Genomic DNA, 57,480 nt, shown 5'->3' on the forward strand with positions numbered 1-57,480 from the left:
GCTGCGCGCCGTGGCCAAGGGCTGAGGGGGAGCGGGGGAGCAGTGGCGAGTGCCATCGACCAGACCCGGCGGATGCTGTCGCTGGTGACGTATCTGCGGGAGCGCAACGGCGCGTACCTCTCGGACGTCGCCCGCGCCTTCGGCGTCACCGAGGACGAGCTGATCTCCGACCTGGACGTGCTGCCCATGTGCGGTACGAGCTTCCGCGGCGGCGACCTGCTCGACATCGACACCGACGGCGAGCGCATCTGGTTCCGCAACCCCGAGTCCACCGGCACCGGGGAGCCGCTGCGCCTGGCCGCCGACGAGGCCACCGCCCTGCTCGTGGCCGCCCGGGCCGTCGCCACGCTGCCGGGGCTGCGCGCCGGCGACCGGCAGGCGCTGCTCCGGGCCACCGCGAAGCTGGAGGCCGCGGCCGGCGAGTCGGCGGCGGCCAGCTCCAGCCTGTCGGTGACCTTCGAGTCCGAGGGCGGGGTCTTCGCCGAGGTCGACCGGGCCATCTCCGAGCGGCGCAGGCTGTGGCTGCGGTACTACTCGCCGTCGCGCGACGAGCTGACCGAGCGGGAGATCGATCCGATCCGGCTGGTCACCGTCGGGCACACGTACGTGGAGGCGTGGTGCCGGCTGTCGGAGGCGCGGCGCACGTTCCGCCTCGACCGGGTCGCCGGGATCCGTATCCTCGACGCCCCGGCCGACCCGCCGCCGGTGGAGCTGCGCGACCTGTCCGAGGGTATCGTCCAGCCGTCCGCGGAGGACCCCGAGGTCGTCATCGAGGTCGGCCCCGGGGGCCGTTGGGTCGCCGAGTACTACCCGCACGACAGCGCGGAGGAGCTGCCCGACGGGGGCCTGCGGATCTCGCTGCGCGCCCCGGACCCCGCGTCGCTGCGGCGGCTGGCGCTGCGGCTGGGTCGGGACGGACGGATCGTCTCGCCGGGCGACCTGGCGGAGAGCGCGCGCGACGCGGCGGTCAAGGCGCTGGCCGCGTACGACATTTAGGGGTAATCGCCCCTTTTCTGGCATGCGGGACATGGTGTACGGGCCCGCGGGGCCGCCCGGACGCCCGGTGTCCGCGGTGACCGCCGCGACGGCTAGGCTTCGCCCATGCTGTGGCCCATGACCGCCGTCGCACTCGGTTTCCTCGGCCTCGTCGCCATCGCCGTTCCCGCCCTCCGCGTCGGCCTCGAAGTGCGCAGGCTCGCCCGCCGGCTGGACGACGCGGCGCAGCAGATCAGCCGTGCGACGCGGGATCTGGAACGCTCGGCGGCGGACGTGGCCCGGCGGGCGGGGTCGGCAGGTGACCTCCCCGGATCGGATTTCGGGAGGTAGGCTGCAGATCGCGGCTCCGATGCGAGGCGGGGGCCGCGATCGGTGTACGCCGGGGGATTGCCCGGAGTTCACCCCCGCGGGTTACGATCGATCACGCCCAAACCCACGCAGCCTCGGTGAGAAGGTAGACGCTTATGTTCGGACGGCTCGGCCCTACCGAGATCATCCTGATTCTCGTCGTCATCATCCTGCTGTTCGGCGCGAAGAAGCTTCCGGACATGGCCCGTTCGCTGGGTAAGTCGGCCCGCATCCTCAAGAGCGAGGCCAAGGCCATGAAGAGCGACGGCAAGGCGGACGAGGCCGCTCCCGCGGACCCGCCGCAGCCCGCGCCGAAGACCATCCAGGCCGCCCCCGGCGACGTGACCAGCTCCCGCCCGGTCAACGAGTCGCAGGTGAACGACCAGCAGCCGCAGACGCAGCAGCAGTCGCAGTCGCAGTCGCAGCGCTGAGAATCCGCAGGGGCACACCGCGGCCGGGAACGGCCACGTGGCACGAGATGAGGACGTGGGTTGCTAGGCGTTGCCCGCCGTAAGGAGCGCAAGGAGAGGGACCCCGAGGGGCGGATGCCTCTTGCGGAGCACCTGAGGGAGCTTCGCGACCGGCTGGTGAAAGCCGTCGGGGCTATCCTGCTCGTCACGATCGTCGCGCTCTTCTTCTACCGGGACATCATCGACTTCCTGATGGCGCCGGTGCTCGACTCGGTGGGCTGTCCCACCAACAGGCTCTCCGAGCTCAGTGACAGCGCCGACGAGGACACGAAGCGAGTCTGCGGCGAGTTCACCGTGAACGGCCTCATCGCGCCGTTCACCATCATGCTCAAGGTCTCGTTCATGACCGGCCTGGTGCTCTCCACGCCGATCTGGCTCTACCAGCTGTGGGCCTTCTTGGCACCCGGGCTGCACCAGAACGAGAAGAAGTACTCCCTGGGCTTCGTCGGTGTCGGCGTGCCGCTCTTCCTCGGCGGTGCGTTCTTCGCGTACCGCATCCTGCCGGTGACCGCCGAGGTGCTCCTGGAGTTCACACCCGAGAACACCAGGAACTTCCTGCCGATCCCCGACTACATCGACCTGATGACCCGCATGGTCGTGGTCTTCGGCCTCTCCTTCGAGCTTCCGCTCGTCCTCGTCATGCTGAACATGGGCGGCGCCGTCACCGGGCGCCGGATGCTCAGCTGGTGGCGCTGGATGATCATGGCCATCGTCGCCTTCGGCGCCATCGCTACCCCGAGCACCGACCCGATCGGCATGTTCGCCCTGGCCGGCCCGGTCACCGTCCTGTACTTCATGGCCACCGGGTTCTCCCTGCTCAACGACCGCCGCCGGGCCCGTATCGCGGCCCGTGGCCCGGCGGACGACGAGGCGTCCGACCTCGACCTCACCCCCGATGACGTGGGCGACGTGGAGCCCGTGACCGCTTCGGCGGCGCTGCCCGAGCAGGCCACCGGCGAGGCCGACGGCGCCAGCGGCGCGGGGGCCGGGGACGGTGCGACCCGCAGAAATGGTTACGACGACGCCACCTGACCGCTAGGGTCACGCTGGTGACCAGCGATATCACCGTGTTCGTCAACCCCACCGCGGGGCGCGGCCGGGGCGCCAAGGCCGCCCCCGTCATCACCGAAGCGCTGCGCGACGCCGGGTACGAGGTGACCACCGTCCAGGGCCGGGACGCCGACGCCGCGCTCGCCGGCGCCCGCGAGGCCGTCGCCGCGGGCACCGGGGCGCTCATATCGGTCGGCGGCGACGGCATGGCCGCCCTCGCGCTGCAGGCCGTGGCCGGCACCGAGGTCCCCGTCGGCCTCGTGGCCGTCGGCACCGGCAACGACTTCGCCCGTGCCACCGGGCTGCCCGTGCGCGACCCCGCCGCCGCGGCGGAGGTCGTCGTCGGCGCCCTGGAGTCCGGCAGCACCCGGGCGATCGACCTGGGCCGGGTGGGGGAGACGTACTTCGGCACGGTGCTGGCCTCCGGCTTCGACTCCCGCGTCAACGACCGGGGCAACCGGATGAGCTGGCCCCCCGGCCGGTTCAAGTACGACGCGGCGATGGTCGCCGAGCTGGCGTCCTTCCGCCCGATCCCGTACAGGATGCGGCTCGACGACGGGGCGGAGATCGAGACGGAGGCGACGCTCGTCGCCGTCGGCAACGGCCCGTCGTACGGGGGTGGCATGCGGATCTGCCACGAGGCGCGGATGGACGACGGGCTGTTCGACATCACCGTCGTCGGCCGCTGCAGCCGGCGCACGCTGCTGCGGGTCTTCCCGCGGGTCTACAAGGGCACGCACCTGACCCATCCGGCCGTCACCGTGCACCGGGCCGCGAAGGTGTCGCTGGCCGCCGCGGACGTCACCGGGTACGCGGACGGGGAGCCGCTGGGGCCGCTGCCGCTGACCGCGGAGTGCGTGCCGGGCGCGGCCCGGGTGCTGGTGCGCTGAGCCGCCCGGACGCGCCCCGGGCGCGCTCCCGGCCCCGCCGCCTTTCCCCGTCTGACCTGGGGTGGTCCGGAAAGATCGGGTGCGCTGTCGGCGGGGCCCGGTAGGCTCGTACTCACGATGACCGACGAGCACATCCCTCCCGCCGAGGCGTACGCGGCGCACCGCCGCCGGGCCGCCGAGGAAGCCACCGCACTCGGCACCTTCCGCGGGCTGTACGATTTCGCGCTCGACCCCTTCCAGCTCGACGCCTGCCGTGCCCTGGAGGACGGCCGGGGCGTGCTGGTCGCGGCGCCCACCGGCTCCGGCAAGACGGTCGTCGGCGAGTTCGCCGTGCACCTCGCCCTGGAGCGCGGCCGCAAGTGCTTCTACACCACGCCGATCAAGGCGCTGTCCAACCAGAAGTACGGCGACCTCGTCCGGCGGTACGGCCCGGCGAACGTCGGCCTGCTGACCGGCGACAACACCATCAACTCCGAGGCCCCGGTGATCGTCATGACCACCGAGGTCCTGCGGAACATGCTGTACGCCGGCTCCCAGACCCTCCTCGGCCTCGGCTACGTGGTCATGGACGAGGTGCACTACCTCTCCGACCGCTTCCGCGGCGCCGTCTGGGAAGAGGTGATCATCCACCTCCCGGAGTCCGTCACCCTGGTCTCCCTGTCGGCCACGGTCTCCAACGCCGAGGAGTTCGGTTCCTGGCTCGACACCGTCCGCGGCGACACCGCCGTCATCGTCTCCGAGCACCGCCCGGTGCCCCTCTGGCAGCACGTGATGGCGGGCCGCCGGATGTATGACCTCTTCGAGGAGCGCACCGGCGCCGGCGGCCGGCCGGAGCCCGCCAAGGCGGTCAACCCCGACCTGCTGCGCCTGGCCCGGCAGGAGTACACGCGCCCGGCCGGCCCCCGGGACCGCCGCCGCGGCCGGGGCCGCGAGGCCGACCGCGAGCGCGAGCGCCGCTCCGGCTCCCGGATCTTCACGCCCAGCCGCGTCGAGGTCGTCGAGCGGCTGGACGCCGAGGCGCTGCTGCCCGCGATCACGTTCATCTTCAGCCGCGCCGGCTGCGAGGGCGCCGTACAGCAGTGCCTCTACGCGGGCCTCAGGCTCAACGAGGAGGACGAGCGCGCCGCGGTCCGCGAGATCGCCGAGCTGCGTACGGCCGCGATCCCCCGCGAAGACCTGCACGTGCTGGGCTACTTCGACTGGCTGGAGGGCCTGGAGCGGGGCATCGCCGCGCACCACGCCGGCATGCTGCCGACGTTCAAGGAGGTCGTCGAGGAGCTGTTCGCCAAGGGCCTGGTCAAGGCGGTGTTCGCGACCGAGACCCTGGCCCTCGGCATCAACATGCCGGCTCGCTCCGTGGTGCTGGAGAAGCTGGTGAAGTGGAACGGCGAGACCCACGCCGACGTCACACCGGGCGAGTTCACCCAGCTCACCGGCCGCGCGGGCCGCCGCGGCATCGACGTCGAGGGCCACGCCGTGGTGCTGTGGCAGCGCGGCATGAGCCCGGAGTACGTCGCGGGCCTGGCCGGCACCCGTACGTACCCGCTGCGCTCCTCCTTCCGCCCGTCGTACAACATGGCGGTCAACCTCGTCGCGCAGTTCGGCCGGCACCGTACGCGCGAGCTGCTGGAGATGTCCTTCGCGCAGTTCCAGGCCGACAAGTCGGTCGTCGGCATCTCCCGCCAGGTGCAGAAGAACGAGGAGGGCCTCTCCGGCTACCGCGCGGCGATGACCTGCCACCTCGGCGACTTCGCGGAGTACGCGCGGCTGCGCCGCGACCTGAAGGACCGCGAGACGGAGCTGGCCCGCCAGGGCACCGCGCAGCGCCGCGCCGCCGCCGCGGGCTCGCTGGAGAAGCTGCGCCCGGGTGACGTGATCCACGTGCCCACCGGCAAGTTCGCCGGCCTCGCCCTCGTCCTCGACCCGGGTACGCCGGCCGGCCGCACCAACGGCCACCGCGGCCTGGAGCACCACGACGGCCCCCGCCCGCTCGTGCTCACCGCCGCCCGGCAGGTCAAGCGGCTGGCCGCGATGGACTTCCCGGTGCCGGTGGAGCCGCTGGAGCGGATGCGCATCCCCAAGTCGTTCAACCCCAAGAGCCCGCAGTCCCGCCGCGACCTCGCCTCCGCGCTGCGCACCAAGGCCGGCCACCTGGAGCCCCGGCGGCACCGCAAGGAGCGCGCCCCCGCCGCCGACGACGCCGAGATCGACCGGCTGCGCAAGGCGATCCGCGCCCACCCCTGCCACGGCTGCGGCGAGCGCGAGGACCACGCCCGCTGGGCCGAGCGGTACCACCGGCTGCTGCGCGACACCCGCCAGCTGGAGCGCCGCATAGAAGGCCGGACGAACACCATCGCCCGCACCTTCGACCGGGTCTACGCCCTCCTCACCGAGCTGGGCTACATCGCGGAGGACCGCGGCGGCGAGCAGGTCACCGGGGACGGCCGCCGCCTCGCCCGCCTCTACGGCGAGCTGGACCTGCTGGCCTCGGAGTGCCTGCGCGAGGGCGTCTGGGAGGGCCTCGGCCCCGCCGAGCTGGCCGCCTGCGCCTCCGCGCTGGTCTACGAGGCCCGCCAGTCCGACGACGCGCTGCCGCCGAAGCTCCCCGGCGGCGGCGCCAAGCGGGCCCTGGGCGACATGGTGCGCATCTGGGGCCGCCTCGACGCCCTGGAGGAGGACCACCGGATCAGCCAGACCGAGGGCGTCGGCCAGCGCGAGCCGGACCTCGGGTTCGCCTGGGCCGCGTACCAGTGGGCCGGCGGCCGCAGCCTGGACGAGGTGCTGCGCGAGGCGGACATGCCGCCGGGCGACTTCGTGCGCTGGTGCAAGCAGCTGATCGACGTGCTCGGCCAGCTGTCCGGCGCGGCCGACCCCGAGAGCACGGTCGCGGGCGCCGCCCGCAAGGCGGTCGACAAGCTCCTGCGCGGCGTCGTGGCGTACAGCTCGGTGGGCTGAGCGGCCCGCCCCCGCGCCCGGGCACTACCCTGCCCGGGTGATCTCCCACGAGGATCTGACGCCGCCGGAACGGGAGTTGTGGGCCGCGTTCCCCTCAGGCCGCCGGGTCGACCTGCGCACCGGTGACGCGGCCCGGGACGACCCCGCCGGCGGCGCGGGCTGGGGCCCGGCGCGTACGGTACGGGCCGCGGTCCTCGCCGCGCTGCTGCTGGGCGCCCACCCGCCGCAGCCGGGCGGCATCGCCGCGCTGCGGCTGACCGGGGCGCGGATCACCGGAGGGCTGGACCTGGCCGGGGCGGAGACGACCTACCGGCTGCGGCTGGAACACTGCCTCCTGGACGAGGCGGTCGTCCTCACCTCGGCGGCCACGGCGAGCGTCCACATCGACGACAGCGTGCTGCCCCGCGTCGACGCCCGCATGGCGAGGGTCGAGGGTGTGCTGTCGGTGCGGCGGTGCCGGGTCGCCGGCGCGCTGCTGGCCACCAAGGCCCGGATCAGCGGCGAACTCCTCCTGCACGGCACCCGGTTCGAGGGGGAGGGCGGCTGGTCGCTGTTCGCCGGCGGGATGGAGGTGGACGGGGCGGTCTTCTGCACCCACGGCTTCACCGGCGGCGGCGGGATACGGCTCATCGGCGCCCGACTCTCGGGCGGCCTCTTCCTCGACGGCGCGCGGACCGGCGCCGCGGACGGCCTCGCGCTCACCCTCGACCACGCCCACGTCAGCCTCGTGCGACTCACCGACGGCTTCTCCGCCGCGGGCCGACTCGAACTGCGCGGCGCGCAGATAGCCGACCTGCTCACCTTCGACGGCGCGCAGCTCGGCGACTGCACCGGCATCGACTGCGCCCGGCTGCACGCGACCGACCTCCGCTTCACTCCGGCCACTCCGCCCGCCGGGCCGGTGTTCCTCGGCGGCACGCAGGTGGCCACGCTCCACGACGACCTCGGCAGCTGGCCCGGCACCGTGCATCTCGACGGCTTCGTGTACGGCTCCCTCCAGTCGGCGCAGCCCCCGGCGGCTGCGCCGGCGCCGTCGGCTCCGCGCCCGGCGGCGGGTCCCGCGCCGGCCGGTCAGCGGCCCGCCTCCGGGCAGGACTCCGTACGCCGCCGGCTCGACTGGGTCCGCCGCGGCGCGGGCTACGCCCCGCAGCCGTACGAGCAGCTCGCCGCCTGGTACCGGCAGATCGGCCACGTCGACGACGCCCGCCGCGTGCTGCTCGCCAAGCAGCGCGCCCGCCGCCGCACCCTGCGCCCCCTCGGCCGCGTCTGGAGCCTGCTGCTCGACGGGACCGTCGGCTTCGGCTACCGCCCCTGGCTGGCCGGGCTCTGGCTGGCCGGGCTCACGCTCCTCGGCGGCCTGGTCTTCACCGCGGGGGACAACAAGCGTGTGCGCGCGGACGAGGGGCCCGAGTTCAGCCCCTTCGTCTACGCCCTCGACCTGCTGATCCCCGTCGGCGGCCTCGGCCAGCGCGAGTCCTGGTACATGGACGGCGGGACGGCGCAGATCCTCTCGTACGTGCTCGTCGCCACCGGCTGGCTGCTGACCACGGCGCTCGTGGCCGGCGTGACCCGGACCCTGGAGCGGGCGTAGCGAGCCGGCCGCGCCGTGCCGTGCCGCGGGACGTGACCGGGTGACGGCGCCGCACCGAACGTGGGAGTACCAGCGCTCCGTCTGAGGCGACCGGGGGACCGCTGAGGGCGGAACTCAGGGTGCGGAGCCGGGGGCCTCCGCGCCCGCCTGCTCCGCATTCTCCTGCTCGCGCTCGACGGCCTCGTTCCACTGCTTCTTCGAGGACTGCCAGCCGTCCTCGTCGTGGCCGAGCCGCCAGTAGCCGGAGATCGACAGCTGCTCGCGCGGCAGCTGCCGCTCCAGCCGCAGGTGCCGGCGCAGCTCCTTGACCATCCCGGCCTCGCCGTGCACGAAGGCGTGCACCCGGCCGGGCGGGAAGTCCAGCGCCTGCACCGCCGCCACGAGGGCCCGGCCCACCGGCCGGCCGTCGCGGTACAGCCAGGTGACGCCGGCGCCCTCGGGGGCGGCCAGCGGCTGCCGCTCGGCCTCGTCGGCGACCTCCACCAGCACGTGTGCGACGGCGCCGTCGGGCACGCGCTCCAGCGAGGCGGCGATGGCCGGCAGCGCGCTCTCGTCGCCCGCCAGCAGGTGCCAGTCGGCCGCCGGGCTCGGCGCGTACGCACCGCCGGGACCGAGGAAGCGCACCACCTCGCCCGGCCGCGCGCGCAGCGCCCAGGGGCCGGCCACGCCGCTCTCGCCGTGCACGACGAAGTCGAGCGCCAGCTCGCGCGCCTTGGCGTCCCAGCTGCGCACCGTGTACGTGCGCGTCACCGGCCAGCGGTCGCGGGGCAGGTCGCGGCGGATGGCGTCCAGGTCGTACGGCTCCGGGTAGACGGCGCCCGGTGCGGGGAAGAGGAGCTTGACGTAGTGGTCGGTCCACTCGCCCGGAGTGAAGCCGGGCAACTCCTCGTCGCCGAGGACCACGCGCACCATGTGCGGGGTGAGTTGCTCCGTGCGCACCACGCGGGCGGTGTGGACCTGGCGCTTCCGGCCGGTGGGGCGGTCTGCCACGGGGGCCTCCGGGACGAGAGGAAGTTAGGATTACCTAACCTAACATCTTCGTCGCGGGCCCGTGACGGGAAACCGTCCGGCGCCCGCCGGACGGCGCCCCGTCCCCGGTCAGCCGCGCAGCGTCGTCAGCAGCCGCTCCAGCGAGCCCCCGAGCCCCCAGTGCTTCCCGAGCGCCGCCAGCCGCTCCGGGTCCCGCGGCGTCCGCGGCAGCTCCGGGTCGTACGCCGGCAGCGGCACGTCCGCGGCGACCCGTACCACCTTCGGCGCCACCGCGACGTAGGCCCGCGCCTCGTCGAGCCGGCGCCGCTGCGCCGGGGTGAGCCGGGAGGCGGGGTCGGCGGCGGCGGCCATGATGCCGGCGAGGTCGCCGTACGCGTCGAGCAGCTTCGCCGCCGTCTTCTCGCCGATGCCCGGCACGCCCGGCAGGCCGTCGCTGGGGTCGCCGCGCAGCAGGGCGAGGTCGGCGTAGCCGGAGCCGTCGACGCCGTACTTCTCGCGCAGCGCCGCGCCGTCCATGACGGTGGCGTTGCCGACGCCCTTGACGGGGTAGACCACCCGCACCCCGCGGCCGTCGTCGATCAGCTGGAACAGGTCGCGGTCGCCGGTGACGATGTCCACGGGCCCGGCCGCGTGCGCCGTGAGCGTGCCGATCACGTCGTCCGCCTCGTACGGGGCCACCCCCACCCGCGCGATGCCGAGGGCGTCCAGCACCTCCTCGATCACCGGCACCTGCGGCGACAGCGTGTCCGGCACCACCTCCTCGTCCGCCTCGGCCTCCCCGGGGTGCTCCTCGGCGACCCGGTGCGCCTTGTACGAGGGGATGAGGTCCACCCGCCACTGCGGCCGCCAGTCGGCGTCCATGCACGCGACGAGGTCGTCCGGGCGGTGGTCGGCGACGAGCCGGGAGATGAAGTCGAGCAGCCCCCGCACCGCGTTCACGGGGGTGCCGTCCGGGGCCGTGACCGATTCCGGTACGCCGAAGTACGCGCGGAAGTAGAGGCTGGCCGTGTCGAGCAGCATCAGGCGTCGGGTCATCCCCTGATGATGCCGCATACGCCGCGACCAAACGCGATCACAATGTGAACTGGATCACGCAATGGTTTGGACATTGCCATCCTGGGCAGCGGCGGAAGTGGAGTGAACCGATGGTCTATACAAGGACAATTCGGTAAGCATACGGGCAGAACCCGCGTCACTCCGCGACCTGCCGACGGGGGATGCAGGTCGATTTTTCCGTTCGAAGCGTGAGGTGTATGTGAGCAGGCTCCAGGCGGAGCACCTGTACAAGGTGTTCGGTAAACGGCCAGAAGACGCGGTCGCCAAGCTAGCGGCGGGCGAGGACCGCGAAGAACTTCGCAGGAACGGCACGACGGCGGCGGTGGTGGATGCCTCGTTCACCGTCGAGCCGGGCGAGATATTCGTGGTCATGGGCCTCTCCGGCTCCGGCAAGTCCACGTTGCTGCGCATGCTCAACGGGCTGCTCGACGCCACGTCGGGCCGGGTGCTCTTCGACGACCAGGACCTGACGTCGCTGACCGACGGGCAGCTGCGCGAGGTGCGCTCCACCAAGATCAGCATGGTCTTCCAGCACTTCGCGCTCTTCCCGCACCGCAGCGTCCTGGAGAACGCCGCGTACGGGCTGGAGGTCCAGGGCGTACCCCGGGAGGAGCGGTGGAAGCGCGCCGCGGCCGCGCTGGAGCTGACCGGCCTGGAGGGCTGGGAGCACCACTGGCCCGACGAGCTGTCCGGCGGCATGAAGCAGCGCGTCGGCCTGGCCCGGGCCCTGGCCACCAACGCCGATCTGCTGCTCATGGACGAGTCCTTCAGCGCCCTCGACCCGCTGATCCGGCGCGACATGCAGGACCAGCTCATCGAGCTGCAGTCCAAGCTGAAGAAGACCATCGTCTTCATCACCCACGACCTCAACGAGGCCATGCGCCTGGGCGACCGCATCGCCGTCATGCGCGACGGCCGCATCGTCCAGATAGGCACCCCCGAGGACATCCTCGTCCGCCCCGCCGACGACTACGTCCGCCGCTTCGTCGAGGACGTCGACCGCACCCGGGTACTCACCGCCGGCTCGATCATGGAGGAGCCGCAGGACGGCCTCTCCCCGAAGGAGCTACGCGCCGCCGCGCCCGTCAGCGTCACCGAGGACACCCCGGTCGCCGAGCTGTTCGGCCCGTTCGCCACCGGCGACGACGCCGTCGGTGTCACCGACGCCGACGGCGATCTCGTCGGCCTCGTGGAGCGCGGCCGGCTGCTGTCCATCCTCGGCGACCAGGCCGGCGACGACGAGGGCGAAAAGGTGATCGCCGGTGCCTGAGATCGACTTCGGATCCCGGGTCGAGTCGGCCGTCGACTGGCTCAAGGACCACCTCGGCTGGCTCTTCGACTTCATCGACACGGTCCTCTCGGGCATGTACGACGGCGTCAACGCCGTCCTCGACGCGCCGGAACCGCTCGTCATGGCCGGCATCTTCGCGGTGATCGCCTTCTGGCTGCGCGGCCCGGTGCCCGCGGTGCTCGCGTTCGCCGGCTTCGCCGTCATCGACTCGGTGCAGCTGTGGCCGGAGGCCATGGAGACCCTGTCGATGGTGCTGGTCGCCACCGCGATCACGGTGGTGGTCGCCGTGCCGGTGGGCATCTGGGCGGCTCGTAACAAGGTCGTCAGTACCGCTGTCCGGCCGATGCTCGACTTCATGCAGACGATGCCCGCCTTCGTCTACCTGATCCCGGGCGTCATCTTCTTCTCCATCGGCATCACCCCGGGCATCATCGCGACCATCGTGTTCGCCATGCCGCCCGGCGTGCGCATGACCGAGCTGGGCATCCGGCAGGTCGACGCGGAACTGGTCGAGGCCGCCGAGGCGTTCGGCACCAAGCCCGCCGACACGCTGCGCCGCGTGCAGCTGCCGCTGGCGCTGCCGACGATCATGGCCGGCGTCAACCAGGTCATCATGCTCGCGCTGTCCATGGTCGTCATCGCCGGCATGGTCGGCGGCGGCGGCCTCGGCGAGGTCGTCTACAACGCCGTCACCCGCGTCGCCATCGGCACCGGCTTCGAGAGCGGCCTCGCCGTCGTCATCCTCGCCATGTACCTGGACCGGATGACCGGCGCGCTCAACGAGCGCGTCTCGCCGCTCGGCCGGCGCGCGCTCGCCAGGACCGCCGCCGCGGTCGACCGGTGGAAGTTCCTGCACTACAAGCCGACCACCGCGATCGCCACCGTCGGCGTCGTGGTGCTGGCGCTGCTCGCCGGCGGCCTGAACCTGGCCGACTCCGACGACGACGAGGGCACCCCGCAGGCCGCCGCGTCCACGGATGTCGGCGAGGGCCGGAAGATCGACATCGGCTACATCCCGTGGGACGAGGGCATCGCCTCCACCTACCTGTGGAAGGAGGTGCTGGAGCAGCGCGGCTTCGAGGCCGAGACCAAGCAACTCGACCCGGGCCCGCTCTTCACCGCCGTCTCCGAGGGGCAGGTCGACTTCCAGACCGACGCCTGGCTGCCCGTGACCCACGAGCAGTACTGGGACCAGTTCGGCGACAAGATGGAGGACATGGGCTCCTGGTACGGGCCGACGTCGCTGGAGTTGTCCGTTCCGTCGTACATGAAGGACATCAAGTCCCTTGAGGATCTGAAGGATCACAAGGGCGAGTTCAGCGGGAAGATCATCGGCATCGAGGCCAGCGCCGGGATGATGGGGATCCTGAAGGACAAGGTCGTGAACGAGTACGGCCTGGAGGACTGGGAGGTCGTCTCCTCGTCCACCTCCTCGATGCTCGCGGAGCTGGAGCGCGCGTACCAGGCCGAGGAGCCGGTGGTCGTCACGCTGTGGTCGCCGCACTGGGCGTACAGCAAGTACGACCTGACCAAGCTGGCGGACCCGAAGGAAGCCTGGGGTTCCGGCGACGACGTGCACACCACGGCGCGCAAGGGCTTCTCGAAGGACGAGCCCGTCGTCGCCGAGTGGCTGCGCGACTTCACCATGAAGGAGAAGGAGCTCACCGGCCTGGAGGAGATGATCGTCGACGCCGGGGAGGGCAACGAGCAGCAGGCCGTCCGCGACTGGCTGGAGAAGAACGAAGGCTATGTCGACAAGATCGCCCCGCTGCCCGACGGCGGTGGCGGCAGTACGGAGGGCAAGGACGCGGGCAAGACCGTGAACCTCGGCTACTTCCCGTGGGACGAGGCCATCGCGTCCACCTACCTGTGGCAGAACGTGCTGGAGGACCGCGGCTACAAGGCCAACGTCAACCAGCTCGACCCCGGCCCGCTCTACACCGCGCTCGCCGAGGGCCAGATGGACGTGCAGTTCGACGCCTGGCTACCGGTCACGCACGAGCAGTACTGGGAGAGATTCGGGGACGATCTCACCGACATCGGCTCCTGGTACGGGCCGACGACGCTGGAGTTGTCCGTCCCGTCGTACATGAAGGACATCAAGTCCCTTGAGGATCTGAAGGATCACAAGGGCGAGTTCGACGGGAAGATCATCGGCATCGAGGCCAGCGCCGGGATGATGGGGATCCTGAAGGACAAGGTCGTGAACGAGTACGGCCTGGAGGACTGGGAGGTCGTCTCCTCGTCCACCTCCTCGATGCTGGCCGAGCTGGAGCGGGCGTACGACAAGAAGGAGCCCATCGTCGTCACGCTGTGGTCGCCGCACTGGGCCTACGGCAAGTGGGACCTGACCAAGCTGGAGGACCCGAAGGGGGCCTGGGGCGAGGGCGACGACATCCACACCGTGGCCAAGAAGGACTTCGCCGAGGACTTCCCGGAGTTCCACAAGTGGCTGAAGGACTTCACGCTCTCCGAGGAGGAGCTGTCCTCGCTGGAGGTCGAGATCCAGAACGGCGGGGAGGGCAACGAGAAGGAGTCCGCCCGTCAGTGGATGGAAGACAACCCGGAGGTCATCGACCGGATCGCACCGGTGTCCTGACCACGGCCGGCACGCCGGGCGCCCCGTCGTCCCCCCGCCCGGGGGAACGGCGGGGCGCCCGTCCGTTCACGCTCAGCGACGGCACCAGGGAGACCACGCGCCTGCCTGCCATGGCCTCAGGCTACGGCGACGGATCTCCGGCGGGCCGCGGGACCGCGAGCAGTTCGCCGCGGGCCACCGCCGCCGCCGTACGCACCGTGGCCGTCAGCCACGCCGCCACCAGCAGCCCGTACAGCAACGCCGCCAGCCCGCGGAACGCCGTCAGCCCGGTGTGCTCCGCCAGGCTCGCCGCACCCGTCACGCACGTGCCGACCGGGAACGTGAAGGCCCACCACGTCAGCGCGAACGGCATGCCGCGCCGCGCGGCCCGTACGACCAGCGCCCCCGCCACCGCCAGCCACAGCAGCGCGAAGCCCAGCACCGGCACCCCGTACAGCGTCGCGAACGCCCCCGGCACCGCCGCCGAACCGTCCGCCAGCGCGCCCGCCGCCGTCGTCGACTGCCCGAGCGGCCCCAGCACCAGGAAGAGCGCCGGCGTCAGCGCGAGCGGCAGCGGTCCCCGCTCCACCAGCCGGGCGAAGACCAGCGGCAGCATCAGCAGTGTCGCCAGCAGGCTCATCCCGAACATCGCGAAGCAGCCCAGCACCAGCGACTCCCGCCACTGCCCCGCCGGCAGCCGCGGCGCCAGCGCCGGGCCCGTGGCGGCCGACACCATCGGCGCCACCACCGGCAGCAGCCACACCGGGGAGGCGTCGCCGGGCCGCACCCGGTGGCGTACGACCATCAGATACGGCACGGCGACAGCCGCCACCAGCCCCACCGCCGTGCCCGCCACCCACAGCGCGGCCTGCCCCGCGAACGCCGCGTCCGCGCCGGTCACGCGCGCGCCCGCGGCGGCCGTCGCGGCGCCCACCGCGAGCAGGGCCATCGACAGGCACCCGTAGAACGGCGCGACCGCCGGATCGGCGAGGTGCTCGCGGGCGCGGTCGGTGTGCCGGGCCCAGTGCACGGCGCGGGCGGCCAGGAGCGCGCCGAGGAGGACGGCGGAGAGCGCCCAGACGGGCACGAGCGCGGCGGCCGGCAGGCCGACCGCGGCGCCGGCGGTGGCGACGACGGCGGTGCCCATGACGCCGGCGTACCAGTTCGGGCCCAGGTCGCGGGTGGACAGCCGGCGCCGGACGCGCGCGGTGGTGCGGGGGCGGACGAGCGTGGTGGCGGCCATGGCCCCAGCCTCGCGGGGGCCGCGGGCGCCCGGTAGAGCCCGCTTTGCTATCGACTCATAAGCTGGGGTTATGAGCGAGTACGAGGGGGCGGGCGTCCCGGAGCCGTCGCTGGCCCGCCGGGTGCCGGACCTGGCGGCGCTGGAACTGCTGCTCGCCGTCGCCCGGCTGGGCAGCCTCGGGCGGGCGGCGAAGGCCGTCGGCGTGAGCCAGCCCGCCGCCAGCGCCCGCATCCGCGCCATGGAACGGCAGCTCGGCGTCGCGCTCGTGCACCGCTCGCCGGCCGGGTCGCGGCTCACCGAGGCGGGCGGCGTCGTCACGGAGTGGGCCCGGCGGGTGGTGGAGGCCGCGGAGGCGTTCGACGCCGGCGCGCAGGCGCTGCGCGCGCGGCGCGACTCGCGGCTGCGGGTGGCGGCGAGCCTCACGGTGGCGGAGTACCTGCTGCCGGGGTGGCTGGTCGCGCTGCGCGCGGCCCGGCCGGAGACGGCGGTGTCGCTGCAGGCCGGGAACTCCGTGGCGGTGGCGGCCCAGGTGCGGGAGGGGGCGGCGGACCTGGGGTTCGTCGAGGGGCCGGGGGTGCCGGAGGGGTTGGACGGCGCGGTGATCGGCCACGACCGGCTGCTGGTCGTCGTCGCGCCGTCGCACCCGTGGGCGCGGCGGCGCGGTCGCGGGCTGCCGCCGGGGGAGTTGGCGGGGGCGGCGCTGGTGCTGCGGGAGCAGGGGTCGGGTACGCGGCAGGTGCTGGACGCGGCGCTCGCCCCGTACGGCGGGCTGGGCGTGCCGCTGCTGGAGCTGGCGTCGACGACGGCGGTGAAGGCGGCGGCGGTGACGGGGGCGGGGCCGGCGGTGCTGTCGGAGCTGGCGGTGGCGGACGAGGTGGCGGCGCGGCGGCTGGTGGCGGTGGGGGTGGCGGGGCTGGACCTGACGCGGGCGCTGCGGGCGGTGTGGCCCCGGGGCGAGCGGCCGTCGGGGCCGGCGCGTGACCTCCTGTCGCTGACGCGCGGAGGGCCGGGAGCGGGGGCGGGTGCCGTACGGGCGTGAGCGGGCCGGGTGTGGATGGTCCGTCGACCCGGTGCCGTGGGGGTTGGGGTGCCCCGGGCCCGCCCCTTCCCGCTTCCTCGGGGCTTCGCCCCCGAGACCCCCGGCGGGGCTGAATCCGCCCCCAACTCCCCGCTGCATTACGCTCGTTGCCACCCGCCTTGATCGTCAAGGCGTCGCACAGACGCGGGAGCACGCGGTGTCAGCTGACGACCAGTCCCTCATACCCGGCGTATCCGTCGACCGGCCGACGTCCGCCCGCGTATACGGCTGGCTCCTGGGCGGCAAGGACAACTACGCGGTCGACCGGGAGTTCGCCCTCAAGCAGCTCCAGGAGTTCCCCGCCGGGCTCGACATCACCCGCGAGAACCGCCTGTTCCTCTACCGGGCCGTGCGCTGGCTCGTACAGGAGGCCGGCATCCGGCAGTTTCTCGACATGGGCTGCGGGCTGCCCACGGACAACAACGTCCACCAGGTCGCCCAGCGCTTCGCCCCCGACGCCCGCGTCGTCTACGTCGACAACGACCCCGTCGTCCTCGCCCACGGCCGCGCGCTCCTCGCCGAGGACGCCTCCACCGTCGTCGTCAAGGGCGACCTGCGCGACCCCGCCACCATCCTCGACGACCCGGCCGTCACCCGGCTCATCGACTTCGACGAGCCGCTGGGCGTGCTCTACCTGTCGGTGATGCACCACGTCCCCGACGCCGACGACCCCGTCGGCGTACTGAACACCGTCCTCGACCGCGTCCGGCCCGGCAGTTGCGTCTGTCTCTCGCAGGTGGCGACCGACGACCCGGCCACCAGCGCGGCCATGACCGAGAGCGTCCGCGCCAAGGGCATCCCGTGGCAGACCCGGACGCCCGCCGAGGTCGACGCCCTCGTCGAGGGCCTGGAGCCGGTCGAGCCGGGGCTCGTGGACCTGGTCGACTGGCGTCCGGACCGGTTCCAGCCGCGGCTGGAACCGGTCGCTCCGGTGCTGGAGCCCTACCTCGGCACGACGAAGCACGCCAAGCCCGTCTACGAGTACGGCGGGATCGTCCGCAAGCCCGCGGGCTGAGACACCCGGCCCGGACACTCAGCCCGCCGCCGCCACCAGCCCCCGCATCACCCGCACGTCCTCGCCCATCTCCGGGTGCCACTGCACCCCCAGCGCAAAGTTCCCGGCGTCCGGCAGCTCCACCGCCTCCACCACGCCGTCCGCCGCGTACGCGGACGCGATGACGCCGTCGCCCAGCTCCGCCACCGCCTGGTGGTGGTACGCCGGGACCGTCACCGCCTCCGGCAGCAGCGCGGCGAGCCGGGTGCCCGGGACCGGCTTGATCTCGTGCTCGCCGAAGACGCCCGGTTGTTCGTGGTGGCCCTCCATGTGCTGCCGCAGCGTGCCGCCGCACGCGACGTTCAGCAGCTGCGACCCGCGGCAGATCCCCAGCAGCGGCAGCTCCGCCGCCAGCGCCGCGTCGATCAGGGCCAGTTCCCAGGCGTCGCGCTCCCGCGACGTCGGGGTGGGCTCGTCCGTGCGCGGGTCCGGGGCCGCGCCGTAGCGGGCGGGGTCCAGGTCCGGGCCGCCGGTGACGACCAGGCCGTCGAGGCGGCGCAGCGTCTCCGCCGCGCGGGCCGGGTCGTCCGGCGGGAGCAGCGCCGGCAGGCCGCCGGCGCGCTGGGCGAGGCGGTGGTAGCCGGCGGGCAGCAGTGCGGCGGGCAGTTGCCACCGGCCCCACCGGGCCTCGTCGACGAGGTAGGTGGAGATGCCGATCAGGGGCCGGGTCATCGGTTCTTCCTCACCTTAGGAGCGTTCGAGTTCCGCCTCGGCCGCGGCCAGCGCCGCGAACTCCTCCTCGGGCGCCGCCGCGACCAGACGGTGCCGACTGTAGAGGGCGAAATATCCCACGGCCACCGCGTATACGCAGCCCGCGATCATCGCCGCCCACTTGTCCACCAGGAACGTGGCCACCAGCGCCGACAGCGCGAGCACGAACGCCACCGCGGAGGTCACCGCCCCGCCGGGCGTGCGGTACGGCCGGTGCAGCTCCGGCTCGCGGCGGCGCAGCACGATGTGCGAGAGCGCCATCAGGGCGTACGAGATGGTGGCCCCGAACACCGCGACGTTCAGCATCCGCGCCCCGTCCCCGGTCGCGGCGGCCAGCGCGAAGCCGATCGCGCCGGGCACCAGCAGGCCCAGGTACGGGGCCTTGCGGCGGGAGGTGAGGGAGAGGGCGCGGGGCAGGTAGCCGGCCCGGGAGAGCGCGAAGAGCTGCCGCGAACCGGCGTAGATGAGCGAGAAGAACGAGGCGACGAGCCCGGCGAGGCCCGCGTAGTTGACGAACCGGCTCAGCGCGGTCGCCTCGCCGTCCGGCTGCAGCGCCTCGACCAGCGGGTTGCCCGCGTCCTGCACGGCCGCCGAGCCGCGGGCGCCGGCCGCGGTGATGAAGGTGACGACGGCGAGCAGCAGCAGGATCCCCATCGCCCAGGCCATCGCGCGCGGCAGCGTGCGGGACGGGTCCCTGGTCTCCTCCGCGGCCAGCGGCACGCCCTCGACGCCGAGGAAGAACCACATGCCGAACGGGAACGCCGCCCAGATGCCCATGATCCCGAACGGCAGCCAGGAGCTGGCCCCGAAGGCACCGCCGTCGACGGGGATGTCGTTGAGCGAGCCGGCGCTGAACTCCGTGACCGCGCCGACCGCGAAGATGAGCAGCGCCGCGACGGCGACGGCGGTCACTATGAGGCTGAAGCGCAGGGCCTCGCCGACGCCCCACAGGTGGATGCCGAGGAAGATCACGAAGCAGGCGAGGTAGACGGGCCAGCCGGAGGTGAGCCCGAACAGCTCCAGCGACTCGACGTAGTCGCCGATGAAGATGACGATCGCGGCCGGCGCGAGGACGTACTCGATGAGGATCGCCGTGCCGGTCATGAACCCGCCCCAGGGGCCGAGGGCCTTGCGGGCGAAGCCGTAGCCGCCGCCGGCCGTGGGCAGGACGGCGGCCAGCTCGGCGAGGGCGAACACCAGGCAGGTGTACATCACGCCCATGAGCAGCGCGGCGATGGCCAGGCCGCCGAAACCGCCCTCCGCCAGGCCGAAGTTCCAGCCGGAGAAGTCGCCGGAGACGACGTACGCCACGCCGAGGCCGGTGAGCAGCAGCGGCCCGGCGCTGCCGGCGCGCAGCGCGCGGCGCTCCAGGTAGGCCGCGTCCGCGGCGGCGTCCGCGGCGGCGTCCGCGACGGGACCCGAGGCGCCGTCGGGAGCGGCGCGGGGGCCGGGCGGTGCGGTGCGGGACTCGGTGTCTTCGCTCATGGTGCCGCTCCTGCCTCAACGGACGGTGGGAACCCAGCAATGGTGTGGCCCCATACCTTTGCGGCGCTGACGTGACGAGCGCAAGCCCCGTGCATGAACGTCCTGTAACGCCGCCCCCGGGCCCCGGGTCCGCGGCGGCGCTCAGCCCAGGAACCCGCGCAGCAGCGCCGCGGTGCCGGCGCAGTGCTCCCGCATCACCTCGCGGGCGGCGTCCGACTCTCCGCCGAGCACCGCGCCGACGAGCGCGGCGTGCTGCGCCTGGCTGTGCTCCAGGTTTCTGACCAGCAGCGGGATGCAGTCCAACAGCTCGTTGACGGTGGCCCGTACGGCCGCGTACTGCGCGGCGAGCCGCGCGGAGCCGGCCAGCTCGGCCAGGGTCAGGTGCAGCAGGGTGTCCAGCCGCCGGTAGTCGGCCAGCGGCGCGTCCTGCGTCGCCTCCAGCGCGGCGCGCAGCCGTGCCCGCTGCTCCGGCGTGAGCCCGGTGCCGGCGCACAGCTCCGCGGCACCCGTCTCCAGCACCTCGCGGAAGCGGAGTACGTCCTCCAGGTCCGTACGTTCCGTGCGCCGGCGCAGCTCCTCCTGCGCGTCGCGCCGCGCGGTCGTGCGCTCCCGTACGAACGTGCCCCCGTAGCGCCCCCGGCGGCTCTCCACCAGCCCCTCGTCCTGCAGCACCTTCAGCACGTCCCGCAGCGTCGCCCGGCTGATCCGCAGCCGCTCGGCCAACTCGCGCTCCGCGGGCAGCCGCTCGCCCGGCGGGACCAGGCCCAGGCGCAGCACCTGCAGTATCTGCTCCAGCGCCTCCTCGAAGCCGTTGCCCGCGCGCACCGGGCGCAGTACGGTCCGCAGCCCGTCGCCGGCCGCCGCGCCGCTGAACGCTCCCATTCCGCCCCCGCTCTCCCGGCCCACTGCCCCGGCCCACTTCCCAATCAAAGGTAATCGTGCATACCTTAAGACGCCCGCAGAAGAGGAGACCGCGCCCGTGACCGACTCCGACCGCACCCCCGCGCTGCCCGTGACCGAGCTGCGCCGACTCGTCGACGCCGGCGAACTCGACACCGTCGTCCTGGCCTTCACGGATATGCAGGGCAGGCTGCAGGGCAAGCGCTTCGCCGCCCCCTTCTTCGTCGACGAGGTCCTGGCGCACGGCACCGAGGGCTGCAACTACCTGCTGGCCGTGGACGCCGACATGAACACCGTCGACGGCTACGACATGTCGTCCTGGGAGCGCGGCTACGGCGACTTCGCCATGCACCCCGACCTCGCCACCCTGCGCCGCATCCCGTGGCACCCCGGCACCGCCATGGTCACCGCCGACCTCGCCTGGCACGACGGCTCGCCCGTCCCCGCCTCGCCGCGGCAGATACTGCGGCGCCAGCTCGACCGGCTCGCCGCCCGCGGCTGGACCGCGTACGCGGGCACGGAGCTGGAGTTCATGGTCTTCCAGGACACGTACGAGCAGGCGTGGAACAGCGCGTACCGCGGCCTGACCCCCGCCAACCAGTACAACGTGGACTACTCCGTCCTCGGCACCGGCCGCATCGAGCCCCTGCTGCGCCGCATCCGCAACGAGATGGGCGCCGCCGGCATGACCGTGGAGTCCGCGAAGGGCGAGTGCAACCTCGGCCAGCACGAGATCGCCTTCCGCTACGCCGACGCGCTGACCACCTGCGACCAGCACAGCATCTACAAGACCGGCGCCAAGGAGATCGCCGCCCAGGAGGGCACGGCGCTGACCTTCATGGCCAAGTACGACGAGCGCGAGGGCAACTCCTGCCACATCCACCTGTCCGTACGCGACGCCGACGGCACCCCCGTCTTCGCCGCGCCCGGCGACGGGTCCGGCGACCGGTCCGACGCCGGGTCCGACCCGTACGGGATGTCCGCGACCATGCGCCACTTCGTCGCCGGCCAGCTCGCCTGCCTGCCCGAGCTGACCCTCCTCTACGCCCCCAACATCAACTCCTACAAGCGCTTCCGCCCCGGCTCCTTCGCCCCCACCGCCGTCGCCTGGGGCCCCGACAACCGCACCTGCGCGATCCGCGTCATCGGCCACGGCGGCTCGCTGCGGCTGGAGAACCGGCTGCCCGGTGGCGACGTCAACCCCTACCTCGCCGTCGCCGGGATGATCGCCGCCGGGCTGCACGGCGTCGAGCACAAGCTCGAACTCCCCGAGCCCTGCACCGGCAACGCCTACGCCGGCGACGCCGCACACGTCCCCGCCACCCTCCGGGACGCCGCCGAGCTGTGGAGCAGCAGCACGCTCGCCCGCGAGGCGTTCGGCGAGGACGTCGTCCGGCACTACCGCAACATGGCGCGGGTCGAGCAGGAGGCGTACGACACCGCCGTCACCGACTGGGAACGCTTCCGGTCCTTCGAGCGCATGTGAGGTCGGCCCCCCTTGAGAGAATCAGCAGGATCAGCAGCACCCGCAACCCCGGCGGCCCCCGCCCCGCCGCACGAGCACACCGTCGTCAACCCCGCCACCGAGGAGACCGTCGCCACCGTCCCGGCCGCCGGCCCCGCCGAGGTCGCCGCCGCCGTCGCCCGCGCCGCCAGGGCACAGCAGGGCTGGGCCGCCCTCGCCCCCGGCGACCGCGCCCGGCTGCTGCGCCGCTTCGCCGCCGAGGTCGACGCCCGGATCGAGGAGCTGGCCCGGCTGGAGACCGCCGAGGCCGGCCACCCGGTGGCCGCCGCCCGCTGGGAGGCGGGCAACGTACGCGACCTCCTCGACTACGCCGCCGGGGGAGTGGAGCGGCTCACCGGCAGCCAGATCCCGGTGGCCGGCGGGCTGAACGTCACCTTCGCCGAGCCGCTCGGCGTCGTCGGCGTCATCGCCCCGTGGAACTTCCCCATGCCCATCGCCGCCTGGGGCACCGCACCCGCGCTCGCCGCCGGCAACGCGGTCGTGCTCAAGCCCGCCGAGGCCACCCCGCTGACCGCGCTGCGGCTCGCCGACCTGGCCCTCGAAGCGGGCCTGCCCGACGGGCTGTTCCAGGTCGTGCCGGGCGCGGGAGGTGTCGCGGGCGCGGCGCTCGTGGAACACCCGGACGTGGCGAAGATCGTCTTCACCGGCTCCACCGCCGTCGGCAAGCGCATCGCCGCGCGCTGCGCCGAGCAGGTCAAGCGGGTCACCCTCGAACTCGGCGGCAAGAACCCGAACATCGTCTTCGCCGACGCCGACCTGGAGCGCGCCGCTGCCGCCGCCCCCGCCTCGTTCCTCGACAACACCGGCCAGGACTGCTGCGCCCGCAGCCGCATCCTCGTCCAGCGCGGCGTGTACGAGCGCTTCCTCGCCCTGCTGGAGCCCGCCGTCCACGCCTTCACCGCCGGCGACCCCGCCGACCCCGCCACGCGGATGGGCCCGCTGATCTCCGCCGCCCACCGCGAACGGGTCCGCGGCCACGTCCCCGAGTCCCGGCCCGCCGCCATCCGCGGCACCGTCCCCGAAGGCCCCGGGTACTGGTACCCCGCCACCGTCCTCACCGACGCGGCGCCCGACGACCCGGTCAGCCGCGAGGAGGTCTTCGGACCCGTCGCCGTCGTCCACCCCTTCGACGACGAGGCCGACGCCGTACGCCTCGCCAACGCCGGCCCGTACGGTCTGTCGGGCTCGCTGTGGACGCGCGACACCGCCCGCGCGGTCCGCGTCTCCCGCGCCGTGGCCGCCGGAAACCTCTCGGTCAACTCACACAGCAGCGTGCGCTACTGGACGCCCTTCGGCGGCTTCAAGCAGTCCGGCCTCGGCCGCGAGCTGGGCCCGGACGCGCTCGCGTCGTTCACCGAGACCAAGAACGTCTTCATCAGCACCGAGGAGTGAGCACGTTGACCGACTTGACCGACGAGACCGCGGTCTGCCGCCGGCTGCCCGGCCGCACCGCCGTCGTCACCGGAGCCGGCAGCGGCATCGGCCTGGCCGCCGCCCGCCGGCTGGCGGCGGAGGGCGCGCACGTCGTCTGCGCCGACGTCGACGAGGCCGCGGGCAAGGCGGCGGCCGAGGCGACCGGCGGGCTGTTCGTACGGACCGACGTCACCGCCCCCGCCGACGTCGAGGCGCTGTTCCAGGCCGCGTACGACACGTACGGCTCGGTCGATGTCGCGTTCAACAACGCCGGCATCTCCCCGCCCGAGGACGACTCCATCCTGAGCACCGGCATCGACGCCTGGCGCCGCGTGCAGGAGGTCAACCTCACCTCCGTCTACCTGTGCTGCAAGGCCGCCATCCCGTACATGCGGCGCCAGGGCCGCGGCTCCATCGTCAACACCGCCTCGTTCGTGGCCGTCATGGGCGCCGCGACCTCCCAGATCAGCTACACCGCCTCCAAGGGCGGCGTGCTGGCCATGTCCCGCGAGCTGGGCGTGCAGTTCGCCCGCGAGGGCATCCGGGTCAACGCCCTGTGCCCGGGCCCGGTCAACACCCCGCTGCTCAAGGAACTGTTCGCCAAGGACCCGGAGCGCGCGGCCCGGCGGCTGGTGCACATCCCCGCGGGCCGCTTCGCGGAGGCGGAGGAGATCGCCGCGGCGGTGGCGTTCCTGGCGAGCGACGACGCGTCGTTCGTCAACGCCGCGGAGTTCCTGGTCGACGGCGGCATCGCGGGCGCGTACGTCACGCCGCTGTAGCCGCGCCTAGAGAAACGTACGGCCCTCGCCCCGGTACGTCGGCACCGACTCGGTGACGCGCTCGCCCTCGATCAGGTGCAGCGCGTCGAACCGCTCGCACAGCTCGCCCGCCTTGGCGTGCCGGAACCACACCCGGTCGCCGACCAGCAGGTCGTCGGCCGGGGAGCCGAGCAGCGGGGTCTGCACCTCGCCGGCGCCCTCCTGCCGGTCGTAGCGCAGGCCCTCCGGCAGGTACGGCACGGGCGGCCGGTCGGAGCCGGAGGGGCCGGAGGCGGGGTAGCCGCCGCCGAGGACGGTCACGACGCCGACGCCCGGGCGGCGGACGACGGGCAGGGCGAAGACGGCGGCGGGGCGGCCGTCGAACGCGGTGTAGTTGTCGAACAGCCGCGGCTGGTAGAGCCCCGACCCGGCGGCGATCTCGGTGACCGCGTCCTCCGCGGCGGTGTACTGCACGCTGCCCGTACCGCCGCCGTTGACGAACTCCAGGTCCGCCAGCCGGCGCACCGCCGCCACCGCCTCCGCCCGGCGGCCCGCGAGCTGCCGGCGGGCCGCCGACTGCATCAGCCGGATGGCGCGCGACCTCAGCGGCCGGCCCGGGATGTCGTCCCCGACACCGGTGACGTGCCCCTCGTACGCCATCAGCCCCACCAGCCGGAAGCCCGGCCGGCGCACCACCTCGCGGGCCACCGCCGCCAGCGCCGCCGGTTCTGACAGCGGCGAGCGGAGGGCGCCGACCCGTACCCGGCCGCCGAGCAGCCGCAGCGAGGTGTCCAGCTCCAGGCAGACGCGCACCTCCTCGCGCCCACCGCCGCGGGCCGCGTCCACGAGGTCCAGCTGTGCGGGGTCGTCCACCATGACCGTCACCGCGGCGGCGAGCTTCGGGTCGCCGGCCAGCTCGGCGAAGCCGGCGCGGTCCGTGGAGGGGTAGCCCAGCAGCACGTCGTCGAAGCCGGAGCGCGCCAGCCACAGCGACTCGGCGAGCGTGAAGGCCATGATCCCGGCGAAGCCGGGCCTGGCCAGCACCCGCTCCAGCAGCGCCCGGCAGCGCACCGACTTGCTCACCACCCGGATCGGCTTGCCGCCGGCGCGGCGCACGAGATCGGCCGCGTTGGCGTCGAACGCCTCGGTGTCGACGGCGGCGAACGGGGCGTCGAGGTGGGCGGTGGCACGGTCGTAGCGGGAGCGCAGAGCAGCGTAATCCGGCATGACCGAAGACTGCCACCGTGTGACCGGGGGCGGTAGAGGGGTACGGACAGGATGAGGCGATCGGGCGGCGCACCGTCCGTCGGGGGAGCCCAGTAGAGTGTCGCGAGCGCCTGTCAGCAGGACGTCCGGGGGCTACTCACAGGAGGGGAGTGAGGGGGCTGTTGAGCACTGACGCAGAGCAGACGCCCGCCGCCCCGCCGTCGCCGGCTCCGCAGTCGCCGGCTCCGCCGGCCGGGAGCGCGGAGCCCGCACGCCCCGCGGAGCCCGCGGGAACATCCGGGCCGGCGCCAGGCGCCGGGTCCGCGGCGGGAACCGCCGAGTCCGTACGTTCCCCGCGGCCCGCGCCGCCGGCCGAACTCCCGGGCGCCGCCGCCCGGTCGGCCCCGGCCGACCCGGCCGCCCCCTCCTCGCGCACGCCGCCGCACCACCCGCCGCGGCCCTACGCCCCGCCCGTGCCCGCCGTCCCGCCCAAGCCCGTAGGCGCCCCGCTGCACATGGCATCCGTGCTCCCCTCCGACATCCCCCGTCCCGAGCCGGAGCCGCCCGCCGAGCGGCGCGGCGTCGCGCGCACCGTGGCCGCCGCCGTCGCGCTCATCACCGGCATCGGGCTCGTCGCCGGCGCGGCCACCGGCAGCTGGCTCAGCGACGGCCCGCGGGCGCAGGCCCAGCCCGGGGCGTACGAGGTGGCCCGCGGCCTGTGGCACGCCACCGAAGTCGACAAGCTCTTCCCGCCCCGGCTCGAAGGCGACGGCGCCGGCCCCGGCGGCGCCGACCGCGTCTGGGTGCGCGTCGCCGTCGCCCCGCCCGGCAGCTGCAAGGCGGGCCTCGACCCGGCGCTCGCCCGGGAGTTGCGCCGCGTCGGCTGCGAGAAGCTGCTGCGCGCCACGTACGCCGACGAGACCCGCAGCAGCGTCACCACCGTCGGACTGGTCTTCACCACGGCCGGCGCCGCGAAGATGGGCCGGTTCGAGGACCGCTTCGAGGACGAGGAGCTGGGCGCGCGGCCGGACATGCTGCCGCGCGCGTACGGCACCGAGACCGGCCCCGCCGCCGGCTTCGGCGACGAGCAGCGCGCGACCTGGACCGTACGGGTGCTCTCCGACGCCCCCGTCGTCCTCTACGCCGTCACCGGCTTCGCCGACGGCCGTGCCGTGCCCGAGCCGCAGCCCGCCGCGGACGCCGTCCACCCCACCGCGACCGCCGCGCCCGCGCAGGCCGGCCTCGGCCACGACGCCGAGGGCATCGCCGACCGCGTCGAGCGCAGCCTGCGCAAGACCTCCGCCGGGGCGACGGAGTCCCCGCGATGACCCGCCCGGCCCCCGCGCGCCGCCGCGCCACCGCCCTCCTCGCCGCGCTGACCGCCGCCGCGGCCCTGCTCACCGCCACCGTCGCGCCCGCGCACGCGGACGGCCTGCAGGAACTCCAGTGGGGCCTGGACGACGTCCGTGCCCCCGAGGCATGGGACACCACCCGCGGCGCCGGCATCACCGTCGCCGTACTCGACACCGGCGTGGACGCCTCCCACCCCGACCTCACCGGACAGGTGCTGGACGGCAAGGACTTCGTCGGCTTCGGCGCCCGCCGCGGTGACGACTCCTGGGCCCGGCACGGCACCGCCATGGCCGGCATCATCGCCGCGCACGGCCACGGGCCCGGCGCCGCCGAAGGCGTCACCGGCGTCGCGCCCGAGGCGAAGATCCAGCCGGTACGGGTCATCCTGGAGGACGGCGACGCGCAGCGCAGCAAGGCCCGCGACACCCGCGGCAGCGCGCTCGCCGACGGGATCCGCTGGGCCGTCGACAACGGCGCCGACGTCATCAACCTCTCCCTCGGCGACGACAGCAAGTCCGCCCACCCCGAGCCCGGCGAGGACGCCGCCGTGCAGTACGCGCTGCGCAAGGGCGTGGCCGTGGTGTCGTCCGCCGGCAACAGCGGCGAGAAGGGCGACCGCGTCTCGTACCCCGCGGCCTACCCCGGCGTCATCGCCGTCACCGCCGTCGACCAGGTCGGCGCGCGCGCGGACTTCTCCACCAGCAACTGGTACGCCACCGTCGCCGCCCCCGGCGTCGACGTGGCCATCGCCGACCCCGACCGCACGTACTACGAGGGCTGGGGCACCAGCGCCGCCGCCGCCTTCGTCTCCGGCGTCACCGCCCTGGTCCGCTCCGCCAACCCCGACCTCAGCCCCTGGCAGATCCGGGACCTGCTGCGGGACACCGCGCAGGACCCGCCCGAGGGCGGCCGCAGCGACGAGCTGGGCGCGGGCCGGGTGGACGCGGCGGCGGCCGTCGCGGCGGCGCGGGAGACAAAGGCCGCGCCGCAGGAGCCGGCGGCGGCCTCGTACGACGAGAAGCGCTTCGGCGCGGCGCCCGCGGTCGTCACCGCCGAGGACGACGGGCCGGGCGGCCTGGCGCTCGTCGCCGGGGTCCTGGGCGTGGGGCTGATCGCGGGCGCGTGGTTCCTCTGGCGCGGCCCGCGGCTGCGCCAGGCCGGCGCCTGGCGCGGCCCGGCGCCCCCGTCCTTCGCGCCGCCGCCGGCCGAGCCGCCGCGGTCGGCACCCCCGCCCGGCGCGGGCGCCGGCGGACCGCGCCCGCAGGGCGGTGACGGGCCCCCGCTAGGCTCGTCGGGTGCCGCTGAAGAACATCCCTGACCCCGGTTTCGCCGGCGACGACGGCTCCGCCGACCCCCGCCTCGCCGCCGCCCTGGCCACGTACGCCGAAGCCCCCGACGACCCCGGGGCCGGGCCCCGGGTGCTGGCGGCCCTGGCCGGAACGCGGGTGCTGGTCCCCGTCGTCGCGCTCCTCGGCGAGTCGGAGGAGACCCCGGCCGGATTGCGGCGCGACAAGACCAGCGACATGGCGGTGCCCACCCTCGAAGTCCCCGGTGGTCGCCGCGCCCTCCCCGCCTTCACCTCCACCGCCGCGCTCGCCCGCTGGGACCCCGCCGCCCGTCCCGTGGCGGTGCCGCTGCCGCAGGCCGTACGGGCCGCGGTCGCCGAGCGCGCCGACACCGTCGTCCTCGACGTCGCCGGACCCGTGCCGTACGAGCTGACCGGCCCGGCGCTGCTCGCCGCCGCCGAGGGCCGCGGCAGCACCGACCCGCTGGCCGACCCCGCCGTCGTCGCGGCCGTGACCGCCGTGGTGGCCGCGGTCGCGGGGGTACGCGCCGCGTCCCTGGCCCGCGCCGGCGACGCCGACGGCACCCTCGCGCTCGCTCCCGACCCCGGCGCCGCCCCCGCCGGCGTCGCCCGCCGGGTCGCCGAGGCGCTGGCCGCCGACCCCGTCCTGCGGGCCCGGCTGGTCCGCGGCCTGGACCTGGCCCTGCTGCCGCCGGACGCCCGGCTGCCGGGCGAGCCGCTGCCGCTGCGCTGAGCGCGGCCCGCCCCGGGGCCGCGGCCCGGGCGCTGGTTAGGGTGGCCTCCCGTCCCGTACGAGGAAGTGAGCCCCGATGAGCGACACCGGCCCCGGCGCCGACGCCGGCCCCGACTTCGACGCGATGACGCGCGACATCGCCGAGGTCCCCGCCGTGGAGGTGATCACGACGGTGGCGGTGCACCTGATGAGCGCCGCGGCGGTCAAGCTCGGGCTCGCCGAGGACGGCGCCGCGCACAAGGACCTGGACGAGGCCCGCAAGCTGATCACCGCGCTGGCCGGGCTGGTCACGGCCGGTGCGGGGGAGGTCGGCTCGTACCACGCGGCACCGCTGCGCGACGGGCTGAAGTCGCTGCAGCTTGCCTTCCGCGAGGCGTCCGAGCACCCGGACGAACCAGGCCGCGGCCCGGGCGAGGCGTACACGGGCCCGGTCATCGGCTGACTGTGTCCCCCCGCGCCCCGCGTCCCCGCGTGTCCCCGCCTGCCCGAGGCGCGGATGTGCGGGGTATCCACGGGCACTGGTATGCTGGGGGACGACCGGCCGGACGCGCCATGCAGGAAAGAGGAGCGACCGGCCCGCAAGTGGAGGCTCCGATCTCCCACCTTCCGGCCCTCGGCCGGCGGGTCACCGGTCCGAAGCGCCCCGCGGCACGCTCTGCGGCGGTGCTCCCCGGCAGGAGCCCGCATTTGCGTCCTGTCCGGGGCTTTTTTCGTGCCCGCGGCGGGTGGTCGGCAGACAGCACGTTACGTGGTTGCCCGCCAGGCAGTCACGTGGTGGAAATGAGGAGGCCACATCAGCGCCGAGCCCCGCATCAACGACCGGATTCGCGTCCCCGAGGTGCGACTTGTCGGCCCCAGCGGCGAGCAGGTGGGCATCGTCCCGCTCGCCAAGGCTCTGGAGCTTGCCCAGGAGTACGACCTCGACCTGGTCGAGGTGGCGGCGAACGCCCGTCCTCCGGTGTGCAAGCTGATGGACTACGGGAAGTTCAAGTACGAGTCGGCCATGAAGGCCCGTGAGGCGCGCAAGAACCAGGCGCACACGGTCATCAAGGAGATGAAGCTCCGGCCGAAGATCGACCCGCACGACTACGACACCAAGAAGGGTCACGTCGAGCGGTTCCTCAAGCAGGGGGACAAGGTCAAGATCACGATCATGTTCCGCGGTCGTGAGCAGTCCCGCCCCGAGCTGGGCCGGCGGCTGCTGCAGCGGCTTGCGGAGGACGTGCAGGAGCTGGGCTTCGTGGAGTCCAACCCCAAGCAGGACGGCCGCAACATGATCATGGTTCTCGGTCCGCACAAGAAGAAGACCGAGGCGATGGCCGAAGCCCGTGAGGCCCAGGCGGCCCGCAAGGCGGAGCGAAGGGGCGAAGAGACCGCTCCCGCGGAGCGCGCCGAGGCCTGATCCCGGACCCGACCCCGGGTCCGGGATAGTACGAAGACAGTCCGACGCTTCAGCATGCCCTTTTACCCCGGGCGGCGGAGGCGCCGACGACGAGGAGTGGACGGCGAGATGCCGAAGAACAAGACCCACAGTGGTTCCAAGAAGCGCTTCCGCGTGACCGGCTCCGGCAAGGTGCTGCGTCAGCGTGCCAACCGGCGCCACTACCTGGAGCACAAGCCGTCGACTCTGACCCGGCGCCTCGCCGGCACGGTCGAACTGTCCAAGGCCGACGCCAAGAAGGTCAAGAAGCTGCTCGGCCGCTGAGCCGCGGCCCTGCCCCGGCAGGGCGCAGGACGACTCGACAGACCGGGACCCAGCCGTTCCGGGTCGCGCAGCCGACGCGACCCAGCCCCAAGGAGTGAACACGTGGCACGCGTCAAGCGGGCAATCAACGCCCAGAAGAAGCGCCGGGCGATCCTCGAGCAGGCCAGCGGTTACCGCGGCCAGCGCTCCCGCCTCTACCGCAAGGCGAAGGAGCAGGTCACCCACTCCCTCGTCTACAACTACAACGACCGCAAGAAGCGCAAGGGCGACTTCCGACAGCTGTGGATCCAGCGGATCAACGCCGCTGCCCGCGCCAACGGCATCACCTACAACCGCTTCATCCAGGGCCTGAAGGCCGCGGGCGTCGAGGTGGACCGCAAGATGCTGGCCGAGCTGGCCGTGAACGACGCCGGTGCCTTCGCCGCGCTCGTCGAGGTGGCCCAGAAGGCCCTGCCGAGCGACGTCAACGCGCCGAAGTCCGCCGTCTGAGCCACTGAAACTCGCGCGTACGCGTCAAGAACCCGCAGGCCCCACCGGCCTGCGGGTTCTGCCGTCCGGGCGGGGCGTTCCGTCGCCAGCACCTGCCGTACGAAAGGTCTCCCCGCCGCCCATGGGCACCCCCGAGCCGATCTCGCCGCGCTCCGCCCGCGTCACCGCCGCCCGCAAGCTGCTCCGGCGCGCCGGGCGGGCCAAGGAGCGCAGGTTCCTCGCCGAGGGGCCGCAGGCCGTGCGGGAGGCGGTGGCGTACGGAGCCGGCGCGGCCGGGGGCGCGGGCCCGGCGCTGGTCGAGCTGTTCGTCACCCCCGAGGCCGCCGGGCGGCACGCGGAGATCGTCGAGTCGGCCCGTGACACCGGCGCGCGCGTGCACGCCGCCGCGGAGGAGGTCGTCGCCGGGCTCTCGCAGACCGTCACCCCCCAAGGGCTCGTCGGCGTCTGCCGGTTCCTCGACGTGCCGCTGGCGGACGTGGTCGCCGCCCGGCCCCGCCTCGTCGCCGTCCTCGCGCACGTCCGCGACCCCGGCAACGCCGGCACCGTGCTGCGCTGCGCCGACGCCGCCGGGGCCGACGCCGTCGTGCTCACCGACGCCTCCGTCGACCCGTACAACCCCAAGGCCGTACGGGCCTCCGCGGGCAGCGTCTTCCACCTCCCCGTCGTCACCGGCGTCCCCGCCGAACGCGCCGCCGCCGAGCTGCGCGCCGCCGGCGTGCGGCTGCTGGCCGCGGACGGGGCGGGGGAGCGGGACCTGGACGACGAGCTGGACGACGGCGGCCTCGCCGCCCCCACCGGCTGGATCTTCGGCAACGAGGCGTGGGGGCTGCCGCCGCGAACCCGGGCGCTCGCCGACGCCGTCGTGCGCGTGCCGATCCACGGCCGGGCCGAGAGCCTGAACCTCGCCACCGCCGCCGCGGTCTGCCTCTACGCCTCGGCCCGGGCGCACCGCCCGATCGGCGGGTGCCGTCCCGTCAGCTCCGCCAGGTAAGGTGACCGCCCTAGGCGGCCCGCGAGCCGACCGTAGGGGCAGGCCAACGCCCGGTCTGTGGGAGGGGGTTCATGGGGTGGAGAGTGCAGATGACGGGCCGGAGGCCAAGGACCTCGGCTGTGCGCCCGACGATCTGCCGGACGGCCTCGTCGTGGCCGACGAGCGCGGTCTCGTGGTGCGCTTCAACGCCGCCGCCGCGCGGATCACCGCCCTGGAGCCGGCCGTCGTCCTCGGCCGCCCGCTGGCCGAGGCGCTGCCCCTGGAGGACCTGAAGGGCCGCCGCTGGTGGCGGCTGACCGATCCGTACGGGGGCCTGGCCATCCGCACCGGCCACCCGGAGCGCAACCTGCTGCTGCCCGGAAACCGCGAGGTGCTGGTCGCCGCCCGCTACGTACGCGACGGCCGCACCGGCCCGGTGCGTAAGCTCGTCGTCACCCTGCGCGGCACGGAGGCCCGGCGGCGCAGCGAGCGCAGCCACGCGGAGCTGATCGCCACGGTCGCGCACGAGCTGCGCTCCCCGCTCACGTCGGTGAAGGGCTTCACCGCCACGCTGCTGGCGAAGTGGGAGCGGTTCACCGACGACCAGAAGCGGCTGATGCTGGAGACCGTGCACGCCGACGCCAACCGCGTCACCCGGCTCATCGCCGAGCTGCTCGACATCTCCCGCATCGACTCCGGCCGGCTGGAGGTGCGCAAGCAGCGCGTCGACGTGGTCGCCGCGGTGCACCGGCACGTGGAGGCGCAGACCACCGCGGGCCAGGACCCGGCGCGCTTCCGCACGCTGGTGCCGCGGGAGCTGCCCGACCTGTGGGCCGACCCGGACAAGGTCGACCAGGTGCTGGGCAACCTGCTGGAAAATGCCGTGCGGCACGGCGAGGGACTTGTCACCATCGAGGTGGCACCCGCCATCCTCAACCACGGCAGGGAAGGCACCCAGGTCACCGTGAGCGACGAAGGCCCCGGCATCCCGGAGGAGTCGATGAGCCGCGTCTTCACCCGCTTCTGGCGGGGCAGCAAGCGCGGCGGCACCGGCCTGGGGCTCTACATCGTCAAGGGCATCGTGGAGGCCCACGGCGGGATCATCACGGTCGGCCGCGCCCCCGGCGGCGGCGCCCGCTTTCGATTTACGTTGCCCGTCGGCGCCCCGGCCCACCTCGCCTGAGCAGCGGCCGTACCGCCCACGGGCATCACCTGCGTCCCCGCGCCCTTAGACTCGACCCCTGGCCCCTCGGCGACCCCGTATTGCAGCCGTCGCCGCGGCCGTCGGGTCGGGGCGCAGCCAGCCAACCGGAAGCACGGGAAGAGATGTCGGCACCGAACAAGTCGTACGACCCTGTCGAGGTCGAGGCACTGAAACCGGAAGAGATCGACCGGGTGCGCGACGAGGCGCTCGGCGCCATCGCCGCGGCCGGCGACCTTGCAGAGCTCCACGAGGTGAAGATCGCCCACGCCGGCGACCGCTCCCCGCTGGCGCTGGCCAACCGCGAGATCGGCGCCCTGCCGCCGCACGCCAAGGCGGACGCCGGCAAGCGCGTGGGCCGGGCCCGCGGCGAGGTGGGGCAGGCGCTGAAGCGCCGCCAGGAGGAGCTGGAGGCGGAGCGCGACGCCCGGGTGCTGGTCGAGGAGGCGGTGGACGTCACGCTGCCGTACGACCGCACCCCCGCCGGCGCGCGGCACCCGCTGACCACGCTCTCCGAGCGCATCGAGGACATCTTCACGGCGATGGGCTGGGAGGTGGCCGAGGGCCCCGAGGTCGAGGCGGAGTGGTTCAACTTCGACGCGCTCAACATCGCGCCGGACCACCCCGCGCGCAGCGAGCAGGACACCTTCTTCGTACGCGGCCCGAAGAGCGACGGCGCGGGGGAGCGGCAGGGCGACGACGAGACCGGCGTCGTGCTGCGCACCCACACCTCGCCCGTGCAGGTCCGTTCCATGCTCGACCGCGACCTGCCGGTGTACGTGATCTGTCCCGGCCGCGTCTACCGCACCGACGAGCTGGACGCCACCCACACCCCCGTCTTCATGCAGGTCGAGGGGCTGGCGGTGGACGAGGGCCTGACGATGGCCGACCTCAAGGGCACCCTCGACCACATGGTCTCCTCGCTCTTCGGCGAGGGCATGCGGACCCGGCTGCGGCCGGACCACTTCCCGTTCACCGAGCCGTCCGCTGAGATGGACATGGTCTGCTTCGTCTGCCGCGGCGAGTCCGTCGGCAACCCGGACCGGCCCTGCCGCACCTGCGGCTCCGAGGGCTGGATCGAGCTGGGCGGCTGCGGCATGGTCAACCCGAAGGTGCTCGTCGCCTGCGGCATCGACCCGGAGCGCTACAGCGGGTTCGCGTTCGGGTTCGGGATCGAGCGGATGCTGATGTTCCGCCACAACGTCGAGGACATGCGAGACATGGTCGAGGGTGACGTGCGCTTCACCCGGCCGTTCGGGATGGAGATCTGATGCGAGTCCCGCTTTCGTGGCTGCGGGAGTACGTCGACCTGCCGGACGGCGAGACCGGCCGCGGCGTGCAGGACCGGCTGATCAGCGCCGGCCTGGAGGTCGAGACCGTCGAGCGGCTCGGCGCGGGCCTGACGGGCCCGCTGGTCGTCGGCCGGGTGCTGGCGATCGAGGAGCTGACGGAGTTCAAGAAGCCGATCCGCTACTGCCAGGTCGACGTCGGCCAAGCCAACGGCACGGGTGAGCCGCAGAACATCATCTGCGGCGCCAGCAACTTCGCCGTCGGCGACAAGGTCGTCGTCATCCTCCCCGGCGGCGAGCTGCCCGGCGGCTTCAAGATCGGCGCTCGCAAGACGTACGGCAAGGTCTCCGAGGGCATGATCTGCTCGGTGCGCGAGCTGGGCATCGGCGACGACCACGACGGCATCCTGGTGCTGCCGCCCGAGTACGAGCCGGGCACCGACGCCGTCGAGCTGCTGGAGCTGAACGACGAGGTCCTGGACATCGCCGTCAACCCCGACCGCGGCTACGCGCTGTCCCTGCGCGGCGTCGCCCGCGAGACCGCCATCGCCTACGGCCTGCCGCTGCGCGACCCGGCGCTGCTCGACGTCCCCCCGCCGAACGACTACGGCTACGCGGTGAAGGTCGACGACCCGAGCGGCTGCGACCGGTTCACCGCCCGCGTCGTCACCGGCGTCGACCCCGAGGCCCGCTCGCCGATCTGGCTGCAGCGCCGGCTGCAGAAGGCCGGCATGCGGCCGATCTCGCTCGCCGTGGACGTCACCAACTACGTGATGCTGGAGATCGGCCAGCCGCTGCACGCGTACGACCGCGCCCGGCTCGACGGCCCCATCGGAGTCCGGCGCGCCGCGGCCGGCGAGAAGCTCACCACCCTCGACGGCGTCGAGCGCACCCTCCACCCGGAGGACCTGCTGATCACCGACAACCGCGGCCCCATCGGGCTGGCCGGGGTGATGGGCGGCGCCGACACCGAGATCGCCGAGCCCGAGGTACGCGACCACCTGCTCGGCGCGGTGGCGGGCACCACCGAGATCGTGATCGAGGCCGCGCACTTCGACCCCGTCGCCATCGCCCGCACCTCGCGCCGCCACCGCCTCACCTCCGAGGCGTCGCGCCGCTTCGAGCGCGGCGTCGACCCGCAGGCCGGCCCCGCCGCGGCGCAGCGCACCGTGGACCTGCTGGTGCTGCTGGCCGGCGGCTCCGCGGAGGCGGGCGTGACCGAGGTCGTCGCGCCGAGCGGGCCGAGGACGGTGCGGATGCGGGCCGACCACCCGGACCGGGTCGCGGGCGTGGCGTACGGGCGCGAGGCCGTGGTGCGCCGGCTGCAGGAGGTCGGCTGCGACGTCTACGGCGCCGACGAGCTGACCGTCACCGTGCCGTCCTGGCGGCCCGACCTGGCCGCGCCGAACGACCTCGCCGAGGAGGTCATCCGGCTCGAAGGCTACGAGAACCTGCCGTCCACGCTGCCCCGGCCGCCGGCCGGCCGCGGCCTGACCGGCCGGCAGCGGCTGCACCGCCGGGCCGGCCGGGCGCTGGCCGGCGCCGGCTACGTCGAGGTGCTGAACTACCCGTTCCTCGGCGAGGCGGCGCTCGACGCGCTCGGTCTGGAGCCGGACGACGCCCGGCGCCGCACCGTCACCCTCGTCAACCCGCTCAGCGACGAGGAGCCGGGCCTGCGCACCACGCTGCTGCCCGGCCTCCTCGCCGCCCTGCGCCGCAACCACGGCCGCGGCGCCGCGGACCTGGCGCTCTTCGAGACCGGCCTGGTCTTCCGGCCGTCGGGCTGGGAGACCGAGCCGGCACGGCTGCCCGTCGACCGGCGGCCGACCGCCGAGGAGATCGCCGCGCTGAACGCCGCCCTGCCCCGGCAGCCGCGCCGCGCCGCCGTCGTGCTCGCCGGCGCCCGCGAGCGAGCCGGCTGGTGGGGCGCGGGCCGCCCGGCGGACTGGGCGGACGCGGTCGAGGCCGCCCGTACCGTGGCCCGGGAGGCGGGCGTGGAGCTGGCGGCCGAGGCCGACCGGCACGCGCCGTGGCACCCCGGCCGGTGCGCCGCGCTGTACGCCGTCGTGGACGGCGAGCGGCGGGTCGTCGGCCACGCCGGCGAGCTGCACCCGCGGGTGGTCAAGGCGCTGCAGCTGCCGGAGCGTACCTGCGCGATGGAGGTGTCGCTCGACCTGCTGGAGATCGCGGGCGGCGACCCGGTGCAGGCGCCGCACATCTCCACGTATCCGGTGGCGACGCAGGACGTGGCGCTGGTCGTGGCCGCCGACGTGCCGGCGGCGAAGGTCGCCGAGGCGCTGCGCGCGGGTGCGGGGGAACTGCTGGAGTCGGTGCGGCTGTTCGACGTGTTCACCGGCGAGCAGGTGGGCGAGGGCCGCAAGTCGCTCGCGTACGCGCTGCGCTTCCGCGCCGCCGACCGCACGCTGACGGCCGAAGAGGCGGGCGCCGCCCGGGACGCCGCGGTGGCCCGGGCCGCCGAGGAGACGGGCGCGGTACTGCGCGGGGCGTGAGCCCGGGAGGAGCCCGTACGGGGCGGTACGGGGCCGGCCGCCGGCCCCGTACCGCGAAGCCGCCGGCGGCGCCCGGGCGGGACGATGCCGGCGGTGGCCGGGGTCAGTAGGCGTAGAACCCGGCGCCCGACTTCCGGCCCAGCCGCCCCGCCTCGACCATCCGCGCCAGCAGCGGCGGCGTCGCGTACAGCTGCTCCTTGTACTCGTCGTACATGGAGTCGGCCACCGAGGCGACCGTGTCGAGGCCGATGAGGTCCGCGAGCTTCAGCGGCCCCATCGGGTGGGCGCAGCCCAGCTCCATCCCGTTGTCGATGTCCTCGCGCGTCGCGATGCCCGACTCGAACATCCGGACCGCGGCCAGCACATACGGGATGAGCAGCGCGTTCACCACGAACCCGGAGCGGTCCTGGGCCCGGATGGCGTGCTTGCCGAGCACGTCGCGGGCCAGCGACTCGGTCCGCTTGAGCGTCTCGTCGCTGGTGGTCAGCGCCGGGATCAGCTCGACGAGGCGCTGGACGGGTGCGGGGTTGAAGAAGTGCATGCCGATGACCTGCTCGGGCCGCGAGGTGGCGACGGCGAGCTTGACCAGCGGGATGGACGAGGTGTTGGAGGCGAGGACGGCGTCCGGGCGGGTGACGACCTGGTCCAGGACCTGGAAGATTTCGGTTTTGACCTGCTCGTTCTCCACCACGGCCTCGATCACCAGGTCGCTGTCCGCAAGCTCGCCGAGATCGGTCGTGAAGCTCAGCGCGGCCAGTGCCTCGTCCCGTTCCGGCACACTGATCCTGCCGCGTTCGGCCGCCTTGGCGAGCGAGTTGGTGACGCGGGTACGGCCCAGTTCGAGGGCGTCGCCGGTGGTCTCGGCGACGACGACCTGAAGCCCGGAGCGGGCACACACCTCGGCGATGCCCGAGCCCATCTGGCCGGATCCGACCACTCCGACGCGTTCGATGTCGGTCAATGTCACTCCTCGTCCCTCGTCCTGCCCTGTGGGCAACCCTTTCGGACCCCGACGTTACCCGCGTAGCGCATGGCTCTTGTCCCCGGGCGAGACCGGAAGCGAGGATGTGCCGCAACTGACGAGTGGTTCAGACCACTCGGCTCAGTCGGATTCGTGTTCTCGGCGACACTCGGAGGATCCCGATGGGGAGCAGTACTCCCGAAAGACCGCACCACCTCAGCCGGCGCCGGTTCGGCGCCGCGGCGGTGGGCGCGCTGTCCGCGGTGACCATGGCGGGCGACGCGATCGCGGCCCCGGCCGGCGCGACGGGGCGCAGGCACGGCCCCGGCGGCCCGGTGCCGCAGATGCGCGGCTCGTGGGTGGCGACGGTGGCGAACATCGACTGGCCGGTACAGCAGGGCCTGAGCGCCGCGGAGCAGCAGCGCCAGCTGCTGGCCCGGCTCGACGAGGCGGCGGACCGCCGGCTGAACACCGTCGTCTTCCAGGCCCGCCCGACAGCGGACGCGATGTGGCCCTCCCCGTACGAACCGTGGTCGGAGTGGCTCTCCGGGACCCAGGGTGCCGACCCGGGCTGGGACCCGCTCGGCTTCGCCGTGCGCGAGGCCCACCGGCGCGGCCTGGAGCTGCACGCCTGGTTCAACCCCTACCGGGTGCGCAACGACGCGCTCGCGGAGAAGCTGGTGCCGGAGCACCCGGCGAACAAGCACCCCGAGTGGGTCGTCCCGTACGGCGGCAAGATCTACTACAACCCGGGGGTGCCCGAGGTCCGCCGCTTCGTCCAGCGGTGCATCCTCGACGCCGTACGCCGCTACGACATCGACGCCGTGCACTTCGACGACTACTTCTACCCCTATCCGGTCGCCGGCCAGGAGTTCGCCGACGAGGAGACGTACCAGAAGTACGGCGGCGGCTTCGCCGACAAGGCCGACTGGCGGCGCAACAACGTCGACCTGCTCGTCGCGGAGCTGGGCCGGGCCATCAAGCGGACCAAGCGGGACGTGCAGTTCGGCGTGAGCCCGTTCGCGGTCTGGCGGAACGCGGCCACCGACCCCGAGGGCTCCGACACCCAGGCGGGCACGCAGACGTACGACAACCTCTACGCCGACACCCGCAAGTGGGTCCGCGAGCGCTGGATCGACTACATCGTCCCGCAGGTGTACTGGAACATCGGCTTCGCGGTCGCCGACTACGCCAAGATCGTGCCCTGGTGGAACGACGTGGTGGCGGGCACCGGCGTCAACCTCTACATCGGCGAGGCGCTGTACAAGGTCGGCGCCGCCGGCCAGCCCGAGGCCTGGTTCGACCCGGCGGAGCTGTCCCGGCACCTGACGTTCTGCCAGGGCTACCCGGAGGTCCAGGGCAACATGTACTTCTCCGCGAAGCTGCTGCCCCAGGACCCGCTGGGCGCGGTCAGCAGGCTGGTCGCCGACCACTACGGCGCGCCGGCGCGCCCCCCGCGCTACTAGCGGCGCGCCCGCCGGCCTCCGGCCGCCCCGCCACCCGCAGCAGCGGGCGTCAGCCCGGCCCGGGCTCCTGGTCCCGATGCCGGACCACGGAGTCCGGGCCGGGTGACATCACCGCCTCGTGCCCGTCGTCGAACCGCACCCGGTAAGGCGGCTTGCCGCCTGTGCCCAGGACCTCGACGATCTCCGCCGTCCGGTCCTGCTGCCCGACGACGCGACCGTGCACACACAGCTTGTCGCCCACTTCCGCCTCCATGGGGTCGACCTCCTTGTCCGGCTTGTCACGGAAAAGTTGGGTCCGTGACGGCCAGTCTAGGGTCGCGCGCCGCTCTTGGCTCCCCGGAGAATCCCGGTGTACGGGCCACCCATCGCGTGTCAGGCTCGGTGCATGGATCACGTACCCGCCCCCTACGAGGTCTCCACCGACCCCGCCCGGCTCGACCGCGCGCTCGTCCACCGGTGGCTGGCCACCGACGCCTACTGGGCGCTCGGCCGCAGCCGCGAGCGGCAGGACACCGCGATCGACAACTCCCTGAACTTCGGCGTCTACGCCCCGGCCGGCACCCCCGACGGCACCCCCGGCGGCGGCCCGGGCGGCAGCGGCGGGCAGGTCGCGTACGCCCGCGTCGTCACCGACCGCGCCACCTTCGCCTGGCTCTGCGACGTCTACGTGGCCCGCCCCGCCCGCGGCGCCGGCGTCGGCAGCGGGCTGGTCGCCGCCGTCCGCGACCACCTCGCGCCGTACCGGCTGGGCCGCATCCTGCTGGCGACCGGCGACGCCCACGGCGTCTACGCGAAGTTCGGCTTCAAGCCGCTCGCCGACCCGGCCCGGTGGATGGCTCTGGGCACAGAGTGATCGCGCTCTTACCATCACCGCATGAACGTTCGTCTCACGCTGCTCGCCGCGGCCCGCAACTCCTCGCGGCTCGCGGAGCGCTTCGACGACGACCGGCCGCTGGACGCGGCGGGCTGGGTGATGGCCGAACGCGCGGTTCCGGTGTTCTCGCCGCTGGCCGCCGCCGATTTACGGTACTGCTCGCCCACGCAGCGGTCCCGCGAGACCGGCCGGGTGCTCGGCCTCGCGCCGCTGGCCCAAGTCGCGCTGCGCGACTGCGACATGGGCCGGTGGCGGGGCCGGACGCTGGAGGAGGTGATGACGACCGAGCCGCGCGACGTGGACGCGTGGCTGGCGGATCCGCACTCCGCACCGCACGGCGGCGAACCGCTGATCGCCTTCATCCAGCGGATAGGCGGCTGGCTGGACACCCGCCCGGTGGAGGACGGCAGCCACGTGCTCGCCGTCACCGAGCCCTCGATCATCCGGGCCGCGCTGGTCTACGCGCTGAAGGCGCCGCCCGCGTCGTACTGGCACATCGACGTGATGCCGCTGTCGACGATCAGCCTGACCGGCCGGCCGGGGCGGTGGAGCCTGCATGTCGACAGTTGGGTGTGAGCGCCGGTGCGAGTGGACGCGCAGACGCGGCGGGCGGATGATGTCGGGGCCATTGCCAACTCCCTACGGGTAAGTGAATCTACTGGCAAGTAGGTAGTCGTGGCACCGCGTGGGCGAGGAGCGATCAGCGATGAGCGCGTACGACGTGATCGTCATCGGTTCCGGCTTCGGCGGCTCGGTGGCCGCGCTGCGCCTGACCGAGAAGGGGTACAAGGTCGGCGTACTGGAGGCCGGGCGCAGGTTCGCCCGCGAGGAGCTGCCGAAGAACTCCTGGCGGCTGCGCGACTACCTGTGGGCCCCCGCCCTCGGCCTGTACGGCATCCAGCGCATCCACCTGCTCAACAACGTCATGGTGCTCGCCGGCGCCGGCGTGGGCGGCGGCTCGCTCAACTACGCCAACACCCTCTACGTGCCGCCGCCCGCCTTCTTCCAGGACCCGCAGTGGGGCCGCATCACCGACTGGCAGGAGGAGCTGGCCCCGTACTACGACCAGGCGCAGCGGATGCTCGGCGTCCGGCAGAACCCCACGACCACTGCGCCGGACGAGTACCTGAAGGCCACCGCCGAACGCATGGGCGTCGGCGACTCCTTCCGGCTCACCCCCGTCGGCGTCTTCTACGGCGACGGGCGCGACGCCGACGGTGCCGCGAAGGCCGCTCCCGGGGAGACCGTCCCCGACCCGTACTTCGGCGGCGCCGGACCCGAGCGCACGGCCTGCGTGCAGTGCGGCTCGTGCATGACCGGCTGCCGCTTCGGCGCGAAGAACACCCTCACAGAGAACTACCTCTACCTCGCCGAGCGGCGCGGCGCCGTCATCCACCCGCTCACCACCGTCGTCGACGTGCGCGAGGTCGCCGGCGGCGGCTACGAGGTGACCACCGTGCCGACGAACAAGCGCCGCCGGGGCGCACGCGAGGTGCTGCGCTGTGACCGCGTGGTGGTCGCGGCGGGTACGTACGGCACGCAGACCCTGCTGCACCGCATGAGGTCCACCGGCCGGCTGCCGGGGCTCTCCGCGCGCCTCGGCGAGCTGACCCGTACCAACTCCGAGGGGCTGGTCGGCGCGGTGACCTTCCCGCGCACGTACCGCAAGAAGCGCGGCGCGGACGAGCTGGACTTCACCAAGGGCGTCGCCATCACCTCCTCGATCCACCCCAACGCCACCACGCACATCGAGAACGTGCGCTACGGCAAGGGCTCCAACGCCATGGCGCTGCTGTGCGTCCCGCAGTACCGGGCCGAGGGGAAGCTGCCCAAGGCGCTGCGCGTGCTCGGGGCGTACCTGCGCCACCCGGTGCTGGTCGCGCGCACGGCCACCACGTACCGCTGGTCCGAGCGGACCATCATCGGGCTCGTCATGCAGACCCACGACAACTCGCTGACCACGCATCTGAAGGACAAGGGCCTCGGCAAGGGCCTGCTCACGGCCCGGCAGGGGTACGGCGCGCCCAACCCGGTGCACATCCCCGAGGGCGCACAGGCGGCGCGGCTGCTCGCCGAGCAGATCGGCGGGGTGGCGGGGACGAACCTGGGCGAGCTGATGGGCACGCCGCTGACCGCGCACTTCCTCGGCGGCTGCCCGATCGGCGAGGACGCGGAGCACGGCGTCATCGACCCGTACCACCGGCTGTACGGCCACCCGGGGATCTCCGTCGTGGACGGCTCGGCGGTCTCCGCGAACCTCGGCGTGAACCCGTCGCTGACGATCACGGCGCAGGCGGAGCGGGCGATGGCGCTGTGGCCCAACAAGGGCGAGGAGGACCCGCGCCCGGCCCAGGACCGCCCGTACGCCCGCGTCCGCCCCGTGGCGCCGCGGCAGCCGGCGGTGCCGGCGGGCGCGTTCGGCGCCCTGGTGCTGCCGGTTCCGGAGGTCCCGCCGAAGCCCTGAGGCAGACCCGCTCGCTGCGGCAGGGGCCCGTCCGACTGCCCTGGCCAAGCCCCTGCCCCGCCAGCTGAAGTGCTCAGTCACACCCGCCGCTCGGGGAGTGACCGAAATCTTCTTTGCATAGCTCTGCCTGTCTCCGTATAGTCATGCTGTGAGCGAGGAGGAGCGGATGACCGTACGGGTGGCAGTGGCCGGGGCGAGCGGGTACGCGGGCGGGGAGCTGCTGCGGCTGCTGCTCGCGCATCCCGGCGTCGAGATCGGCGCCCTCACCGCACACTCCAACGCCGGCCGCCCCCTCGGCGACCTGCAGCCGCACCTCGCGCCGCTCGCCGGCCGCGAGCTGGCCGAGACCGCGCCCGCGGCGCTCGCCGGCCACGACGTCGTCTTCCTCACGCTGCCGCACGGGCAGTCCGCCGCCGTCGCCGCGGCGCTCGGCGACGACGTCCTCGTCGTCGACTGCGGCGCCGACCACCGGCTCGCCGACGCCGCCGACTGGGAGCGCTTCTACGGCACCCCGCACGCCGGCACCTGGCCCTACGGGCTGCCCGAGCTGCCCGGGCACCGCGACGCGCTCCTCGGGGTCCGGCGCATCGCGGTGCCCGGGTGCTACCCGACCGCCGTCTGTCTCGGCCTGTTCCCGGCGTACGCCGCCGGGCTCGCCGAGCCGGAGGCCGTCGTGGTCGCCGCCACCGGCACCTCCGGCGCCGGCAAGGCCCTCAAACCGCACCTGCTCGGCAGCGAGGTGATGGGCTCCATGAGCCCGTACGGCGTCGGCGGCGGCCACCGGCACACGCCGGAGATGAGCCAGAACCTCAGCGCCGTCGCGGGGGAGCCCGTCACGGTCTCCTTCACCCCGACCCTGGCCCCGATGCCCCGCGGCATCCTCGCCACCAGCACGGCGCGGGCCCGGCCGGGGACGACGGCGGAGACGGTGCGGGCGGCGTACGAGAAGGCGTACCAGGACGAGCCGTTCGTCCGGTTGCTGCCGCCCGGCCAGTGGCCGGCCACCGGCGCGGTCACCGGCTCCAACGCGGCGCTGCTGCAGGTCGCGTACGACGAGAACGCGCACCGCATCGTCGCGGTCAGCGCCATCGACAACCTCACCAAGGGCACCGCCGGCGGCGCGGTGCAGAGCATGAACATCGCCCTCGGACTCCCTGAGGAGCTGGGGCTCACCACGACGGGAGTGGCACCGTGAGCGACGCACGCACGGCTGCGATTCCGCAGGTCGGCAACGCAACCGCACTTTCGCCGTGCGGGCGGAGAAGCGAACAAGGAGACACATGAGCGTCACGGCAGCGAAAGGGTTCACGGCGGCGGGCATCGCCGCCGGGATCAAGGAGAACGGCAACCCGGACCTGGCCCTCGTGGTCAACGAGGGGCCGCGACGCGCCGCCGCCGGCGTCTTCACCGCCAACCGCGTCAAGGCCGCCCCCGTCGTCTGGTCCGAGCAGGTGCTCAAGGGCGGCGAGGTGTCCGCGGTCATCCTCAACTCCGGCGGCGCCAACGCCTGCACGGGGCCCCGCGGCTTCCAGGACACCCACGCCACCGCCGAGCGCGTCGCCGGGGTCCTCGGGCACAGCGCCGCGGAGGTCGCCGTCGCCTCCACCGGGCTGATCGGCACGCTGCTGCCGATGGACAAGCTGCTGCCCGGCGTCGAGCGGGCCGCGGCCGAACTGTCCGCGCACGGCGGCGAGAAGGCCGCCATCGCCATCAAGACCACGGATTCCGTGCACAAGACGGCGGTGGTCTCCGCCGGAGCCGGCGGCGCGGAGGACGCGGACGGCGCCGACGGCGCCGACGGCGGCGCTGCCTGGACCGTCGGCGGCATGGCCAAGGGCGCGGGCATGCTGGCGCCGGGTCTTGCCACCATGCTCGTCGTCCTCACCACCGACGCCGACGTACCCGCCGACGAGCTGGACGCCGCGCTGCGCGCCGCGACCCGTACGACCTTCGACCGCGTCGACTCCGACGGCGCCATGTCCACCAACGACACGGTGCTGCTGCTGGCCTCCGGCGCGTCCGGAGTCCGGCCGGAGCAGGCGGAGTTCGCCGAGGCGGTACGGGCCGTCTGCGACGACCTCGGACGGCAGCTCATCGCCGACGCCGAGGGCGCGAGCAAGGAGATCAAGGTCGAGGTCGTGGGCGCCGCCAGCGAGGACGACGCGGTCGAGGTCGGCCGCTCCATCGCCCGCAACAACCTCCTCAAGTGCGCCATCCACGGCGAGGACCCCAACTGGGGCCGCGTGCTCGCCGCGATCGGCACCACGTCCGCCGCCTTCGAGCCGGACCGGCTGAACGTCGCGATCAACGGCGTGTGGGTGTGCAAGGAGGGCTCGTTCGGCGAGGACCGCGAGCTGGTCGACATGCGCTACCGGGAGGTCCACATCGTGGCGGACCTTGCGGCGGGCGGTGCCGGGGCGGTCATCTGGACCAACGACCTGACCGCCGACTACGTCCACGAGAACAGCGCGTACAGCTCGTGACGGCGACCCCCGCGACCTCCGCGGCACCCGCAACCCCCGCGACCCACGCGACCTCCGCCACCGCGAACACCCCCACCCGTAAGCACACCGCGCTGCCCAAGGCGCGCACCCTCATCGAGGCGCTGCCCTGGCTGACCCGCCACCACGGCAAGGTCGTGGTCGTCAAGTTCGGCGGCAACGCCATGGTCGACGAGGACCTCAAGCGCGCCTTCGCCCAGGACGTCGTCTTCCTCCGGCACGCGGGGCTCCGGCCCGTCGTCGTGCACGGCGGCGGCCCGCAGATCAGCGCGCAGCTCGACCGGCACGGCCTGGCCAGCGAGTTCCGCGCCGGGCTGCGGGTGACGACGCCCGAGGCCATGGACGTCGTACGGATGGTGCTCGCGGGGCGGGTGCAGCGCGAGCTGGTCGGGCTGCTCAACGAGCACGGCCCCTTCGCCGTCGGCCTCACCGGCGAGGACGCGCACACCATCACCGCCACCCGGCACCGCCCGCTGGTCGACGGCGAACCGGTCGACATCGGCCGGGTCGGCGAGGTCGCCGCGATCGACACCGGCGCGATCGAGGCGCTGCTCGCGGACGGGCGCATCCCGGTCGTCTCCTCCGTCGCCCGCTCCGCCGACGAGACCGACGCGGCCGGCGAGGTCTTCAACGTCAACGCCGACACCGCCGCCGCCGCGCTGGCCGCCGCGCTCGACGCGGAGACCCTGATGGTGCTCACCGACGTCGAGGGTCTCTACGAGAACTGGCCGGACAGCGACGAGGTCATCAGCCGGCTGACCGCCGGCGAGCTGGAGCGGCTGCTGCCTGACCTGGCCAGCGGCATGGTCCCGAAGATGGAGGGCTGCCTGTACGCGGTGCGCCACGGCGTACACACCGCGCGGGTCATCGACGGCCGCGTGCCGCACTCCATCCTGCTGGAGATCTTCACGGACGAGGGCATCGGCACGATGGTCGTGCCGGACGCGGAAAGGCCTGCGGCATGAGCGGCGGCATGAGCGGCGGCACGAGCGGCAACGCGGAGCTGACCGGGCGCTGGCAGGGCGCGCTGATGGACAACTACGGCACCCCCCGCCTGCCGCTGGTGCGCGGCGCGGGCGTGAAGCTGTGGGACGCCGACGGCAACGAGTACCTGGACTTCGTCGGCGGCATCGCCGTCACCTCCCTCGGCACCGCCCACCCGGCCGTCGTCGAGGCCGTCTCGGCGCAGATCGCCACCCTCAGCCACGTCTCCAACCTCTTCGTCGCCGAGCCGCCGGTGGCGCTCGCCGAGCGGCTGCTCGAACTCGCCGGCCGGCCCGGCCGGGTGTTCTTCGCCAACTCCGGCGCGGAGGCGGTGGAGGCGGCGTTCAAGATCGGCCGGCTGACGGGCCGTACGCACATGGTGGGCACCGAGGGCGGCTTCCACGGCCGCACCATGGGCGCCCTCGCGCTCACCGGGCAGCCCGGCAAGCAGGCGGGCTTCGGCCCGCTGCCGGGCGAGGTGACGCACGTGCCGTACGGGGACGCGGACGCGCTGCGCGCCGCGGTCACCGAGGACACGGCGCTCGTGATCGTCGAGCCGGTGCAGGGCGAGAACGGCGTGGTGGTGCCGCCGGAGGGCTATCTCGCCGCGGCCCGCGAGATCACCCGGGCCGCCGGCGCGCTGCTCGTCCTCGACGAGGTGCAGACGGGCGTCGGGCGTACGGGCCACTGGTTCGCCGCGCAGGCGCAGGGCGTGGAGGCGGACGTCGTCACCCTCGCCAAGGGCCTCGGCGGCGGGCTGCCGATCGGCGCCACGCTGGCCTTCGGGCCGGCCGCCGACCTGCTCACCCCCGGGAAGCACGGCTCCACCTTCGGCGGCAACCCGGTCGCCTGCGCCGCCGCACTCGCGGTGCTGGACGTGATCGGGTCCGAGGGGCTGCTGGAGCGCGTCAAGCGGGTGGGGGAGCGGCTGCGGGACGGAATCTGGGGGCTGGGGCACCCGCTTGTCGACCATGTGCGTGGCGCGGGGCTGCTGCTCGGTATGGTGCTCTCCGAGGCCGTCGCGCCCCAGGTGCAACAGGCGGCCCAGGCAGCGGGATTCCTGGTCAACGCGGTGACGCCGGACGTGATCCGGCTCGCCCCGCCGCTGATCGTCGGCGAGGCGGAGGTGGACGCCCTGCTCGCCGCGCTGCCCGCCGTGCTCGACGCGGCGGATCCCGCGGCCGTGCCACGACGAGCCGGAGAGTGACGTGACGATGTCCGAGGAGCACAACGGTCCCGCCGTGCCGCACACGCGCACGGCACGCCACCGCAGGATCGTCGACATCCTGAACCGGCAGCCGGTCCGTTCGCAGAGCCAGCTGGCCAAGCTCCTCGCCGACGACGGCCTGACGGTGACGCAGGCGACGCTCTCCCGCGACCTCGACGAGCTGGGGGCGGTCAAGATCCGCAACACCGGCGGCGAGCTGATCTACGCCGTTCCCTCCGAGGGCGGCTTCCGCACCCCGCAGGTGCCGCTGGGTGAGTCGGCCAAGGAGGAGCGCATGGCCCGCCTCGCCGGGGAACTGCTCATCTCCGCCGAGGCGTCGGCGAACATCGTCGTGCTCCGCACCCCGCCCGGCGCGGCGCAGTTCCTCGCGTCCGCGATCGACGCGGCGGAGCTGAACGCGATCCTCGGCACGATCGCGGGCGACGACACCCTGATGGTCATCAGCCGCGACCCGTCGGGCGGCCAGTCGCTCGCCGACCACCTGCTGAAGCTGGCCGAGCGCGAGCGCTGAGGACCCACGCGAAGACCGCGCCGGAGGCGCGGGTGGCGGGGTGCGGGGGGCCTTGCCGGAGGCGCGGGTAGCGCGCTGTGGGGGCGCTGCAGCCCGGTGGGGGTACGGGGGTGTCACCCCCCGAGGCGTGTTCGCGCCGGAGGCGCGGGTGGTGGGGTGTGGGGCGCAGCCCCCGCGGGGGTACGGGGGCGGAGCCACCGGGTTCGCCGCGCCGGAGGCGCGGCAGGGGTCCGGGGCGCAGCCCCGGTTTCGGGAAGGGGCGGGGTCGGGGAACAACCCCCCGGCCGGCCTCCCACGCGCGGCCCCGGCGCCGCCCCCGCCGCCGCGGACGGCAGGTCCAACGCGGGCCAGGAGCGGCGTCACCTGCCCCGCGTCACCCGCCCCGCGCCGCCCGCCACTCGTGGCTCAGCAGCGCCCAGACCTCCAGGTCGTGCCGCTCGCCGGCCATCTCGAACAGGCTGCGCAGCGTGCCCTCGTGGGTCATGCCCAGGCGCCTGGCCACCGCGATGCTCGCCTTGTTCGCGGGGTCGACCAGCCACTCGACGCGGGACAGGCCGCGTACCTCCACCGCCCAGTCGATCATCCGGCGGGACGCCTCGGTGACCAGCCCGCGGCCCTGTGCCTCGGGCGCCAGCCAGGCGCCCAGCTCGCAGGAGCCCTGCGCGGTGTCGAAGAGCCGGTAGATCATGCCGCCGACCAGCTCGCCGTCCAGCCGGACGGCGAACACCCGGCCGGCGTCGCGGGCCTGCTTGTCGGCGTACGCCTGGAGGAAGCGCCGGGCGCCGGCCTCGTCGGTGACGGTGTGCGCCCAGGGCAGCCACGGCTCCAGGTGCGCCCGGTGCCGGTCGGTGAAGGCGGCGAGTTCGGCGGCCTGCCACGGCTCCAGCGTGGTCAGCTCGGCGCCCTCGCCCAGGGGGGTGCTCAGCATCGGTACGTCCCAATCTCCCGCGGCTCCCGCGCGTCACCTCGCCGCGCGTCGTCTCAGCCGTGCGTCGTCACAGCCGTGCGATCACCGTACTGGTGAACTCCTCCGTGGTCGCCGAGCCCCCCAGGTCCGGGGTGCGGACGTCGGTGCCGGCGAGCGTCGCGGCGATGGCGCCGACGACCTCGGCGCCCGCCCGCTCGTGGCCGAGGTGGTCGAGCATGAGCGCCGCCGACCAGATGGCGCCGATGGGGTCGGCGATGCCGCGCCCCGCGATGTCCGGCGCGGAGCCGTGCACCGGCTCGAACATCGAGGGGTACGTGCCCTCGGGGTTGAGGTTCGCCGACGGGGCGATGCCGATGGAGCCGGCGACGGCGGCGGTGAGGTCGCTGAGGATGTCGCCGAAGAGGTTGGAGGCGACGATCACGTCGAAGCGCCCGGGGGTGAGGACGACCTTGGCGCACAGCGCGTCGATGTGCTCCTGGTCCCACGCCACCTTCGGGTGCTCCGCGGCCCGTTCGCGCACCAGCTCGTCCCAGAACGGCATGGTGTGCACGATGCCGTTGGACTTCGTCGCCGAGGTGAGCCGGCCGGCGCGGCGGCCGGCGAGGCCGAAGGCGTAGTCGAGGACGCGGGTGACGCCGGCCCGGGTGAAGACCGCCTCCTGCACGGCCATCTCCTCCGGGAAGCCGCGGTGCAGCCGGCCGCCGATCTCGCTGTACTCGCCCTCGGTGTTCTCGCGCACCACCACGAGGTCGACGTCGCCGGGGCCGGCGGTGCGCAGCGGGCTCTCCATGCCCTCGAAGACCCGGACGGGGCGGAGGTTCACGTACTGCCGGAAGGCCCGGCGGATGGGGATGAGCAGCCCCCACAGGGAGACGTGGTCCGGCACTCCGGGCTCCCCGACGGCGCCGAGGAACACGGCGTCGTACCCGCGCAGCCGCTCGATGCCGTCCTCCGGCATCATCGCTCCCTCGCGCCGGTAGCGGGCGCAGGACCAGTCGAGGGACGTGTACGCGAACTCCACGCCGTGCCGCCGCCCGACGGCGTCCAGCACTTCCAGCGCGGCGGGCGTGACCTCCTGCCCGATGCCGTCACCGGGGATGACCGCGATCCGCTGTGTCGTCATGGCCCCTTCCCCACCCCTTCCCCTCAGCCGAGTTGTGCCCCACCTTACGAAGCAGTCCTGAATGTAAGCCAGCCGCACCGTTCTCCGGAGGGGACGATGAAGTCCGACGCCACCGCGCCACGTGCCAAGACCGACGTCGAGCAGGCACTGCTCGGCCATGCGACCTACCGCAGCCTCGGCGAGCAGAGGCTCTCGCCGCAGGAGGAGAAGTTCGAACGGGCCCGGCGGACCACCGGGTTCTGGCTGGCCCCCCTTGTCTCGGTGATCTTTCTCGCGCTGCCGCTGGACATGGCGGCGAGCCAGCAGACGCTGGCCGGCGTCCTGCTCGGCGTCATCGTGCTGTGGGTGACCGAGCCGGTGCCGATCCCGGTCGGCGGACTGATCGGCGTCGGCGCGATCGTCGTCCTCGGCGTGGTGCCGCCGGACGACGCGCTGGCGCCCTTCGGCTCGTCCACGATCTTCACTTTCATCGGCGCGTTCATCCTGGCCCAGGCTATGCTCAAGCACGGCGTGGCCCGGCGGTTCGCGTTCTGGATCCTGGGCCTGCCGGGGGTGGGCCGCTCGACGTTCCGGCTGATCGCGGCCTTCGGCTTGATCACCTGCGTGCTGTCGGCGTTCGTGTCCAACACCGCGACGGTCGCCATGCTGCTGCCCACCGCGCTCGGCATCCTCACCGTGATCGCCAAGATGCTGCAGGACCGCGGCCTGGTGGAGCAGGACTTCGACCCCACGAGGCTGCGCGTCGGCGCCGCGCTGGTGCTCATGCTCGCGTACGGCGCCAGCGTCGGCGGTCTGCTCACCCCGGTCGGCAGCCCGCCGAACCTCATCGGCCGCGGCCTGATCGAGGAGGCCACCGGCGAGAAGATCTCCTTCGCCGAGTGGACGGCCACCGCGCTGCCGCTGTGCGCCTGCATGTTCGTCGTCCTCGTCGTCGTCCTGCTGCTGCTCAACAAGCCGGAGATCCGCCGGATCGAGGGCGTGGAGGAGTACGTACGCGAACAGCGCGCCGCACTGGGGAAGTTCTCGCGTGCGGAGTGGAACACGCTCATCGCCTTCGGCATCACCGTGTCGCTGTGGATCACCCCGGGCATCGTCGCCCTCGCCGTCGGCACCGACGCCTCCGCGTACACCACCGTCAGCGACCGGCTCGACGAGGGCATCGTGGCGGTGCTCGGCGCCGCGCTGCTGTTCGTCCTGCCGACGAACTGGGCGCGCCGCGAGGCCACCCTCAACTGGAGCGACGCGGCCCGTATCGACTGGGGCACGATCCTGCTCTTCGGCACCGGCATCATCTTCGGCTCACTGCTCGCCGACACCGGCCTGGCCGAGACCATCGGCAACGAGTCCAACGACCTGCTCGGCTTCTCCAGCGTCTTCACCATCACGGTCTTCGCGGCGGTGCTGGCGGTGATCGTCTCGGAGACGACGAGCAACACGGCCTCGGCGGCGGTGGTGGTGCCCATCATCATCCCGATCGCGGTGGCCGCCGAGGTCGATCCGTTCGTCCCGGCGCTGGCCGCGACGTTCGCCGCGTCCTTCGGCTTCATGCTGCCGGTGTCGACGCCGCAGAACGCCATCGCCTACGGCTCCGGCGTGGTCCCGATCACCACGATGATCCGCTCCGGCGCGGGCTTCGACCTCCTCGGCGTGCTCCTGGTCATCCTGGGGCTGCCGCTGATGGTCGAGGTCACCGGCATCGGTTAGCGGGGCGGCCCGGACCCGTACCCGTCAGGGCCGCCGGACCCGCGGGTCCGGCGGCCCTCCGGCGCGCCGTGTGCGCGGCGCTTTGACGAATCATACAGAGTGCTGCATACTTATTCCGGTCAGCGCATGCATCGTAAGGAGACTTCCGTGACCGAGCGCGTCGTACTCGCCTACTCGGGCGGCCTGGACACCTCCGTCGCCATCGGCTGGATCGCCGAGGAGACGGGTGCCGAGGTCGTCGCCGTCGCCGTGGACGTCGGCCAGGGCGGCGAGGACCTCGACGTGATCCGCAAGCGCGCGCTGGCCTGCGGCGCCGTGGAGGCCGAGGTCGCGGACGCCAGGGACGAGTTCGCCGAGGAGTACTGCCTCCCGGCGATCAAGGCGAACGCCCTGTACATGGACCGCTACCCGCTGGTCTCCGCGCTCTCCCGGCCCACCATCGTCAAGCACCTCGTCGCCGCCGCCCAGAAGCACGGCGCCGGCACCGTCGCCCACGGCTGCACCGGCAAGGGCAACGACCAGGTCCGCTTCGAGGCCGGCATCTCCTCCCTCGCCCCGTCCCTCAAGTGCATCGCCCCCGTCCGGGACTACGCCATGACCCGGGACAAGGCCATCGCCTTCTGCGAGGACAAGGGGCTGCCCATCGCCACCACCAAGAAGTCCCCGTACTCCATCGACCAGAACGTCTTCGGCCGGGCCGTCGAGACCGGCTTCCTGGAGGACATCTGGAACGCCCCGATCGAGGACGTCTACGAGTACACCCAGAACCCCGCGGATGCCCGCGAGGCGGACGAGGTCGTCATCTCCTTCGAGCGCGGCGTGCCCGTGGCGGTCGACGGCCGCCCCGTCACCGTGCTGCAGGCGATCCAGCAGCTCAACGAGCGGGCCGGCGCCCAGGGCGTGGGCCGGATCGACATGGTCGAGGACCGGCTCGTGGGCATCAAGTCCCGGGAGGTCTACGAGGCGCCCGGTGCCATCGCGCTGATCACCGCCCACCAGGAGCTGGAGAACGTCACCGTCGAGCGGGAGCTGGCGCGCTACAAGCGGCAGGTCGAGCAGCGGTGGGGCGAGCTGGTCTACGACGGCCTGTGGTTCTCCCCGCTCAAGCGGGCCCTGGACGGCTTCATCCAGGAGGCGAACGAGCACGTCACCGGCGAGATCCGGATGACGCTGCACGGCGGCCGGGCCGTCGTCACCGGCCGGCGCTCGCCCGTCTCGCTGTACGACTTCAACCTCGCGACGTACGACACCGGCGACACCTTCGACCAGTCGATGTCCAAGGGCTTCATCGAGATCTTCGGCCTGTCCTCGAAGATCGCGGCCGGCCGGGACCTGGCCCAGTGAGCGACGACGCACCCCGGCAGAACGCCAAGCTCTGGGGCGGTCGGTTCGCCGACGGCCCCGCGGCGGCGCTGGAGCGGCTCTCCGCGTCCGTCCACTTCGACATGCGGCTCGCCCCGTACGACATCGCCGGCTCCCGCGCCCACGCGCGGGTGCTGCATCGGAGAGGGCTGCTGACGGCGGACGAGCTGACGCGGATGCTCGCCGGGCTCGACCGGCTGGCGGCGGACGTCGAGAGCGGCGCCTTCACCGCCACCATCGCCGACGAGGACGTGCACACCGCCCTCGAACGCGGCCTGCTGGAGCGGCTCGGCCCCGAGCTGGGCGGCAAGCTGCGCGCCGGGCGGTCCCGCAACGACCAGATCGCCACCCTCTTCCGGATGTACCTGCGCGACCACGCCCGCACCCTCGGCGGCCTGCTCGCCGAGCTGCAGCAGGCGCTCGTCGGCCTCGCCGAGGCGCACCCCGGCGTCGCCATGCCGGGCCGTACCCACCTGCAGCACGCGCAGCCCGTCCTCTTCGCCCACCACGTGCTCGCGCACGCCCAGGCGCTCTCCCGGGACGCCGAGCGGCTGCGGCAGTGGGACGAGCGCACGGCCGTCTCGCCGTACGGGTCCGGCGCGCTGGCCGGCTCCTCGCTGGGCCTGGACCCGGAGGCCGTCGCCGCGGAGCTGGGCTTCGAGCACGGCTCCTCGGGCAACTCCATCGACGGGACGGCGGCGCGGGACTTCGCCGCGGAGTTCGCGTTCGTCACCGCGATGATCGGGGTCGACGTCTCCCGGATCGCGGAGGAGGTCATCCTCTGGGCCACGAAGGAGTTCTCCTTCGTCACCCTCCACGACTCCTTCTCGACCGGCAGCTCGATCATGCCGCAGAAGAAGAACCCGGACATCGCCGAGCTGGCGCGCGGCAAGTCGGGCCGGCTGATCGGCAACCTCACCGGGCTGATGGCGACGCTGAAGGCGCTCCCGCTCGCGTACAACCGGGACTTGCAGGAGGACAAGGAGCCGGTCTTCGACTCCGTCGACACGCTGGAGGTCCTGCTGCCCGCGTTCACCGGCATGATGGCCACGCTCACGGTCAACCGGGAGCGGCTGGAGGAGCTGGCCCCGGCCGGTTTCTCGCTCGCCACCGACATCGCCGAGTGGCTGGTCAAGCAGGGCGTGCCGTTCCGCGTCGCGCACGAGAGCGCGGGGGAGTGCGTCCGGGTCTGCGAGGCCGAGGGCATCGAGCTGGACCAGCTCACGGACGAGCAGTTCGCGAAGGTCTCCCCGCGGTTGACGCCCGAGGTGCGCACCGTGCTCACCGTGCCCGGCGCCCTCGCCGCCCGCGACGCCCGCGGCGGCACCGCGCCGGCGGCGGTGGCGGTGCAGCTCGCGGAGGTCAGGGAGGACGTGGCGGCGCAGCTGCGCTGGGCCGCGGCGAAGCGCCCGGCCGGCCCGGGCGCGTAGCGTAGCGGAGCGGGCGGGGGCGGCGGGGCCGCGCGGCGAAACCCCGTGTCGGGCGCTGACCGCGGTGCGCATCGTCTTCTACGGTGGACGGGCCCGGCAGCCGCACCGAGGACGTAGGAGCCCGCGATGGCGTTCGACCGACTGGCCGCAGTGACGACGCCCGCCGCCCACATCGGCTTCGGGCTCGCCGCCGTGGGCCGCCCCGCCTACCTCACCACCGGCCGCGCCGACGACCTCCCGCCTGGACGCACGGTCGAGGCCATGCGCTCCCGCACCCACGAGCTGCTCGACGCGGCCTACGCCCAGGGCGTGCGGTACTTCGACGCCGCCCGCTCCTACGGCCGCGCCGAGGAGTTCCTCGCCGACTGGCTGCGGGAGCGCCCCGACGCCCGGGACGCGGTCGTCGGCAGCAAGTGGGGCTACGCGTACGTCGGCGACTGGCGCGCGGACGCCGAGGTGCACGAGGTCAAGGACCACGGCGCCGACGCCTACGACCGGCAGCGCGAGGAGTCCGCGAAGCTCCTCGGCGACCGCCTCGACCTCTACCAGATCCACTCCCTCACCCCCGACAGCCCCGCGCTGACCGACACCGCCCTGCACGCGCGCCTCGCGGCGCTCGCCGCCGGCGGCGTCACCGTCGGCTTCTCCACCAGCGGCCCGGAGCAGGCCGCGGCGGTACGCGCCGCGCTGGAGATCACGGTCGACGGCGAGCGGCTGTTCCACACCGTGCAGAGCACGTACAACGTGCTGGAGCCGGCCGCCGGCGAGGCGCTGGCCGAGGCGCACGACGCCGGGCTGACGGTGATCGTCAAGGAGGCCCTGGCGAACGGGCGGCTGGCCGGCGACGCCGCGCCCGCGGAGCTGCGCGCCGTCGCCGCCGAGGCCGGCGCGGAGCCCGACGCCGTCGCGCTCGCCGCGGTGCTGCGCCGGCCGTGGGCCGGCGTCGTGCTCTCCGGCGCCGCCACCGCGGCGCAGCTGCACTCCAACCTCGCCGCCGCCGCCGTCGACCTCGAACCGGCGCAGTGCGACCGCCTCGCGGCCCTCGCCGAGCCCGCGGCCGACTACTGGCGGCGGCGCGCCGCCACGCCCTGGGCGTAGCTCCACGGCAGCTCCGGGCCAGCTCCGGGCCAGCTCCGGGGCAGCTCCACGGCAGCTCCGGGCATCCGCCGGCGGCCCGGCGCACGGCGGCTTTAAGGCGATTTTCGCCTCCCGGTGATGACATGCGGTAACGCAGTCGTCTGACGGAGGAGACCCGATGTCCCGTCGTATACGCAGGCTCTCGGTCGCCGGTGCCGCCGTGTTCGCCGTGGCCGGCCTGGCCACGGGCGCGTCCGGCGCGCTCGACCGCGGAGAAGAGAAGCCCGAGGTACGGCTCGTGGTCAACGAGGACCGCGAGAAGACCGGCGCCCAGCTGGCCGCCGACAAGGACTGCCCCGAAAAGGGCGGTTCCGAGGCGCCCTCGGGCGCCGCCGAGAACGCGGACGACCTGTGACCACCACCACCCCCGCCGCCCCGGGGCCCGCCGCCGCGCAGGGCCCCTGGGCGGCGCTCCTGGAACAGGCGCTCTTCGAGGTCAAGCGGGTGATCGTCGGCCAGGACCGGATGGTCGAACGGCTGCTGACCGCCGTGCTCGCCCGCGGGCACTGCCTGCTCCAGGGCGTGCCCGGCGTCGCCAAGACGCTGGCGGCGGCCACCCTGGCCACCGTGTCGGGCGGCACGTTCCACCGCATCCAGTTCACCCCCGACCTGGTGCCGTCCGACATCACCGGCACCCGTATCTACCGGCCCTCCAGCGAGACGTTCAGCGTCGAACCCGGGCCGGTCGCCGCCAACTTCGTCCTCGCCGACGAGATCAACCGCGCCCCCGCCAAGGTCCAGTCCGCCCTCCTTGAGGTCATGGCCGAGCGGCAGGTCAGCATCGGCGGCCGGACCATCCCCATGCCCGAGCCGTTCCTCGTCCTCGCCACCCAGAACCCCATCGAGTCCGAGGGTGTCTACGAGCTGCCCGAGGCCCAGCGCGACCGCTTCCTGCTCAAGGTCGATGTCACCGCGCCCACCGAGGACGAGGAGCTGGCGATCCTCTACCGGATGAGCGTCGACCCGCCCGCCGCCCGCGCGGTGCTCACGCCGCAGACCCTCGCGGCCCTCCAGCGGCGCGCGGACGAGGTGTTCGTCCACCACGCCGTTGCGCAGTACGCGGTACGCCTCGTCCTCGCCACCCGCGAACTCGCCGCGAGCGGGGACGCGGCCGGCGGCGGGCGGCTCGCGTACGGCGCCGGGCCGCGGGCCACCCTCGGGCTGGTGGCGGCGGCGCGGGCGCTGGCGCTGCTGCGCGGGCGCGAGTACGTGCTGCCGGGCGACGTCGCCGCGCTCGTGCACGAGGTCGTCGCCCACCGGCTGGTGCTGTCCTTCGACGCCCTGGCCGACGGCGTCACCCCCGCGTCGGTCGTCGACGAGGTGCTCGCCGCGGTGCCGCAGCCGCGGGTCGCGCCGCACCAGGCCGAGGACGCCGCGGACGGCGACCTCGCCGGGTTCGGGAAGGCCGGGAGGGCGGCATGAGCGCCCCGGGCGGAGCGGCGGGCGCCACGCCCCGGGGCGTACCCGGGTCGCCGTCGCTCGGCGAACTCACCCCCGAACAGGCGCTCCACCACCTTCGGCTTATCTTCACCCGCCGCCCCGACGGCCTCCTCCAGGGCGACCACACCGCCCTCGTCCCCGGCCCCGGCGGCGAGCCGGACGAGAGCAGGCACTACGCCCCGGGCGTCGACGACGTACGCCGCATGGACTGGAACGCCACCGC

The 57,480-nt window shown here is 73.7% G+C and carries 53 protein-coding genes (2 of these 53 running past the window's edge); 42 read left to right on the plus strand and 11 right to left on the minus strand.

What is annotated here, in order from left to right; genetic code table 11:
- The 8 genes from T328_RS03565 to T328_RS03600 all read left to right on the plus strand — a co-directional run.
- Positions 1 to 25, plus strand: the 3' end of a protein-coding gene (locus tag T328_RS03565; protein ID WP_496494363.1) for a helix-turn-helix transcriptional regulator. Its footprint begins 992 nt before the window's first position; only the last 25 of its 1,017 coding nucleotides appear in the window; the start codon falls outside the window, past its left edge; its stop codon occupies positions 23 to 25.
- A 47-nt stretch (positions 26 to 72) separates the two neighbouring features.
- Positions 73 to 996: a helix-turn-helix transcriptional regulator gene (locus T328_RS03570; RefSeq protein WP_496494884.1), complete on the plus strand. Its 924-nt coding sequence runs from the start codon at positions 73 to 75 to the stop codon at positions 994 to 996.
- 105 nt (positions 997 to 1,101) lie between these two features.
- Positions 1,102 to 1,326, plus strand: a complete 225-nt coding sequence (locus T328_RS03575) for a hypothetical protein (RefSeq protein WP_496494364.1) — start codon at positions 1,102 to 1,104, stop codon at positions 1,324 to 1,326.
- Positions 1,327 to 1,460: 134 nt separating this feature from the next.
- Positions 1,461 to 1,775, plus strand: a complete 315-nt coding sequence (tatA, locus tag T328_RS03580; protein ID WP_496494365.1) for a Sec-independent protein translocase subunit TatA — start codon at positions 1,461 to 1,463, stop codon at positions 1,773 to 1,775.
- 114 nt (positions 1,776 to 1,889) lie between these two features.
- Positions 1,890 to 2,846, plus strand: a complete 957-nt coding sequence (gene tatC / locus T328_RS03585; RefSeq protein WP_496494885.1) for a twin-arginine translocase subunit TatC — start codon at positions 1,890 to 1,892, stop codon at positions 2,844 to 2,846.
- Between the two features lie 17 nt (positions 2,847 to 2,863).
- A complete protein-coding gene (locus T328_RS03590; RefSeq protein WP_496494366.1) occupies positions 2,864 to 3,754 on the plus strand; it encodes a diacylglycerol kinase in 891 nt (296 codons plus the stop codon).
- Positions 3,755 to 3,871: 117 nt separating this feature from the next.
- Positions 3,872 to 6,709, plus strand: coding sequence for a DEAD/DEAH box helicase (locus T328_RS03595; protein ID WP_496494367.1), 2,838 nt, complete (start codon positions 3,872 to 3,874; stop codon positions 6,707 to 6,709).
- A 37-nt stretch (positions 6,710 to 6,746) separates the two neighbouring features.
- A complete protein-coding gene (locus tag T328_RS03600) occupies positions 6,747 to 8,300 on the plus strand; it encodes an oxidoreductase (RefSeq protein ID WP_496494368.1) in 1,554 nt (517 codons plus the stop codon).
- Positions 8,301 to 8,414: 114 nt separating this feature from the next.
- Here T328_RS03600 and T328_RS03605 read toward each other — a convergent pair whose 3' ends face one another.
- Together T328_RS03605 and T328_RS03610 are read right to left on the minus strand one after the other, a co-directional pair.
- A complete protein-coding gene (locus T328_RS03605; RefSeq protein WP_496494369.1) occupies positions 8,415 to 9,290 on the minus strand; it encodes a siderophore-interacting protein in 876 nt (291 codons plus the stop codon).
- Positions 9,291 to 9,398: 108 nt separating this feature from the next.
- Entirely contained in the window at positions 9,399 to 10,325 is a 927-nt protein-coding gene (locus T328_RS03610; protein WP_496494370.1) for a 5'-3' exonuclease, read from the minus strand.
- Positions 10,326 to 10,545: 220 nt separating this feature from the next.
- Here T328_RS03610 and T328_RS03615 point away from each other — a divergent pair, with 220 nt between their 5' ends.
- A complete protein-coding gene (locus T328_RS03615) occupies positions 10,546 to 11,616 on the plus strand; it encodes a quaternary amine ABC transporter ATP-binding protein (RefSeq protein ID WP_496494371.1) in 1,071 nt (356 codons plus the stop codon).
- Positions 11,609 to 14,236, plus strand: coding sequence for an ABC transporter permease/substrate binding protein (locus tag T328_RS03620; protein ID WP_496494372.1), 2,628 nt, complete (start codon positions 11,609 to 11,611; stop codon positions 14,234 to 14,236). The genes T328_RS03615 and T328_RS03620 overlap by 8 nt, the downstream gene beginning before the upstream one ends.
- A gap of 121 nt (positions 14,237 to 14,357) precedes the next feature.
- Here the strand turns inward: T328_RS03620 and T328_RS03625 are convergent, their stop codons facing one another.
- Positions 14,358 to 15,458 (minus strand): SLAC1 family transporter, encoded by a 1,101-nt coding sequence (locus T328_RS03625; protein ID WP_496494373.1) that lies wholly within the window; start codon positions 15,456 to 15,458, stop codon positions 14,358 to 14,360.
- A 70-nt stretch (positions 15,459 to 15,528) separates the two neighbouring features.
- Here T328_RS03625 and T328_RS03630 point away from each other — a divergent pair, with 70 nt between their 5' ends.
- A complete protein-coding gene (locus T328_RS03630) occupies positions 15,529 to 16,497 on the plus strand; it encodes a LysR family transcriptional regulator (protein ID WP_496494374.1) in 969 nt (322 codons plus the stop codon).
- 196 nt (positions 16,498 to 16,693) lie between these two features.
- Positions 16,694 to 17,551, plus strand: a complete 858-nt coding sequence (locus tag T328_RS03635) for an SAM-dependent methyltransferase (protein WP_496494375.1) — start codon at positions 16,694 to 16,696, stop codon at positions 17,549 to 17,551.
- An 18-nt stretch (positions 17,552 to 17,569) separates the two neighbouring features.
- Here the strand turns inward: T328_RS03635 and T328_RS03640 are convergent, their stop codons facing one another.
- The 3 genes from T328_RS03640 to T328_RS03650 form a co-directional block, all read right to left on the minus strand.
- Positions 17,570 to 18,262: a gamma-glutamyl-gamma-aminobutyrate hydrolase family protein gene (locus T328_RS03640; RefSeq protein WP_496494376.1), complete on the minus strand. Its 693-nt coding sequence runs from the start codon at positions 18,260 to 18,262 to the stop codon at positions 17,570 to 17,572.
- 15 nt (positions 18,263 to 18,277) lie between these two features.
- Positions 18,278 to 19,786 carry an ethanolamine permease gene (gene eat, locus T328_RS03645; protein WP_496494377.1) on the minus strand — a complete coding sequence of 503 codons (1,509 nt, stop codon included), beginning with the start codon at positions 19,784 to 19,786 and terminating at the stop codon, positions 18,278 to 18,280.
- 141 nt (positions 19,787 to 19,927) lie between these two features.
- Positions 19,928 to 20,668, minus strand: a complete 741-nt coding sequence (locus tag T328_RS03650; protein ID WP_496494378.1) for a FadR/GntR family transcriptional regulator — start codon at positions 20,666 to 20,668, stop codon at positions 19,928 to 19,930.
- Positions 20,669 to 20,765: 97 nt separating this feature from the next.
- Here T328_RS03650 and T328_RS03655 point away from each other — a divergent pair, with 97 nt between their 5' ends.
- The 3 genes from T328_RS03655 to T328_RS03665 are packed head-to-tail and all read left to right on the plus strand — an operon-like array spanning position 20,766 to position 24,403.
- Positions 20,766 to 22,172, plus strand: coding sequence for a glutamine synthetase family protein (locus tag T328_RS03655; RefSeq protein WP_496494379.1), 1,407 nt, complete (start codon positions 20,766 to 20,768; stop codon positions 22,170 to 22,172).
- Positions 22,173 to 22,184: 12 nt separating this feature from the next.
- A complete protein-coding gene (locus T328_RS03660) occupies positions 22,185 to 23,603 on the plus strand; it encodes an aldehyde dehydrogenase family protein (RefSeq protein ID WP_496494380.1) in 1,419 nt (472 codons plus the stop codon).
- Positions 23,604 to 23,617: 14 nt separating this feature from the next.
- On the plus strand, positions 23,618 to 24,403 hold the full coding sequence (locus tag T328_RS03665) for a 3-oxoacyl-ACP reductase (protein ID WP_496494886.1): 786 nt from the start codon (positions 23,618 to 23,620) through the stop codon (positions 24,401 to 24,403).
- A 6-nt stretch (positions 24,404 to 24,409) separates the two neighbouring features.
- Here the strand turns inward: T328_RS03665 and T328_RS03670 are convergent, their stop codons facing one another.
- Positions 24,410 to 25,609, minus strand: coding sequence for an amino acid deaminase/aldolase (locus T328_RS03670; protein WP_496494381.1), 1,200 nt, complete (start codon positions 25,607 to 25,609; stop codon positions 24,410 to 24,412).
- A 452-nt stretch (positions 25,610 to 26,061) separates the two neighbouring features.
- Between T328_RS03670 and T328_RS03675 the strand changes: the two genes are divergently transcribed.
- From T328_RS03675 to pheT, 11 genes are all read left to right on the plus strand, one after another.
- Positions 26,062 to 26,916 (plus strand): hypothetical protein, encoded by an 855-nt coding sequence (locus tag T328_RS03675; RefSeq protein WP_496494382.1) that lies wholly within the window; start codon positions 26,062 to 26,064, stop codon positions 26,914 to 26,916.
- Positions 26,913 to 28,259, plus strand: coding sequence for a type VII secretion-associated serine protease mycosin (mycP, locus tag T328_RS03680; protein WP_496494383.1), 1,347 nt, complete (start codon positions 26,913 to 26,915; stop codon positions 28,257 to 28,259). Before T328_RS03675 ends, mycP begins: the two co-directional genes overlap by 4 nt.
- Positions 28,237 to 28,980 carry an SseB family protein gene (locus T328_RS03685; protein WP_496494384.1) on the plus strand — a complete coding sequence of 248 codons (744 nt, stop codon included), beginning with the start codon at positions 28,237 to 28,239 and terminating at the stop codon, positions 28,978 to 28,980. Before mycP ends, T328_RS03685 begins: the two co-directional genes overlap by 23 nt.
- 76 nt (positions 28,981 to 29,056) lie before the next feature.
- Entirely contained in the window at positions 29,057 to 29,422 is a 366-nt protein-coding gene (locus T328_RS03690; RefSeq protein WP_496494385.1) for a DUF1844 domain-containing protein, read from the plus strand.
- A gap of 351 nt (positions 29,423 to 29,773) precedes the next feature.
- Positions 29,774 to 30,382 carry a translation initiation factor IF-3 gene (gene infC / locus T328_RS03695; protein WP_496494887.1) on the plus strand — a complete coding sequence of 203 codons (609 nt, stop codon included), beginning with the start codon at positions 29,774 to 29,776 and terminating at the stop codon, positions 30,380 to 30,382.
- 108 nt (positions 30,383 to 30,490) lie between these two features.
- Positions 30,491 to 30,685, plus strand: a complete 195-nt coding sequence (rpmI, locus tag T328_RS03700) for a 50S ribosomal protein L35 (RefSeq protein WP_018852864.1) — start codon at positions 30,491 to 30,493, stop codon at positions 30,683 to 30,685.
- Between the two features lie 102 nt (positions 30,686 to 30,787).
- Positions 30,788 to 31,174 (plus strand): 50S ribosomal protein L20, encoded by a 387-nt coding sequence (gene rplT / locus T328_RS03705; protein ID WP_496494386.1) that lies wholly within the window; start codon positions 30,788 to 30,790, stop codon positions 31,172 to 31,174.
- Positions 31,175 to 31,295: 121 nt separating this feature from the next.
- Positions 31,296 to 32,165, plus strand: coding sequence for a TrmH family RNA methyltransferase (locus T328_RS03710; RefSeq protein WP_496494387.1), 870 nt, complete (start codon positions 31,296 to 31,298; stop codon positions 32,163 to 32,165).
- Positions 32,166 to 32,241: 76 nt separating this feature from the next.
- Entirely contained in the window at positions 32,242 to 33,327 is a 1,086-nt protein-coding gene (locus tag T328_RS03715; RefSeq protein WP_496494388.1) for a sensor histidine kinase, read from the plus strand.
- A gap of 143 nt (positions 33,328 to 33,470) precedes the next feature.
- Positions 33,471 to 34,616, plus strand: a complete 1,146-nt coding sequence (pheS, locus tag T328_RS03720) for a phenylalanine--tRNA ligase subunit alpha (RefSeq protein ID WP_496494389.1) — start codon at positions 33,471 to 33,473, stop codon at positions 34,614 to 34,616.
- Positions 34,616 to 37,144 carry a phenylalanine--tRNA ligase subunit beta gene (gene pheT / locus T328_RS03725; protein WP_496494390.1) on the plus strand — a complete coding sequence of 843 codons (2,529 nt, stop codon included), beginning with the start codon at positions 34,616 to 34,618 and terminating at the stop codon, positions 37,142 to 37,144. The genes pheS and pheT overlap by 1 nt, the downstream gene beginning before the upstream one ends.
- A 103-nt stretch (positions 37,145 to 37,247) precedes the next feature.
- Here pheT and T328_RS03730 read toward each other — a convergent pair whose 3' ends face one another.
- Positions 37,248 to 38,105, minus strand: a complete 858-nt coding sequence (locus T328_RS03730; RefSeq protein ID WP_496494391.1) for a 3-hydroxybutyryl-CoA dehydrogenase — start codon at positions 38,103 to 38,105, stop codon at positions 37,248 to 37,250.
- A gap of 182 nt (positions 38,106 to 38,287) precedes the next feature.
- Between T328_RS03730 and T328_RS03735 the strand changes: the two genes are divergently transcribed.
- Positions 38,288 to 39,571 carry a glycoside hydrolase family 10-like protein gene (locus tag T328_RS03735; protein ID WP_496494392.1) on the plus strand — a complete coding sequence of 428 codons (1,284 nt, stop codon included), beginning with the start codon at positions 38,288 to 38,290 and terminating at the stop codon, positions 39,569 to 39,571.
- A 49-nt stretch (positions 39,572 to 39,620) separates the two neighbouring features.
- Here the strand turns inward: T328_RS03735 and T328_RS03740 are convergent, their stop codons facing one another.
- Positions 39,621 to 39,824 carry a DUF1918 domain-containing protein gene (locus tag T328_RS03740; RefSeq protein WP_496494393.1) on the minus strand — a complete coding sequence of 68 codons (204 nt, stop codon included), beginning with the start codon at positions 39,822 to 39,824 and terminating at the stop codon, positions 39,621 to 39,623.
- Positions 39,825 to 39,956: 132 nt separating this feature from the next.
- On the opposite strand from T328_RS03740, the gene T328_RS03745 reads away from it, so the two are divergent.
- The 8 genes from T328_RS03745 to T328_RS03780 all read left to right on the plus strand — a co-directional run bounded on the left by T328_RS03745 (position 39,957) and on the right by T328_RS03780 (position 48,133).
- Positions 39,957 to 40,424 carry a GNAT family N-acetyltransferase gene (locus T328_RS03745; RefSeq protein WP_496494394.1) on the plus strand — a complete coding sequence of 156 codons (468 nt, stop codon included), beginning with the start codon at positions 39,957 to 39,959 and terminating at the stop codon, positions 40,422 to 40,424.
- A 21-nt stretch (positions 40,425 to 40,445) separates the two neighbouring features.
- Entirely contained in the window at positions 40,446 to 41,021 is a 576-nt protein-coding gene (locus T328_RS03750; RefSeq protein WP_496494395.1) for a histidine phosphatase family protein, read from the plus strand.
- Positions 41,022 to 41,151: 130 nt separating this feature from the next.
- Entirely contained in the window at positions 41,152 to 42,909 is a 1,758-nt protein-coding gene (locus tag T328_RS03755) for an FAD-dependent oxidoreductase (protein ID WP_496494396.1), read from the plus strand.
- Positions 42,910 to 43,075: 166 nt separating this feature from the next.
- Positions 43,076 to 44,104, plus strand: a complete 1,029-nt coding sequence (gene argC / locus T328_RS03760) for an N-acetyl-gamma-glutamyl-phosphate reductase (protein ID WP_496494888.1) — start codon at positions 43,076 to 43,078, stop codon at positions 44,102 to 44,104.
- A gap of 85 nt (positions 44,105 to 44,189) precedes the next feature.
- Complete coding sequence (argJ, locus tag T328_RS03765) at positions 44,190 to 45,392, plus strand: bifunctional glutamate N-acetyltransferase/amino-acid acetyltransferase ArgJ (RefSeq protein WP_496494397.1); 1,203 nt, start codon at positions 44,190 to 44,192, stop codon at positions 45,390 to 45,392.
- A gap of 92 nt (positions 45,393 to 45,484) precedes the next feature.
- Positions 45,485 to 46,375: an acetylglutamate kinase gene (gene argB / locus T328_RS03770; RefSeq protein ID WP_496494889.1), complete on the plus strand. Its 891-nt coding sequence runs from the start codon at positions 45,485 to 45,487 to the stop codon at positions 46,373 to 46,375.
- A complete protein-coding gene (locus tag T328_RS03775; RefSeq protein WP_496494398.1) occupies positions 46,372 to 47,601 on the plus strand; it encodes an acetylornithine transaminase in 1,230 nt (409 codons plus the stop codon). Before argB ends, T328_RS03775 begins: the two co-directional genes overlap by 4 nt.
- Before the next feature lie 7 nt (positions 47,602 to 47,608).
- Positions 47,609 to 48,133: an arginine repressor gene (locus T328_RS03780; protein ID WP_496494890.1), complete on the plus strand. Its 525-nt coding sequence runs from the start codon at positions 47,609 to 47,611 to the stop codon at positions 48,131 to 48,133.
- 373 nt (positions 48,134 to 48,506) lie between these two features.
- Here T328_RS03780 and T328_RS03785 read toward each other — a convergent pair whose 3' ends face one another.
- Together T328_RS03785 and T328_RS03790 are read right to left on the minus strand one after the other, a co-directional pair.
- Positions 48,507 to 49,061, minus strand: coding sequence for a GNAT family N-acetyltransferase (locus T328_RS03785; RefSeq protein ID WP_496494399.1), 555 nt, complete (start codon positions 49,059 to 49,061; stop codon positions 48,507 to 48,509).
- Between the two features lie 67 nt (positions 49,062 to 49,128).
- Positions 49,129 to 50,184, minus strand: a complete 1,056-nt coding sequence (locus T328_RS03790) for a tartrate dehydrogenase (protein ID WP_496494400.1) — start codon at positions 50,182 to 50,184, stop codon at positions 49,129 to 49,131.
- 96 nt (positions 50,185 to 50,280) lie between these two features.
- Here T328_RS03790 and T328_RS03795 point away from each other — a divergent pair, with 96 nt between their 5' ends.
- The 7 genes from T328_RS03795 to T328_RS03825 all read left to right on the plus strand — a co-directional run.
- On the plus strand, positions 50,281 to 51,888 hold the full coding sequence (locus tag T328_RS03795; protein WP_496494401.1) for an SLC13 family permease: 1,608 nt from the start codon (positions 50,281 to 50,283) through the stop codon (positions 51,886 to 51,888).
- A 147-nt stretch (positions 51,889 to 52,035) separates the two neighbouring features.
- A complete protein-coding gene (locus T328_RS03800; protein ID WP_496494402.1) occupies positions 52,036 to 53,232 on the plus strand; it encodes an argininosuccinate synthase in 1,197 nt (398 codons plus the stop codon).
- Positions 53,229 to 54,680 (plus strand): argininosuccinate lyase, encoded by a 1,452-nt coding sequence (argH, locus tag T328_RS03805; protein WP_496494403.1) that lies wholly within the window; start codon positions 53,229 to 53,231, stop codon positions 54,678 to 54,680. The genes T328_RS03800 and argH overlap by 4 nt, the downstream gene beginning before the upstream one ends.
- Before the next feature lie 126 nt (positions 54,681 to 54,806).
- Positions 54,807 to 55,778, plus strand: a complete 972-nt coding sequence (locus T328_RS03810; RefSeq protein ID WP_496494404.1) for an aldo/keto reductase — start codon at positions 54,807 to 54,809, stop codon at positions 55,776 to 55,778.
- A gap of 157 nt (positions 55,779 to 55,935) precedes the next feature.
- On the plus strand, positions 55,936 to 56,172 hold the full coding sequence (locus tag T328_RS03815) for a hypothetical protein (protein WP_496494405.1): 237 nt from the start codon (positions 55,936 to 55,938) through the stop codon (positions 56,170 to 56,172).
- The gene (locus T328_RS03820; RefSeq protein WP_496494406.1) at positions 56,169 to 57,239 is read left to right on the plus strand and encodes an AAA family ATPase; all 1,071 of its coding nucleotides are present in this window, start codon (positions 56,169 to 56,171) and stop codon (positions 57,237 to 57,239) included. The genes T328_RS03815 and T328_RS03820 overlap by 4 nt, the downstream gene beginning before the upstream one ends.
- Positions 57,236 to 57,480: the 5' portion of a DUF58 domain-containing protein gene (locus T328_RS03825; protein ID WP_496494407.1), read on the plus strand. 715 nt of this gene lie beyond the right edge of the window; the window shows 245 of its 960 coding nt (coding positions 1–245); its start codon is at positions 57,236 to 57,238; its stop codon lies beyond the right edge, outside the window. Before T328_RS03820 ends, T328_RS03825 begins: the two co-directional genes overlap by 4 nt.

It is taken from the genome of Streptomyces sp. CNX435 (genome assembly GCF_059570575.1).

Coding starts and splice junctions, on each gene's coding strand:
- T328_RS03570 (WP_496494884.1), top strand. CDS start 73: ATGCTGTCGCTGGTGACGTATCTGCGGGAGCGCAACGGCGCGTACCTC.
- T328_RS03575 (WP_496494364.1), top strand. CDS start 1,102: ATGCTGTGGCCCATGACCGCCGTCGCACTCGGTTTCCTCGGCCTCGTC.
- tatA (WP_496494365.1), top strand. CDS start 1,461: ATGTTCGGACGGCTCGGCCCTACCGAGATCATCCTGATTCTCGTCGTC.
- tatC (WP_496494885.1), top strand. CDS start 1,890: ATGCCTCTTGCGGAGCACCTGAGGGAGCTTCGCGACCGGCTGGTGAAA.
- T328_RS03595 (WP_496494367.1), top strand. CDS start 3,872: ATGACCGACGAGCACATCCCTCCCGCCGAGGCGTACGCGGCGCACCGC.
- T328_RS03610 (WP_496494370.1), bottom strand. CDS start 10,325: ATGACCCGACGCCTGATGCTGCTCGACACGGCCAGCCTCTACTTCCGC.
- T328_RS03625 (WP_496494373.1), bottom strand. CDS start 15,458: ATGGCCGCCACCACGCTCGTCCGCCCCCGCACCACCGCGCGCGTCCGG.
- T328_RS03630 (WP_496494374.1), top strand. CDS start 15,529: ATGAGCGAGTACGAGGGGGCGGGCGTCCCGGAGCCGTCGCTGGCCCGC.
- T328_RS03640 (WP_496494376.1), bottom strand. CDS start 18,262: ATGACCCGGCCCCTGATCGGCATCTCCACCTACCTCGTCGACGAGGCC.
- eat (WP_496494377.1), bottom strand. CDS start 19,786: ATGAGCGAAGACACCGAGTCCCGCACCGCACCGCCCGGCCCCCGCGCC.
- T328_RS03650 (WP_496494378.1), bottom strand. CDS start 20,668: ATGGGAGCGTTCAGCGGCGCGGCGGCCGGCGACGGGCTGCGGACCGTA.
- T328_RS03670 (WP_496494381.1), bottom strand. CDS start 25,609: ATGCCGGATTACGCTGCTCTGCGCTCCCGCTACGACCGTGCCACCGCC.
- mycP (WP_496494383.1), top strand. CDS start 26,913: ATGACCCGCCCGGCCCCCGCGCGCCGCCGCGCCACCGCCCTCCTCGCC.
- T328_RS03690 (WP_496494385.1), top strand. CDS start 29,057: ATGAGCGACACCGGCCCCGGCGCCGACGCCGGCCCCGACTTCGACGCG.
- rpmI (WP_018852864.1), top strand. CDS start 30,491: ATGCCGAAGAACAAGACCCACAGTGGTTCCAAGAAGCGCTTCCGCGTG.
- T328_RS03710 (WP_496494387.1), top strand. CDS start 31,296: ATGGGCACCCCCGAGCCGATCTCGCCGCGCTCCGCCCGCGTCACCGCC.
- pheS (WP_496494389.1), top strand. CDS start 33,471: ATGTCGGCACCGAACAAGTCGTACGACCCTGTCGAGGTCGAGGCACTG.
- pheT (WP_496494390.1), top strand. CDS start 34,616: ATGCGAGTCCCGCTTTCGTGGCTGCGGGAGTACGTCGACCTGCCGGAC.
- T328_RS03735 (WP_496494392.1), top strand. CDS start 38,288: ATGGGGAGCAGTACTCCCGAAAGACCGCACCACCTCAGCCGGCGCCGG.
- T328_RS03740 (WP_496494393.1), bottom strand. CDS start 39,824: ATGGAGGCGGAAGTGGGCGACAAGCTGTGTGTGCACGGTCGCGTCGTC.
- T328_RS03745 (WP_496494394.1), top strand. CDS start 39,957: ATGGATCACGTACCCGCCCCCTACGAGGTCTCCACCGACCCCGCCCGG.
- T328_RS03750 (WP_496494395.1), top strand. CDS start 40,446: ATGAACGTTCGTCTCACGCTGCTCGCCGCGGCCCGCAACTCCTCGCGG.
- T328_RS03755 (WP_496494396.1), top strand. CDS start 41,152: ATGAGCGCGTACGACGTGATCGTCATCGGTTCCGGCTTCGGCGGCTCG.
- argC (WP_496494888.1), top strand. CDS start 43,076: ATGACCGTACGGGTGGCAGTGGCCGGGGCGAGCGGGTACGCGGGCGGG.
- argJ (WP_496494397.1), top strand. CDS start 44,190: ATGAGCGTCACGGCAGCGAAAGGGTTCACGGCGGCGGGCATCGCCGCC.
- T328_RS03775 (WP_496494398.1), top strand. CDS start 46,372: ATGAGCGGCGGCATGAGCGGCGGCACGAGCGGCAACGCGGAGCTGACC.
- T328_RS03780 (WP_496494890.1), top strand. CDS start 47,609: ATGTCCGAGGAGCACAACGGTCCCGCCGTGCCGCACACGCGCACGGCA.
- T328_RS03785 (WP_496494399.1), bottom strand. CDS start 49,061: ATGCTGAGCACCCCCCTGGGCGAGGGCGCCGAGCTGACCACGCTGGAG.
- T328_RS03790 (WP_496494400.1), bottom strand. CDS start 50,184: ATGACGACACAGCGGATCGCGGTCATCCCCGGTGACGGCATCGGGCAG.
- T328_RS03795 (WP_496494401.1), top strand. CDS start 50,281: ATGAAGTCCGACGCCACCGCGCCACGTGCCAAGACCGACGTCGAGCAG.
- T328_RS03810 (WP_496494404.1), top strand. CDS start 54,807: ATGGCGTTCGACCGACTGGCCGCAGTGACGACGCCCGCCGCCCACATC.
- T328_RS03815 (WP_496494405.1), top strand. CDS start 55,936: ATGTCCCGTCGTATACGCAGGCTCTCGGTCGCCGGTGCCGCCGTGTTC.